Consider the following 55,745-nt stretch of genomic DNA (forward strand, 5'->3'; position numbering starts at 1 on the left):
ATCATCCAGCTCTATTCCCTGCAGACACCGAATGGGGTGAAGGTCTCAGTCGCCCTCGAGGAGCTCGGCCTCGCCTATGAGCCGCATTATATTTCCTTCGCCGCCAACGAGCAGAAGTCGCCGGAATTCGAATCTCTCAACCCGAACGGTCGCATCCCGGCGATCATCGATCCAAACGGTCCGGACGGGAAGCCGATCGGCCTTTTCGAATCCGGCGCCATTCTGCTTTATCTCGCGGAAAAAACCGGCAAGCTCATCCCTGCCGATGCCGCCGGCCGATATGAAACCATCCAGTGGGTGTTTTTCCAGATGGCGGGCATCGGCCCGATGTTCGGCCAGTTCGGACATTTCTACAAATTCGCCGCCGACAAGGTCGCCAACAACGCCTACCCGGTGGAGCGTTATCGCGATGAATCCAAACGGCTGCTCGGGGTGCTTGAAGACCGGTTGAAGGGCCGTCAGTGGATCATGGGCGATCAGTACACGATCGCCGACATCACCACCTTCACCTGGGTTCGCGGTGCCGATATCTTCTATGGCGGCCGCGAGGTTCTCGAATACGCGAAATTCCCCGCCGTCTCGGATTGGCTGGAGCGCTGCATCGCTCGTCCGGCAAGTGCCAGGGGCCTCAACATACCGGTCAAGCCGGAGTAACGGACGGATCGCCGGAAAGCACGAAGGCCGCCCTCGAGGCGGCCTTTTATCTTAATTTCCGGCCTATCGCCGGCTTGATATCTGTTTTGCGCCTTCCAGCTTGAAGCGCGGAAAGACGAAGACGCCGACCATGCTGCCGCTGAATTTTTCTTCCAGACCGTTGGACTCGCCCATGCAAAAGAGCGGCTGGCGAAAGCCGTTCGGCATGATGATCGTCGTCGAAAAACAGAAGGAGGAGCAGAGCGTCGCCGCCTGCTCGAACAGCTCCAATATGTGGCCGCGGTCCTTGGTATCATAGCAGCGGATCAAGCTTAAAAGTCCGCATTCCTGTGCGGCGAGGCCGTGCAGCATCGCGCTCCACTCGCCGAGACGGAGCATGCCGCTCGAAAAATCTCCAGTCCAGGCTTCGGAGACGGAAAACTGCGCCAACATCTCGTGATTTTGATTGGCGTCATCAAGCGAGCCGGGTGTCAAAGGCATGGCTGCATTGGCTCTGGCGATCTTAAACAAGGCGTTCCCCCGTTCGGATGCGGCTCCCGCCGCACGCTCGGCAAACACAAAGAAACAGGATCACGCAGCAGCGGGCATGATGCCCGCGCTTACCTCCGGCGATTATTGCCACGGCCATCTGGCCTCCGTAAGCGGAGCCCTTCGAAGCCGAACGTTCATGCATCGCCTTCCGCGCTCCGGCCTCGTCTATTGGCGAAAAATTATCGCCGGCGCGCTTTAATTGCAGCGCGGATTTATAGGGGCTTTTGGACAAACGGCAACGGCTTTTTAAGGGGTATTCGGATCGGCATCCTTTCCCGAGATGTCCGCATTTGCGCGAGCCTTCGCGAGAAACAGCATCCGAAGATCATCCTTGAGGGCTTTGGAAGCGTTTTTCACTCCGCGTCAGGCCGAAAATCTTGCCAGAACGCTGTAGTCTCTCGCATGTCGCTAGGTTGAGAAAGGCGCGGGCAGCGCAAGCTTGGCGCAAGCTTCGCGCCCGGGGCCAGCAATAGAGAGCTGGTCAGACGTTCATCGGCTATGCAAACCAGTGGGCCGCACGTCGAATCGCTTTGGGCAAAAGAAAAGGGCGACCCGAGAGCCGCCCTTCCTATTCCGGATGCCGGAATGGTAGTCAGTGATGGCTTTCGCCGATCACATCATGTCCATTCCGCCCATTCCGCCCATGCCGCCCGGCATGCCGCCGCCAGCCGATTCTTTCTTCGGCAGTTCGGCGATCATGGCTTCGGTGGTGATCAGCAGCGATGCGACAGAAGCAGCGTTCTGCAGCGCCGTGCGAACGACCTTGAGCGGGTCGACGATACCCATGGCGATCATGTCGCCATATTCGGATGTCTGGGCGTTGTAACCGAAGTTGTCTTCGTTCTTGTCGAGGACCTTGCCGACAACGATCGAGGCTTCGTCGCCTGCGTTTTCAGCGATCTGACGAACGAGCGACTGCAGGGCGCGGCGAACGATGTTGATGCCGGCTTCCTGGTCGTCGTTTGCACCCTTGACGGTGATCTTCGTGGAGGAGCGGAGCAGAGCGATACCGCCGCCGGGGACGATGCCTTCCTGAACGGCAGCGCGGGTCGCGTTGAGCGCGTCGTCGATGCGGTCCTTCTTTTCCTTCACTTCGACTTCCGTCGAGCCGCCGACGCGGATGACGGCAACGCCGCCGGCGAGCTTGGCAAGGCGTTCCTGCAGCTTCTCGCGGTCGTAGTCGGAGGTGGTTTCTTCGATCTGGGCCTTGATCTGAGCAACACGGCCTTCGATGTCGGTCTTGGCGCCCGAACCGTCGACGATCGTGGTGTTTTCCTTGGAGATCGAAACCTTCTTGGCACGGCCGAGCATGTCGAGCGTGACGGATTCGAGCTTGATGCCGAGATCTTCGGAGATGACCGTACCGCCGGTCAGGATGGCGATGTCTTCGAGCATGGCCTTGCGGCGGTCGCCGAAGCCAGGTGCCTTGACGGCAGCGATCTTGAGGCCGCCGCGCAGCTTGTTGACGACGAGCGTTGCGAGGGCTTCGCCTTCGACGTCTTCAGCGACGATGAGGAGCGGCTTGCCGGTCTGGACGACGGCTTCGAGAACCGGCAGCATCGACTGCAGGTTCGACAGCTTCTTCTCGTGGAGGAGAATGAAGACGTCTTCGAGGTCGGCGATCATCTTTTCCGGGTTGGTGACGAAGTAGGGGCTGAGGTAGCCGCGGTCGAACTGCATGCCTTCGACGACTTCGAGTTCGGTTTCGGCGGTCTTGGCTTCTTCAACGGTGATGACGCCTTCGTTGCCGACCTTCTGCATGGCTTCAGCAATGTCGAGACCGACCTGCTTGTCGCCGTTTGCCGAAATCGTGCCGACCTGTGCAACTTCTTCCGAGGTGGAGATCTTCTTGGCCTTGGCCTGGAGATCCTTGACGACGTCGGCAACAGCAAGATCGATGCCGCGCTTCAGGTCCATCGGGTTCATGCCGGCTGCAACGGCCTTGTTGCCTTCGCGAACGATCGCCTGGGCAAGAACGGTTGCAGTCGTGGTGCCGTCGCCGGCGATGTCGTTGGTCTTCGAAGCAACTTCGCGGACCATCTGGGCGCCCATGTTTTCGAACTTGTCTTCGAGTTCGATTTCCTTGGCGACCGAAACGCCGTCCTTGGTGATGCGCGGAGCGCCGAAGGACTTGTCGATGATGACGTTACGACCCTTCGGGCCGAGCGTGACCTTCACTGCATCGGCGAGAATGTCGACGCCGCGCAGCATCTTTTCGCGCGCGGTGCGGCCAAACTTGATTTCTTTAGATGCCATATTCTTAACTCCTGAATTCGAGTTGTTCGGGCAAAAGGCCCGTCAGCCATTTCGGGAAAGCAGGTCGGCCGATCAGCCGATGATGCCCATGATGTCGGCTTCCTTCATGATCAGAAGGTCTTCGCCGTCGATCTTGACTTCGGTGCCGGACCACTTGCCGAACAGGATGCGGTCGCCAGCCTTGACGTCGAGTGCGACGACCTTGCCGGACTCATCGCGTGCGCCGGAGCCGACGGCGACGATTTCGCCTTCCTGCGGCTTTTCCTTGGCGGTATCGGGAATGATGATGCCGCCCTTGGTCTTGGCTTCGGACTCAACGCGGCGAACAACGACGCGGTCGTGAAGGGGGCGGAAGTTGGTGCTTGCCATTGTCTAATCCCTCGATCGAATGACATTCGCGGACCGGAGTGGCCCACATGGATAGATGTTAGCACTCCCTTGCGGTGAGTGCTAGCGACGAGCATTTAGGGATGGCTCCGAGAGGAGTCAATGAGAGCAATCACGAATTTTTGTGCCGGAATTGTGAAGAGACCGGAGAATAGTCGGAGATTGCGGCCGAAACCCTGGCGCAGGCGAACTTTGCCGAACTCGTCCGCCGTCGGCGATCTGCCGCTTCGGGATAATCGTCAAACCCCTTGCTATCCGTGCCCTCGGATCGCCTTCGAGTTCTTCGCATGGGCCGGGCAGCGAAGAAAATTCCTTGCCTTCGTCTTGCGCCTTTGCAATGTCACCGGTGACTGAAACAAATCGGGAAATCGAAATGGCCAGGCGGATAGAAAACTTCTCGGAGATATCAGGTCAATATGATGTGGTGCTCTGCGATGTCTGGGGTGTCGTTCACAACGGCGTCGATCCGTTCCCGAAGGCGGCAGCCGCCCTTGAAGCGGCCCGCGAGAACGGCGTCGCCGTCGTCCTCATCACCAATTCGCCGCGCGTTTCCTGGCAGGTGGTCGAGCAGTTGCTCCAGATCGGCGTTCCCGACAGCGCCTATGACAGGATCGTCACTTCTGGCGACGTCACGCGCGGGCTGATCTCCGAAGGGCCGAAGACGGTCTTTCTGCTCGGACCCGAGCGCGACAGCCCGCTCCTTGATGGCCTCGACATCGAGCGCAGGCCCGCGGGCGAAGCGCTATCGCTCGTCTGCACCGGCTTTTTCGACGACGAGACGGAGAAGCCGGAGGATTACACCGACATGCTTCTCGATTTCAAAGCCCGCGACGTGCCGATGATCTGCGCCAATCCCGATCTGGTCGTCGAACGCGGCCATCGCATCATCCCCTGCGCCGGCGCCATGGCCGCCTATTACGAGCAGCTTGGTGGGCAAACCCGCATCGCCGGCAAGCCGCACCGGCCGATCTACGAGGCGACGCTTTCGGCTGCCCGCGAGGTTCGCGGTGATTTCCCCGTCGAGCGGGTGCTGGCGATCGGCGACGGTATGCCGACCGATGTGCGCGGCGCCTTGAATTATGGGCTCGACCTTCTCTACATCAGCGGCGGTATCCACGCCAAGGAATACACCCTCAACGGCGAAACCGACGAGGCGATCCTCAACGCCTATCTCGAACGGGAAAACGCCGCGCCGAAGTGGTGGATGCCCCGCCTTGCATGAAGACACGCCTTGCATGAAGAGAAGCCAGCCGATGACCGTCTTCCACCGCAATGAAACCCGGGAACCCTTGCCCGCCCATCTGAAGGGCGGCGTCATTGCCATCGGCAATTTCGACGGCGTGCACCGTGGCCATCAGTCGGTGCTGAACCGAGCGCTCGAAATCTCCAAGGCGCGCGGTATCCCCGCTTTGGTGCTAACCTTCGAGCCGCATCCGCGTACGGTTTTTCGGCCGCAGGCGCCGGTCTTCCGCCTGACGCCGGCGCCCCTGAAGGCCCGCATCCTGGAAGCGCTGGGTTTCGGCGCCGTCATCGAGTATCCCTTCGACTACGAATTCTCGCAGCGCTCGGCCGATGATTTCATCCATTCGATCCTGAAGGATTGGCTCGGCGCTTCCGAAGTCGTCACCGGATTCGATTTCCATTTCGGCCGTGGCCGCGAGGGCGGTCCCGCCTTCCTGATGAATGCCGGCAATACCTACGGCTTCGGCGTCACCCTGATCGATGCCTTCCGTGACGAAAACGCCGATGTCGTCTCTTCGAGCCATATCCGCGCGCTCCTGCAGGAGGGCAATGTCAGTGAAGTCGCCGGCATGCTCGGTTACCGCTATACGGTGGAAGCCGAGGTGATCGACGGCGAAAAGCTCGGCCGGCAACTGGGGTTCCCGACGGCCAACATGCGCCTGCCGCCGGAGGTCGATCTTGCCGCCGGCATCTACGCCGTCCGCTTCCGCCGCCAGGACGGCACGCTCCACGATGCTGTTGCAAGCTATGGCCGCCGCCCGACGGTGACGGAAAACGGCGCGCCGCTGCTCGAAACCTATCTTTTCGATTTCAGCGGCGATCTCTACGGCCAGCTCTGCTCCGTCTCCTTCTTTGGTTATCTCCGCGCCGAGCTGAAATTCGACGGCCTCGATCCGCTCGTTGCCCAGATCAAGCGCGATGAGGAAGAGGCGAGGGCGCTGCTTGCGGGTGTCAAGCCGCTCGGCGCGCTTGATCGGAAACTCTGCTTTTCCTGAGGTCGCCTTGAGTGCGGCTGTCGCTGGGACACCGGCGATTCCAGCCGTTGATGTCGATTGCCAACCGCGAATTCTTCTCTTCCTTTTCCCGGCAAAAACGCCTATGAACCGGCGCGATGACGAAATATCGGCTGGCAATGATGATGCGAATTATCGGCCCGGCCTTCCGCGCGCGCTAAGCGGCCGGAAGGTCCGGGTTTTTGGCGCTTGGATACGAGCGCTTCCGTCACCAGCTTTTTCACGCCCGTTGCGCCCCTTCCTGGGCCGCCAGAAATGATTGTCCGACATGACCGACACAGCCGAAAAGATCGACTATTCGAAGACCCTCTATTTGCCCGAGACCGATTTCCCCATGCGCGCCGGCCTGCCGCAGAAGGAGCCTGAACTCGTCAAGCGCTGGCAGGAGATGGGTCTCTACAAGAAACTGCGCGCTTCCGCCGCCGGCCGCGAGAAATTCGTCCTTCACGACGGTCCGCCCTATGCCAACGGCAACATCCATATCGGCCACGCGCTGAACAAGATCCTCAAGGACGTCATCAACCGTTCGTTCCAGATGCGCGGCTACGACGCCAATTACGTGCCCGGCTGGGATTGCCACGGCCTGCCGATCGAATGGAAGATCGAAGAAAAGTACCGCGAGAAGGGCAAGAACAAGGACGAGGTTCCGGTCAACGAATTCCGCCGGGAATGCCGTGAATTCGCCGCCGGCTGGATCAAGGTCCAGGCGGAAGAGTTCAAGCGTCTCGGTATCGAGGGCGACTTCGACAATCCCTATACGACGATGAACTTCCACGCGGAATCGCGCATCGCCGGCGAACTCTTGAAGATCGCCGCAAGCGGTCAGCTTTATCGCGGCTCCAAGCCGATCATGTGGTCGGTCGTCGAGCGCACGGCGCTGGCCGAGGCCGAGGTCGAATACCAGGATTATGAGAGCGACACGATCTGGGTGAAATTCCCGGTCGTGGAAGGTCCGGTCGCGCTCAAGGATGCGTTCGTGGTCATCTGGACGACCACGCCCTGGACGATCCCCGGCAACCGCGCGGTCTCCTTTTCCGCGCGTGTCTCCTACGGTCTCTACGAGGTGACGGCCGCCGAGAACGATTTCGGACCGCGTCCGGGCGAAAGGCTGATCTTTGCCGATAAGCTGGCCGAGGAATCCTTCGCCAAGGCCAAGCTGCAGTACAAGCGCTTGAGCGATGTCTCTGCGGCCGACTTCGCAGCGATGACCTGCGCGCATCCCTTCAAGGGTCTCGACGGCGGCTATGAATTCCACGTGCCGCTGCTCGATGGCGATCACGTCACCGATGACGCCGGCACTGGCTTCGTGCACACCGCACCCAGCCACGGCCGCGAAGACTTCGATGCCTGGATGTCGGCTGTCCGCACGCTTGAGGCCCGCGGCATCGAGACCAAGATCCCGTTCCCGGTCGACGACGGCGGCTTCTACACATCAGACGCCCCCGGCTTCGAGGGCGCCCGCGTCATCGATGACAACGGCAAGAAGGGCGATGCCAACGACCGTGTCATCAGGGAACTGATCGCCCGCGGCGCGCTCTTCGCCCGCGGCCGTCTGAAGCATCAGTATCCGCATTCCTGGCGCTCGAAGAAGCCGGTCATCTTCCGTAACACGCCGCAATGGTTCGTCTATATGGACAAGACCCTTGCCGACGGCACGACGCTGCGTTCGCGCGCGCTCGGTGCGATCGACGACACGCGCTTCGTGCCCGCCGCCGGCCAGAACCGCCTGCGCGCCATGATCGAGGGCCGCCCGGACTGGGTGCTCTCGCGTCAGCGCGCCTGGGGCGTGCCGATCGCCGTCTTTGCCGACGAGCAGGGCAAGGTTCTGGTCGATGAAGCCGTCAATGCCCGCATCCTCGAAGCCTTTGAACATGAGGGCGCCGACGCCTGGTTTGCCGAAGGCGCCAAGGAGCGGTTCCTCGGCAATGACCACGACCATTCCCGCTGGACCCAGGTCATGGATATCCTCGACGTCTGGTTCGACTCTGGCTCGACGCACACCTTCACGCTCGAAGACCGCCCGGATCTGAAATGGCCGGCCGATCTTTATCTCGAAGGTTCCGACCAGCATCGCGGCTGGTTCCATTCGTCGCTGCTGGAATCGGCGGCCACCCGCGGCCGTGCGCCTTACAATGCCGTCCTCACCCATGGCTTCACCATGGACGAGAAGGGCGAGAAGATGTCGAAGTCGAAGGGCAACGTCACCGCCCCGCAGGAGGTGATGAAGGACGCCGGCGCCGATATCCTGCGCCTCTGGGTGATGACCTCGGATTATGCCGACGACCTGCGCGTCGGCAAGACGATCATCCAGACCAATGTCGACGCCTATCGCAAGCTGCGCAACACCATCCGCTGGATGCTCGGCACGCTCGCCCACGACAAGGGCGAGGAGATCGCGCTTGTCGACCTGCCGGAGCTGGAGCAGCTGATGCTGCACCGGCTTGCCGAACTCGATGAGATGGTGCGCGAGAACTACGATGCCTTCGACTTCAAGAAGATCGCCCGCGCGCTGATCGATTTCGCCAATGTCGAGCTGTCGGCCTTCTATTTCGATGTCCGCAAGGATGCGCTCTATTGCGATGCGCCGTCGAGCCTGCGCCGGCGCGCCAGCCTGCACGTCATCCGTCAGATCTTCGATTGCATGGTGACATGGCTTGCCCCGATGCTGCCCTTCACCACCGAGGAAGCCTGGCTGTCGCGCAATCCGGCCGCCGTTTCCGTGCATCTGGAGCAGTTTGCTCCGGTCGCAAAGGAATGGCGCAACGATGCCCTGGCCGAGAAGTGGAAGAAGATCCGCGCCGTGCGTTCGGTCGTGACCGGCGCCCTGGAAATCGAGCGCAAGGACAAGCGCATCGGCTCTTCGCTGGAAGCGGCTCCGCTTGTCCACATCGCCGATCCGGAATTGCTGAAGGCGCTGGAAGGCCAGGACTTCACCGAAGTCTGCATCACCTCGGCAATCGAGATCAACGCCGGTGAAGGCCCGGCGGAAGCCTTCCGCCTGGCTGAGGTGCCTGAGGTCAGCGTCGTGCCGAAGCTGGCAGAGGGTGAAAAATGCGCCCGCTCCTGGCGCATCACCAGGGATGTCGGTTCCGATCCGGAATATCCCGATGTTTCGGCCCGCGACGCCGCCGCCCTTCGCGAACTCGCCGCGCTCACGTGAAGAATATTGCCGGGTGAATTGCGCTTTCGCGGTTCATCCGGTAAAAGCTGCCTGAAAATGGCCGGATTTTTGCGTCAGGGGGACGGTTGTCCGGTTGGGCGATGATTGCACCGGCAGGGCTGGAAGGGTTTTCATGTTAGCAACGCATTGGTTCCGTATGGGCGCCTGCCTGTCTGTCGTCATGGCGGGATGTTCCCTGGTGTCCGGTTGCGCCAGCAGCCCGACCTACGGCACCGACAAGACCGCCATGGAACAGTTGACCGACGATCTCGGCCAGTCCGTGTCGTTGACCGGACCGGACCCGAAGAACAAGGGCGTCAAGTACACGCCGCGACCGACGCTGGTGCTGCCGGCCCAGGCGCAGAAAGAGACCCTCGTTGCGCCGCAGCAGACGGTCGCCAACAAGGACAACCCGCAATGGCTTGAATCGCCGGAGGAGACCCGCGCCCGTCTCGTTTCGGAAGCTGACGCGAATTCGGACAATCCGAATTACCGCTCGCCGCTCGCAAGCTCTGCGATCGAAGGCGGCCGGCGTACGACGGAAGCCCAGACCAAGGCCTATCGCGAAGCCCGCGCCCTGCAGAAGGGCTCCTATATCGATCAGCGCCGCTATATATCAGATCCGCCGCCCGGCTACCGCACCGTTGACGATCCGGCAAAGCTCGACGATGTCGGCGAGCCCGAGTTGAAGAAGCAGAAGAAACGCAAGAAGGATGCAGCGGTCGCCAACACCGGCAAGCAGTGGTGGAACCTCCTGCAATAGCATGTTCGGCGCGCCGGCAAGGATGACGGCGCCGCGCAGAGGCGCTGGGACTACGGCGCCTCTCTCCTTTGCGAAAAGAACCTTCGCAGCATATCGGCCGATTGGACCTCGTTGAAACCGGAATAGACCTCCGGGGCGTGGTGACAGGTCGGTTGCGCATAGAATCGCACGCCATTGTCGACGGCGCCGCCCTTCGGGTCCTCGGCGCCGTAATAGAGCCTGCGGATACGCGCAAACGAGATGGCTGCCGCGCACATGGTGCAAGGCTCGAGTGTCACGTAGAGATCGGCGCCGGCAAGACGTTCCTGCCCGAGCGCTTCGCAGGCGAACCGGATTGCGGCGATTTCGGCGTGCGCGGTGACGTCTTTGAGTTCGCGCGTGCGGTTTCCTGAGCGTGAAACGGCAATATCGTCGATAACGACGACGGCGCCGATCGGCACCTCGCCGCGTTCTCCGGCGGCGCGCGCTTCTTCAAGCGCCATCTCCATGAAACGATTTGTCTTCACGATCGCACGAATTTCCACTTAACCGCAGATGCGTGACCTGATAGACAGGCCCAAAAGGCAGGCAAACAACAAATGACACCCAAAGACAAGCCAAAACGCCCGGGCGCAAAGCCCCTTTCACGGGATATCAGGTCGAAAGCCGACCCGAAGGTGGGCGGCGAGAAGCCGGCAAAGCCTGCGGCCGCACGCGCGATCGCCGCCGAGACCGATGGCGAGGCCAATGCCGAACGCATTTCCAAGGTGATGGCGCGCGCCGGCGTCGCCTCCCGCCGCGACATCGAACGGATGATCATGGAAGGCCGTGTGACGCTGAACGGCAGGGTTCTCGAAACCCCCGTCGTCAACGTCACGCTCGCCGACCGCATCGAAGTCGACGGCGTGCCGATCCGCGGCATCGAACGCACCAGGCTGTGGCTTTATCATAAGCCCACCGGGCTGGTGACCACCAATGCCGATCCGGAAGGCCGGCCGACTGTCTTCGACAACCTGCCGGAAGAACTGCCGCGCGTCATGTCGATCGGACGCCTCGACATCAACACCGAAGGCCTGCTGCTCTTAACCAATGACGGCGGTCTCGCCCGTGCGCTCGAGCTGCCGGCGACCGGCTGGCTGAGACGTTACCGGGTCCGCGCCCATGGCGAGATCGATCAGGACGCACTCGACAAGCTGAAGGACGGCATCGCCGTCGACGGTGTGCTTTACGGCTCGATCGAGGCGACGCTCGACCGCACGCAAGGCTCGAACGTCTGGATCACCATGGGTCTTCGCGAAGGCAAGAACCGCGAAATCAAGAACGTGCTCGGTGCGCTCGGCCTCGACGTCAATCGCCTGATCCGTATTTCCTATGGCCCGTTCCAGCTGGGCGACTTGCCGGAAGGCCATGTCATCGAAGTGCGCGGCCGCACACTCCGCGACCAGCTCGGCCCGCGCCTCATCGAGGAAGCCAAGGCGAATTTCGACGCGCCGATCTACAATGCGGCGGCCGTCGCTGCCGAGGAAGAGGCAGAGCCCGCAGCGCCGGAAAAGCGCGAACGGCCGCGCCGCGACGAGGACAAGCGCGAACGGGCGCTGAGCCGCCTCGACACCAAGCGCGACGACCGCCACGGCGGGGGGCGCAAAGATGATGATCGCCGCGACGGCGGCCGCAGGGACGACGACAAGCCGAAGCGTCCCCAGCCGCTCGGTCAGCGCCGCAGCGCCAATGTCTGGATGGCGCCCGGCGCCCGGCCTCTTGGCGAAAAGGCAGCGGCGAAAGCTGCCAAGAATGCGCAGACCGCGCGCAAGCGCGGCGAGCAGTCGCCGGCAAAAGGCACTGGTTTCGATCGCATCGAAGATCGCCCGCGTACGCAGGTAAACCGCGTGCGCGAAGAGGATGGCGAATGGATACGCTCCAGCGAGCAGCCTCGTCGCAAGGATGAGGGCGAGGGCTCCGGCCGCAAGCGCGCCTTTGGTGATCGCCCCGCTCGTGAAGACCGCGGTTTTGGCGACCGCCCGGCGCGCGGCGATCGGCCGTTCGGTGACCGTCCTTCGCGCGGTGATCGTCCCTTTGGCGACAAGCCGCGGGGTGATCGCAAGCCGCGTGCGGACGGTGATGAGCGTCCTCGTGCCGCCAGAGCCTCCACCGGTGAAGGCCGTTCGGAGCGTCCGCGCGGCGACCGGCCCTTCGGTGATCGTCCTTCGCGTGGAGACCGGCCCTTCGGCGATAAGCCGCGTGGCGATCGCAGGCCGCGCGAGGACGGTGATGAGCGTCCGCGGGCAGCCAGAGGCTCTGCCGGCGAGGGCCGCTCCGAGCGTCCCCGCGGTGAAAGATCGTTCGGCGACAAGCCCTCGGGTGACAAACCTTCTGGTGATAGGCCGCGCGGCAAGGGCTTTGCGCCCAAGCCCGGTGGGCCCAAGCCTGGTGGGGCCAAGAGTTTTTCCGGCAATCCGAAAGGTGACCGGCCGAAAGGCGACCGGTCGGGCGGCGACAGGCCTGCGGGCGGGCCGTCCAAAGGTGGTGGTAGAGGAAAAGGAATGACGCGCGGTGCGGATCGTCGGCGGTGAGTTTCGCGGACGGCCTCTCGCCGTGCCAAAATCCAACGAGATCCGGCCGACTGCCGACCGGACGCGCGAGAGCCTGTTCAATATATTGAGCCATGCCTATCCGGAGTGTGTCGATGGCACCCGGATTCTCGACCTTTTTGCCGGAACCGGCGCCGTCGGCCTCGAAGCGGTTTCACGCGGCTGTCGCCATGCGCTCTTCGTCGAAAACAGCGTCGAGGGCAGGGCGCTGCTTTGGGAGAACATCGATGCGCTCGGCCTGCACGGCCGCACGCGCATCCTGCGCCGCGATGCAACCGATCTCGGCAGCGTCGGCAATCTCGAAGCCTTCGACGTGCTCTTTGCCGACCCGCCCTATGGCAAGGGTCTCGGCGAAAAGGCGATGGCGGCGGCGGCCGAGGGCGGCTGGCTGCAGCCAGGCGCGATTGCGGTGCTCGAAGAACGCGCCGATGTTGTCGTTTCCGTGCATCCTTCCTATGTTTTCCTCGAAAGCCGCATCTTTGGCGATACGAGGGTGCATTTCTTCCGATATCAGCCGCAATAAGCGGGGGCGGGCGTGCAGCAGGCAGAGATCATCAGCCCGAAATTGCCCGCGATCAGCGATTTGCCAACGGTCGCGGTCGCTTTTGGCGGTGGCGGCGCGCGCGGGCTTTCCCATATCCATGTCATCGAGACGCTCGACGAACTCGGCATCCGGCCGGTGGCGGTATCAGGCTCGTCGATCGGCGCGATCATGGGGGCAGGCATGGCCGCCGGCATGTCCGGCGCCGAGATCCGCGAACATGCGCTGGCGACCGTCGGCAACAAGACGGCGGTCGTCGCCCGCATCTGGGGCCTGAGGCCGGCGACGGTGCGCGATGCGGTGGCCAAGGGTATCCGCATCGGCCAGTTTAATCTGGAGCGGATCCTCAAGGCCTTCCTGCCGTCCGAGCTGCCCGCGCGCTTCGAGGACCTACTGGTTCCGATGAAGGTCATCACCACCGATTATTACGGGCAATGCGAAGTCATCATCGAGCAGGGCGAACTGTTCCCGGCGCTCGCCGCCTCTTCCGCCATCCCCGCCGTCTTCATGCCGGTGCGCCTGCGCGACCGCGTGATGATCGACGGCGGCATCAGCAATCCGGTGCCCTATGAATGCCTGATGGATCTTGCCGACATCGTTGTCGGCATCGATGTCGTCGGCGCGCCGGAAGGTGACGGCACCCATATTCCGAACCGCATGGAGAGCATCTTCGGTTCCGGCCAGCTGATGATGCAGACGGCGATCTCGCTGAAGCTCAAGCTTCGACCGCCGCATATCTTCTTGCGCCCGACGGTCGGCCGCACCGGCGTCATGGATTTCCTCAAGGCCCGCGACGTCCTCGCCATGTCCGTCGGCGTCAAGGACGACCTGAAATTTGCTCTCGATCGGGAAATCGAAGCGCGGCTAAAGCGCTAAACTGCATTGCACGGGAACCGTCGCATACTTCCGGGCGACATGCATGAACGGTTCACTGAGCATCGCTTCGGCTATGAGCTCGGCATCATCATTATCGATTTCGAAGAGACCAAAGCGCAATCGATAGCCCCAGCCTCCCCGATCGCTTGTGAAAGACAGCCGGCCGAGCAGCGGCCGGATCGGCGTTTCCACGGCCCGCCACCAGGCGACATCGCGCCTCCAGGGGCGGAAACCGGGGTGAACTTCCACCTGATATGCCGCCGTTTCCTCGACCACGCCAATTGCCGTGAACGCCTGCAGGCGATCCTTGCCGCCAAATGTTTCGGTCGGCGAATAATAGATCACGCGGTCACCAGGCGCGCTCCGCCTAAGCGGAGCGGCCTTTCCGTGACAGACCTGCATGAAGCCAGCTTCGCGCCCGATGCGGACATGGTTTGCCGATGCCACTGCGATCCAGTTGCGGGACATGTTTCAACCTTCCGCCACGTTATAGACGCGCAGGCGATGCCCGTCGGGATCCGCTGCGACGAAGGTGCGGCCGAAATCGAGGTTGGTCGGCGGCAAGAGGATGGTCGCGCCCTTGCCCTGCCATTCGGCGTGAAGCGTATCGACCATGTCTGCTGTCGCCACCTTGAAACCGAGGTCGCAGCCGCCGCCCGTCGCAGCCGGCGCCGGCTCGACTCCCGTCTTGCTCCAGAGTCCAAGTGCCAGACCCGAAGGCAGGATGAACATGGCGAAGGTCGGGCTGGCCTCAACGGGCTCCTGCTCGAGCAGTTGGCTATAGAAGCTAGCGCTCTTTGGCGCGTCGGTTACGAAGAGTAGAATGCTATTGCTTTCGATCACGGCAAGCTCCTGTTGTCAGTCAGGAGCACCTCTACCGAGACATGCTGACAGATTCTGGCAGTAGCGTTTGTCCCGGCGGTGCCTTTTAAATCGTCTCCAAGTCGTGGTTCGTGTCGGATCTGGCCCTTTCGATCCGCTCAAGCTTCACACCTCCTGGAATCGATCTACGCGTCCGCCGCTGCATCCGCGGTGCCGGCCAGCGGATCGTCCTCGAAGGGATCGGCAGCGCGCCTCGGCTTGACCAGCGGTTCGGGGCGGACGGGGTGGGAAAACAGCATGTCGCGCCCGGCCTGTAGCCCTTCGGACACCTGCAGCACCAAGCGTGCCTCGTCGCGCTTGCGGATATCCTCGCCGATTTCGTAGGCGGCGACCTCGGAAACGCCGAGCGCCTCCAGTGTTCGCCGTCCGAAGAGCAGGCCCGATTCCAGCGTTTCACGCAGCTCGTAGTCGACACCCTTGTTGCGCAGTTCGATGGAGTGGATGCGGTCGTAGGAGCGCACGTAGAGCCGCGTGTGCGGATAATCTGCTTGCACCAGCTCTACCACCTTGTCGGTGACTTCTTTCTTCTGCGTGCAGACGAGCACGATCTTCGCCCGGTCGATGCCGGCCGAGCGCAACACGTCCTTGCGGGCGCCATCGCCGAAATAGATGCGGAAGCCGAAGGAGGAGGCCTGGCGGATGCGGTCGGCCGAAAAATCGATGACGGTGACGTTGCGCCCGCCGGCAAGCAGGATCTGGGCGGCGATCTGGCCGAAACGGGAGAAGCCGACCATCAGCACGTCGGCGCCCGCACCCTCGAAATCCTCGTCCAGTTCCTCCTGTTCGTCGCCGCGCAGCAGCCGCTTCGAAAGGGCCGCCCCGATCGGCGTCAGTGCCATGGACAGCGTGACGATTGCGATCAGCAGCGAGGCCGTGCTCGTCGACATCAGCCCGACCGCACCTGCCGCGGTGAACAGCACGAAGCCGAATTCGCCGCCCTGCGGCAACAGGAAGGCGATGCGGATCGCATCGTTGTGCGGGGAGCCCGAGATCCGGCAGAGCCCATAAATGACGATCGCCTTGACGGCCATGATGATCGGTACGGCGACGATGACGAAGAGCGCGTTGTCAGCGAGGACGTCGAGTTCCAGCGACAGGCCGACGGCGATGAAGAAGATGGCGAGCAGCACGCCGCGGAACGGCTCGATATCCGCCTCCAGCTCATGCCGGTAGGAGGATTCGGCAAGCATCACGCCGGACAGGAAGGCGCCCATCGCCATCGAAAGCCCGGCAAGCTGCATCAGGCTCGCCGATCCCATGACGACGAAGAGGGCGGCGGCGATCATCGCTTCCCGCGCGCCGGTCCGGGCGATGATCTGGAAAAGCGGCGTCAGCAGGTAGCGCCCCATGACGATCATCGCCGCAACCGCGCCGACAGCGACGGCGAAATCGAAGAGCGGCGCGTTGTTGCCCTTGTCGCCGCCGTCGAGGATGGTGATCAGCGCCAGCAGCGGCACGATCGCCAGGTCCTGGAACAGCAGCATCGAAAAGGAGCGCTGCCCGTATCTCGTATTGACGTCGCCGTCGCCCTCGAGGATCTGCATGGCAAAGGCCGTCGAAGACAGCGCCAGGCCGAAGCCGGCAACGATGCTGCCGCGCCAGTCGAGAACCTGGGAAAACCAGGCAAGTGCGGTCAGCGCCAGCCCCGTCACCACCACCTGCGCCGTGCCGAGGCCGAAGATGTCGCGCCGCATCTGCCAGAGGCGGGTGGGTTTCAACTCCAGCCCGATGATAAAGAGCAGGAAGACGACGCCGAGTTCGGCGACATTGAGGATCTGTTCGCCATCGGTGATGCCGTGGAAGACCGGGCCGATGACGATGCCGGCGGCGAGGTAGCCGAGCACAGTGCCGAGCCCGAGTTTCTTGAAGATCGGCGCGGCGACCACCGCGCCGCCGAGCAGCAGGATCGTTTCGGAAAAAAGGGCATTGGGCGCTGACATGCTGGCAATTTCTTTCAATGGCGGGGAGCAAGCAAGCAGCCCCGACAAAGAATCGGTGGCGGCGGCCTTGATGCTTTGGAGAGTGCACAATAAATGGAAGCCGAAGGAAAGGCCAAATCATGTCCTCTGAAATTGATTCCTCGACACTTCTTTCCCGCGCAAGTCAATTGATCGATCTGGCAAGGAAGGCAGGGGCCGATGCCGCCGACGCTGTCGTCGTCCGGTCGCGCTCGCAATCGGTCAGCGTCCGCCTCAGCAAGGTCGAGGGCACGGAATCCTCCGAAAGCGACGATTTTTCCCTGCGCGTCTTCATCGGCAAGCGTGTCGCCAGCGTTTCGGCCAATCCGGGCTTCGATCTCCAGGCGCTGGCCGAACGCGCCGTCGCCATGGCCAAGGTTTCCCCGGAAGACCCCTTCGCCTGCCTTGCCGATGAGGCGAGCCTTTCAAAATCCTATCCCGACCTGCAATTGCTCGATACCACCGAGGTCTCCTCCGAGATGTTGCGCGAGGCGAGCCTTGCCGCAGAAGCAGCCGCCCTTGCGGTCAAGGGCGTCACCAATTCCTCCGGTGCCGGTGCGTCGGCCGGCATGGGCGGCCTCGTTCTTGTCACCTCGCACGGTTTCGAGGGCAGTTACATGGCCTCGCGTTTCGGCCATTCCGTCAGCGTCATCGCTGGCGAAGGCACCGGCATGGAGCGCGATTATGATTTCGACAGCCGCCTCTATTATGCTGAGCTCGACGACCCCGCTGAAATCGGCCGTCGCGCCGGCGAACGGGTGATCAAGCGTATCAATCCGCGCCAGGTGCCGACCGGCAAGGACGTCACGGTGATCTTCGACCCGCGCGTCGCCCGCGGCTTCGTCGGCCATATCGCCGGTGCGATCAATGGCGCTGCCGTCGCCCGCAAGTCCAGCTTCCTGCGCGATAAGATGGGGCAGCAGGTGCTGAAATCCGGCCTGTCGATCACCGACGATCCGCTGATCGTGCGGGGGCCCTCCTCGCGGCCCTTCGACGGCGAGGGCGTGTCCGGCGAGCGGCTGGTGATGATCGAGGACGGCGTCTTGAAGCACTGGTTCCTCTCGACCTCGACCGCGCGCGAGTTGGGTCTGAAGACCAACGGCCGCGGCGTGCGCGGCGGCACTTCCGTCTCGCCCTCCTCCACCAACCTCGCCCTGGAACCCGGCGACATCGCGCCGGAGGATTTGATCCGCGGCGTCGGCAACGGTTTTTATGTCACCGAATTGATCGGCCACGGCGTCAACATGATCACCGGCGAATACAGCCGCGGTGCCACCGGCTTCTGGATCGAGAACGGCGAACTCACCTTCCCGGTCTCCGAAGTGACGATCGCCTCGAACCTCAAGGAGATGTTCATGCGCCTGACGCCGGCAAACGACATTGATCGCAAGTTCGGCGTTGCGGCCCCCACCTTCGCCATCGAAGGCATGACGCTCGCGGGGCGCTAGAGCATGTCTCGCAAAAGTGTGCGCGGTTTTGCGATAAAGACATGCGGAAAAGCAAAGACCTAAAGCGTGGCAAGCGAATCTGAAAGATCGCGACGCGCTTTAGAGCATGATGCCGAAAAGTGTGAGCGGTTTTCGGACGACATCATGCTCCTGCTATTGAATTGAGAAACGGATTGACGGGATGAGCGACGTGGAAAAGGCCCGCTGGCAGAGCGATCTTGCGCTGATCGCCGATGCTGCGAAAGAGGCGGGCGCCGTCGCTTTCAGCTTCTTCAACCAGTCTCCTGAAGTCTGGTGGAAGAATGAGGATCGTTCTCCCGTCAGCGCCGCCGATTTCGCCGCAAACAAGACGCTCGAGACCATTCTGCGCAAAGCCCGGCCGGATTATGGCTGGCTGTCGGAAGAAACCGACGACGATGCCGACCGTCTCTCACGCGAGACGCTGTTCATCATCGATCCGATCGACGGCACGCGCGCCTTCCTCGGCGGCCAGAAGGTTTGGTGCGTCAGCGTCGCGGTGGTTCATCGCGGCCGGCCGGTCGCCGGTGTGCTCTATGCCCCGGCGCTCGAGGAGTTTTATGAGGCGGTTGAAGGTGGCGTGGCGCTGAAGAACGGCGTACCGTTCACCGTCTCGGCCGCCGGACCGGAAGAGATGAGCCGCCTTGCAATCGGCGAAGATCTGCTGAAGGCTTTTCCGCCGGAGTTTCGCGACCGGGTCACGCGCGAGAAGTACATTCCCTCGCTCGCCTATCGCATCGCCATGGTGGCGGACGGTCGTCTCGAAGGCACCTTCGTCAAGGGCAATTCACATGATTGGGATCTGGCTGCCGCCGATCTGATCCTCGTTTGCGCCGGCGGCGGCCTCGTCGACCTCGAAGGCAGGCCGATCGTCTACAACCGCCCCGAAGTGACCCACAAGGTCCTCTGCGCGGCCCCAACGCCCCGCCTTGGCGAATTCCTCGCGGCCTTTGCGGGGCGACGAGACAGTTGACGTTTCCGTCAAAATCCCGCAGATGGGGTGGCGGAGGAGAATAGGCAGAAAGAGAACAAAAAATGACTGAATCCGGTGACAAGAAGCAGCTTTTGCATCTCGTTTTTGGCGGCGAACTGGAAAGCCTCGATGACGTCCAGTTCCGTGATCTGCAGGGTCTCGATATCGTCGGCATTTTCCCGGATTATGCCGCGGCGCTGACGGCCTGGAAGGCGAAGGCGCAGCAGACGGTCGACAATGCGCATATGCGCTACTTCATCGTCCACATGCATCGTTTGCTCGATCCGCAGGAAAAGCCCAAGGGCTGAGCTTAGCAAGTGCCGCCGGCCGGCCGCTCGTCGAGCGGGGCTTTGGTGCATTGGGCGCGCCCGTCGATCCGGATTGTTTGACGCATTCTGAACAAATTAATCGGCCATTGCGGCCGCAACGATAATTAGGGAATGGGTTTGATGTCGATCGGTTTTGATCGGAGGCTGGCGCGATGAGTTCTCGGATGGCGCGGTTCGGTCTGAGCGCATACCGTCTGGCGGGAACCGTGGCCTCTCCAGTCGTCGGCCTCTATCTCCACTACCGCACGGCCAAGGGCAAGGAAGATCGGGCGCGCCGCCTGGAGCGCTTCGGCTATCCGAGCGCCAACCGGCCGCAGGGCCCGCTCCTCTGGTTCCACGCCGCAAGCGTCGGTGAAACCAACGCCGTCATCCCGCTGATCCGCGAAATCCGCCGCCGCGATATCCATGTCGTCCTGACGACCGGCACCATCACGTCTGCCAAGCTCGCCGCCGAGCGCCTCGGCCAGGAAGCGATCCATCAATATGTGCCGCTCGACCTGAAGCCCTCCGTCAGCCGCTTCCTCGATTATTGGCAGCCCGATTGCGCCATCATCGCCGAATCCGAGATCTGGCCGGCAACGGTGCTGGAGCTCGGCCGCCGCCGCATTCCGCAGATCCTGATCAATGCCCGCATGTCGGACCGCTCCTTTGCCCGCTGGCGCCGCCGCCCGGCGATCGCCGAAGCCTTGTTCGAGAATCTCGCCCTGGTCATCGCCCAGTCGGATGTCGATGCCGAACGTTTCCGCGATCTCGGTGCTGTCCCGGTCATCACCTCGGGCAATCTGAAGGTCGATACCGACGCACCACCTTATGACAGCGCTGTCTTCGCCCGCTATAAGAAGCAGATCGGCGAGAGAAAGACCTGGGCGGCGATCTCGACCTTCGACGGCGAGGAGAATGCCGCCGCCATCGTTCATCGGGCGCTCAGGGAGCGCGACCATCAATTGACCATCATCGTGCCGCGCCATCCCGAGCGCAGCGACGAGATCGAGGCAGCGCTCGTCAAGCAGGGGCTGAAGGTCGCCCGTCGCACCCGCGACGATGTCTTGTCGGCCGATGTCGATATCTTCCTCGGCGATACGATCGGCGAAATGGGTCTTTATCTCCGCCTGACGGAAATCGCCTTCGTCGGACGTTCGCTCTTTGCCGAAGGCGGCCAGAACCCGCTGGAGCCGGCCATGCTCGGCTGCGCCATTCTCTCCGGGGGCCATGTGCAGAATTTCCGCGAGGCCTATCAGAAGCTTGCCCGCAGCGGCAGCGCCCGCATGGTGCGCGATACCGAAATGCTGGCCAAGGGCGTGCATTACCTGCTGACCAATGACGAAGCCCGCCGCAATATGATCGAAGCCGGCATCACCGCCGTGCACGAGATGCGCGGCGCGCTGACTGCGACAGTCAAGGGGCTGGAACCCTATATCAATCCGCTGACGGTGAAGGCGCGGCTGCTGCCCAAGACCGCGGCCCAGGTCTGAGGAGCTAAGATGTCGGCTGCGACTGGTATCAAAGGCATCCTCTTCGATAAGGACGGCACACTGCTCGACTATGATGAGAGCTGGCTGCCGGTCAACCGCGAGCTTGCCCGCATCGCCGCCCAAGGGGACGAGCTTCTCGCCAACCGGCTTCTTTCCGCCTGCGGCATGAATCCGGTGACCGGCCATATCGTTCCCGACAGCCTGCTTGCCGCCGGCAATACCCGCCAGATTGCCGAGGGTCTCGTTGCCGCGGGTTCGATGGTCGATGTTGGCGAGCTGACGGTCCGCCTCGACGATCTCTTTTCCAGCGCCGCCGAATTTTCCGTGCCGGTGACCGACCTCGCCGGCTTTTTCGCCCGGCTGCATCGGCGCGGCTTCAAGCTCGGTGTCGCCTCCAGCGACAATGAACGGTCGATCCGCCAGACGGCGGAACGCTTCGGTTTCGCCTGCTATGTCGATTATATCGCCGGCTACGACAGCGGTTTCGGCGTCAAGCCGGAGCCCGGCATGGTGCTCGGCTTCTGCGCCGCGACCGGTCTTTCGCCAGCCGAGGTCGCCATGGTTGGCGACAACAATCACGATCTGCACATGGGGCTGAATGCCGGCACGGGCCTGCGGATCGCGGTGCTGACCGGCACCGGTTCGCGAGAGACGCTTGCCGCCGCGGCGGATCATGTGCTCGATGACATCACCGCCATCGAGACGCTGCTGCCGGATCTGCAGCCGGCCTGACGGGTAAGGGCTTGCATTTTTTCAGGTTTTGGCTTCTCAATCCCGCCGTCGAGAAGCAGGGGACTGGCCGTAACAGAGGCGGGCAGGGGAGCGGGACGGCAAGATGATATCCGAAGCGCCGCCGTTCTGGTGGAGGAAAGCCGATTGGCGGGCCTGGCTGCTGCTGCCGCTTTCTTTTCTGTATGGCCGTATCGCCGGCCACCGCATGGCCCATGCGCGCCGCGCCTCCGTTCCCATTCCGGTCATCTGCGTCGGCAATTTCACCGTCGGCGGCGCCGGCAAGACGCCGACGGCGCTGACGATCGCCCGTGCCGCCAAGGCGAAGGGGCTGACGCCCGGCTTTCTCAGCAGAGGATACGGCGGCTCGCTTGATGTGACGACCGTCGTCGATCCCGATCATCACCGGGCGGGCGCCGTCGGCGACGAGCCGTTGCTGCTTGCCCAGGAGGCCTTGACGGTGATTTCCCGCCGGCGCGTCGAGGGTGCTGCGCGCCTGGTGGCGGAGGGCGCCGATCTCATCATCATGGATGACGGTTTCCAGAGCGCCCGGCTGGCGATCGACTATGCCCTGCTCGTCATCGACGCGACGCGCGGTCTCGGCAACGGCCATATCGTGCCCGGCGGCCCGGTCCGCGCGCCGATCCGCCAGCAGCTGCGCTCTGCGACGGCGCTGCTGAAGGTCGGCGGCGGCAATGCCGCCGACAGGATCGTCCGCATGGCGGCGCGCGCGGCAAAGCCCTATTTCACCGCATCGCTGAAAGTGCGCGGCGACAATACGCTGGCCGGCACGAAAGTGCTCGCCTTCGCCGGCATCGCCGATCCCGCCAAATTCTTCCGCACGGTCGAATCCCGCGGCGCCGAGATCGTTGTCGCCAAGTCCTTCGGCGATCACGAGCACCTGACCGAGGAGGAGATCGACGACATCCTGACGAGCGCCGAGCGGCAGGGCCTTCTGATCGTTACCACGTCCAAGGATTTCGTCCGCCTCTCCGGCCATCACGGCAAGGCGGCGCAGCTCGCCGAAAAGAGCCGGGTGATCGAGGTCGACATGGTATTCGAGGATCACCTCGCCGCAAGCCTGATCATCGACCGGGCGATCGCCGCTTGCCGCGAGCGGCGCCTGCGGGAGATGAAAGCCGGGGTTAAAGCGATTCCAGGAAAGGCTGAACCGCTCTGACAGGCTGCTGCAAAACGCATCGTCCTGCGCACATCTCTGCCATGCAACGTTATCACGCGATCGAGTGAAGCAAAGTTTCGCGGGCGGAAGTCAGATGCAACCGGCATGCGCGATCGATCAACGCGATATTGCGGCTTTCGAGGGCTTCGATCAGCGCGAGATGTTCCCCAATGGCCACCTCATTCCGCGCGCGTTCATCACGCTTGTTCCACTGATAGTGATAGTGGAAGACCATGGCTATCACGTCTTGGAAGCTTTCGATAAAGCGGTTTGGCGCGACTGCCGTAATCAGCCGGTGGAAGCGGCTGTCCAGCTCGGAGAAATCCTGAAACCGAGCGTCGATATCCGCGAGCAGTTCCAAATGTGCCGCCCGCATAGATTGGATCTGCTTCCAGACCGGCGACCCGTCGGGCAGCGTAGCGAACAGCCGTGCGGAGCGCATTTCGAACATCTCTCTGATCTCGAACAGTTCGAGAGCGAAACTGGCGGTGAACCCTTTAAAAACCCAGCCTGCATTCTGACGTTTCTCGATCAGCCCATATTTCTGAAATCGATTGAGAAACTCACGCACGATCGTTGTCGCGACGCCGAATTTCCGAGCTAATTCCGCCTCATTGATTTCTGTACCCGGACAGGCATCGCCGCGCAGCATCCATTCCATGAAACTCGTCTCGACCTGTTCCGAAATGGCTAAGGTCTCTTCCTTCGGATAGCGCTCTATCTGCTGCGGCTGTTCACCTATGATCCGCCTGTGCGCTTCAGATATGATGATCCCACGTGCGGACATCCCGGCCAGCACCTTCCGCACCGTTGTTCTGCTCACGCCAAGCTGGGCGCGCAGTGCATTTTCGGACGGCAATTCCTCCCCAAGATCGAGCGTCCGAATGATATCGATCATATCATTGAATGCCCGCTTGAAGGTCGTATCCGTTCTCATGGCACAACTCCTGGCATGATTACTTATCCATAAAAAACAAGTTGACGCACGTGTATCATATGTTTCTTATGTATAAAAAACGGGGGAGGCTAGGGGAATTTGGAAGACTCCGGGATTATGCCTCAGAATTCGTCCCGGCCTGGTGGTTCGCAAGATGCAACCTTCCATCCGAGACAATCCGGCATCACATTCGGACTGAAGCTATTGAGCCTTGGCCCGCTATTGATCCTGATCATGCTCATCGCCGTCGTCAGTTTGATCACGCCGGCTTTTCTAAAGCCCGTTAACCTGGGGAACATCCTGGCGCAGACAGCAGTGATTGCTGTTGTGGCAATGGGGCAGCAACTCGTTATCCTGACGCGCGGCATCGACCTGTCTGTAGGCTCGAATCTGGCGCTAGCAACAGTCATCGGCGGACTTGTCTACCAGCACGTCGACTCCTCGATCGTCGTCATTATCGCCATGCTGCTTGCCGGCGCTGCTATCGGTGCGGTCAACGGCCTGGTCTTTGTCTATGGCCGGCTGCCACACCCCTTTATCATTACACTTGCGACCTTGAGTATCTGCCGTGGCCTGGCACTTGCATTGGCGCCCGGCCACACCACCATGCGCGGGATGCCCGATGCGGTGACTGCAATCGGCGGCGGTACGACGCTTGGTGTGCCCAATTCCTTCTTTGCCGTTGCGATGTTCGGGCTTCTTTTTCTGATCCTGACGAAGTCGATGGTCTTTGGCCGATGGATCTATGCGGTCGGCGGCGCGCCGAGTGCCGCCAGAAGCATGGGTATACCGGTAAAGGGCGTTCTGCTCGCAACCTACATTATTTGCGGCTTTTGTGCAGGTGTCGGCGCGGTGCTGCTCGCAGGACGGACCGCTGCCGCCTCGCCAATCTACGGCAATCTTTTGGAGCTCGACACGATTGCTGCGGTGATTATCGGTGGCGCCAGCTTCCTTGGCGGACGAGGCCATCTCGGCCACGCCCTGATCGGCGCCGTGCTGATCGGCGTCATCCGCAACGCCCTTAACCTTCTAGGGGTCGACGTGTTCTTTCAAATGATCGCGATTGGGCTCGTCATTGTCATCGCCGTAGAGGCCGACGTGCTTCGTAACCATCTCGAGGCGCGCGCGCGTGTGCTTCAATCGGCGAGAGTGCAATGAACCCTGCATCTACCACACCGGCCCTTTCGGTTCGAAACGCCCAGAAGCGCTTTGGCGCCATCCATGCCCTGAAAAATGTAAGCTTTGATGCCTATGCAGGTGAGGTAACCGCGCTCTTGGGTGACAACGGCGCCGGCAAGTCGACGCTCGTCAAATGCATCAGTGGGCTTCATAGTCTCGACGAAGGAGAGATCCTCGTGGATGGTGCGCCCGTATCGCTCCATTCAACGGCGGCGGCCCGCCGCGCCGGTATTGAAACCGTCTATCAGGATCTGGCGCTTTTCGACAACCTGACCCCGGTACAGAATTTCTATTGCGGACGAGAAATCTCTTTCCCCTCTTGGCTGCCGCGCCCGCTCCGCTTCCTCAACACCGGCGCGATGAAGCGGGAGGCAGCAAGTGTCATCGATCGCCTGAAGGTTAAACTGCCGAGATTCGACGCGCCGGTCGCGCTGATGTCTGGGGGGCAGCGACAGGCTATCGCGGTCGCGCGCGCCATTGTTTTTGCGCGCAAGCTGGTGGTCCTTGACGAGCCAACGGCCGCCCTCGGTCTTCGCGAGTCTCGCCAGGTTCTTGACCTTATCCATCAGCTCAAAGCCGACGGCAATGCCGTGATCATCATCACGCACAATATGGAGCATGTCGTCGAAATCGCCGATCGGGCGGTTGTGCTGCGGCAAGGTCGCAAGGTGGGTGAACTGAAGCCGACTGAAGCGAACAAGCAGGACGTTGTCGCGATGATTGTCGGCGCCGAGGCTTAAGGGAGATCGCTGCTTCGTTGGGGCAGCGGACAACGAGATCGCTCTAGAGGAGGGCGGTCGAAACATGGGAGATCTATCATGAAACCGCAATCCCTGCTGGGAGCTCTTGCGCTCCTGGCCGTCGCTGCAGTGCCGGCCTTGGCGCAGGAGCCGGTCAAGCTCGGCTTTATAACCAAATTCCCTGTACCGTTCTTCGCAACAATGGAGAACGCCGCCAAAGATTATGCGAAGAGAAATCCCGGCGTCGAGATCATCTACGGGCAGGGTACGTCAGCAACCGACATCGAGGGCCAGATTGCACAGATCGAATCCATGGTGACACGAGGCGTGCAGGGCATTGCCCTCACGCCCGTTGATCCTACCGTGTCCACTGCGCTGGACAAGGCGGTGGCGGCCGGTATCAAGGTCGTGCTGATGGATAACAACATTCCGGATTGGAAAGGCAGGACGGCGCTTGCCACGACCAATAATTTCGCTGCGGGCAAACTCGCCGGCGAATATCTCAAAACTGTTCTTCATGCCGGCGATACGCTCGGGATTCTCGAGGGCGTGCCCGGTGTGCCGGCGCTTGATGACCGCGTGAACGGTATGCTTGAAGGGCTGAACGGCCTTGATGTCAAGATCGTCGGGAAAGGCGCAACAAACTGCACCGAGGAGCTGGGGATCAGTGTCGCCGAGGATCTGCTGACGAAGAACCCGGATCTCAAGGCCATTTATGCCGCTTGCGGCCCGCCCGCGGCTGGCGCGGCGCGCGCGATCAAGAACGCTGGCACTGCCAATGACAAGATTGTGCTGGTCGGTTTCGACTTCTGCTGCGGCGAAGAGGAAGCGCTGAAGAGTGGAGTCGAGGATGCGTCGGTGGCGCAGTTCCCCACCAAGATGGCCGAACTCGGTGTGGATGCGCTGGTAAAATCGATTCGCGGAGAGAAGGTTGAGTCTTTGATCGATTCCGGCGCTGCGCTCGTGACGCCTGAGAATATGGCAAAATTCAAGTGAACCGTTGCCTTATGTCGATCGCGTAGGCGGGGAGTCAACCTCCCCGCTTTCGGGAATGATATCGTCGAGCCCTGCGGCCCGGAGCCACGTTGGTCAGTCGATACGGACGTTGTCGTGGATGAGCCTATGATACTTCAAGTCGCCGGGTGACCGGAGCGGATATTCTCCCTGCAGCAGCTCCGGGCTGCAGACCGGAGAACCATCTCAGCCAGAACCTCCGACGGGGATCGCAACATCTAGAGCCTTTCCGGGTTAGATTGAAGCATTCTGTTGGCTCAAACGGAGTCGGATGGTCGACCGGCTGGCGCGCGTCGTAGCCCAGCTCTACGGCCAAGCCGGCCGGTCGATCAGCCGGCCCGTTTCAGCCAACCCGAAGGGCCGGGCATCTTTCCGCCAGGATCAAAGGCGATCGGCTCGGACGTACCTTGGGGTATGCCTGTCGCCAATCGCCTCTGCCCTGACGAAAACCTGCTCCGGCAGAATGCTTCAATCTAACCCGGAAAGGCTCTAGCGCCGCTGGTTCGGCAGCACGCCGGCGCGTTTGTCGGCTTCGATTGCCGAGATCACGTCAGCATAAGGTTCCTGCCGGGCGACGCTCCAGTAGCGTAACTCGTCGAGCGGGATCTGTTTTCCCGTCATCGCGCAGACGACATAGGAGCCGGGCGAGAGAATCTGGAAATCGCCATCGAGATACCGGATCTTCGCTTCGCGGTTTCCGTGCCCTTCGAACAAATTCATGCGCTCCGTTCCCTGCCGTCTGTCATTAGAGCATGTCGCGCAAAAGTGTGCCGCGGTTTTGCGATCACGACATGCGGAACACCAAAGCCCTAAAGCGTGGCACGCGAATCTGAAAGATCGCGACACGCTTTAGTCTGCCATACTCCCGCAAGAGCTGCTTTTCCAGCTTTTTTAGCTTCTGCCGAAAAGCCGTTCGATATCGCTGAGCTTCAATTCGATATAGGTCGGCCGGCCGTGATTACACTGGCCGGAGCCGGGCGTCACTTCCATCTCCCGCAGCAGCGCGTTCATTTCCTCCGGCCGCAATCGCCGCCCGGAGCGCACCGACCCGTGGCAGGCCATGGTCGCCGCCACATATTCGAGCTTGGCCGATAGGCCTGACGCCGTGTCCCATTCGGCAATCTCGTCGGCGAGCTGGCGGATCAGGCCATGCGCATCGACCTCGCCGAGCATCGCCGGCGTCTCGCGCACGGCGATCGCACCGGGGCCGAAACGCTCGATCGCCAGGCCGAGTTCGGAAAGCTCGGGGGCATGCTGCATCAGCCGGTCGCAATCCTCTTCCGGAATATCGATGATCTCGGGGATGAGCAGCACCTGCGAGGCCAGCCGCTTCGAATGCAGCGCCTTGCGCATCGCTTCGAAGACCAGCCGCTCATGCGCGGCATGTTGATCGACGATGACGAGCCCGTCCTCGGTCTGGGCGACGATGTAGTTTGCGTGGATCTGCGCCCGTGCCGCGCCGAGCGGATACCGTGCATTTGGTTCGGGCGCTGCCGGCTGCGGCGAAAACTGCGGCTCGGCTCGCGCCGTCGGCATTGAAAGTCCGTCGAAGGACGCCTGGGGCCGCTCGCCGAAACCCGTTGTCGGCTGATAGGGCCGGGAGGGCGACATTTCGGCCGACCACGCCGTTTGCGGCCGCTGGCTATTCGGCTGGAAGCCTGGGCGGAAGGAACGCAGCATGTCGCTCGCCCCGGTCGTCGCCGCCCGGCTGCCGTCACGCGCCAAGGCCTCGCGGATGGCGCCGACGATCAGGCCGCGCACCAGGCCCGGGTCGCGGAACCGCACGTCGGATTTTGCCGGATGCACGTTGACGTCGACGAGAGCGGGATCGAGCGTGATCGACAGCACCGCCACCGGATGGCGTCCGGAAGGGATCGTCTCGGCATAGGCCCCGCGGATCGCCGAGAGGATCAGCTTGTCCTGCACCGGCCGGCCGTTGACGAAGGCGTATTGATGGGCGGAGTTGCCGCGATTGAAGGTTGGCACGCCGGCAAAGCCGGTAAGCGAGATCTCTTCGCGTACGGCGTCGAGCGCAATGGCGTTGTCGCGGAATTCCTTGCCGAGCACCTGCGCCATGCGCGCCAGATGATCATCGCCGGTCGCCGGGAATTCCAGCGTCGTGCGGTCCGAGCCCGACAGCACGAAGCGCACGGCCGGAAAGGCGATCGCCATGCGCTTGACGATCTCGGTGATGGCGCCAGCCTCGGCTTTCTCCGTCTTCAGGAATTTGAGGCGGGCCGGTGTGGCAAAAAACAGGTCGCGCACTTCGACGATCGTCCCGGGATTGGCGGCAGCCGGCCGCATATGCGCGATCTTGCCGCCGGCAACGGCGATCTCGTGGCCGCCGGCGCTGTCGCGCCTGCGGCTTGCAATGCTGAGCCTTGCGACCGAGCCGATCGAGGGCAGCGCCTCGCCGCGGAAGCCGAGCGTGCGGATATCCTCGAGCGTCTCGGAGATCTTCGAGGTGCAGTGACGCCTGACCGCCAGTTCCAGATCGGCCGCGTCCATGCCCGAGCCATTGTCGCTGACGCGCAGCAGCGTCTTGCCGCCGCCAGCCGTGGCGATCTCGATGCGCGTCGCACCCGCGTCGAGCGCGTTTTCGATCAGTTCCTTGGCAGCGCTCGCCGGCCGTTCGATGACTTCGCCGGCGGCGATCTGATTGATGAGCGTTTCGGAGAGCTGTCTGATGGCCATGGGCTATTTTCGGGGATTCGCGGGCCGGAGGGAAGGGGTTTCGATGCGCTTTCCCAAAGCGTGATCACGGCCGTGGGGGGTGGCTAGTGTTAAGCCGGTTTTAACATAAAAATGGCATTTCTAATCACATACTTCCGGAAGCTGTGAAATCGAACAGATGTGGGACGCAACAGAATGAGTGCCGGCTTCGAAAAGGCGGACACATCATCAGAAATCGATGGGTCTCCCGCCGAGGCCGATCTGCAGACGGCGCTTTTCGATGTGGTGTGCGACAGCCTTTCCGCAGCTTTCATCATCTACGACAAGAACGATCATCTGATCTTCGCAAGCCGCCAGACCCTCGAATTCTTTCCGCTGCCCGCCGAAATGCTGAAGCCGGGCACGCGGCTTCGCGATTTCCTCGGCGCAATGTACGACACCGGCATTCGCCAGCAGTATGATGTCAGGCAGGGCGGCTCTCTGAGCCGGGAAGACTGGCTGTCGGAGAAAATCGCCTCGCATTGGCGCGAGCGCTTCGACGCGGTCGAGCGCCATGGCACCGATAGCTGGGTCCGCTTCGTCAAGCGCAGGCTGCCGGGCGGCTACGGCGTCACCATCATCTCCGACATTTCCGAGAACAAGAAGCGCGAAGAGCAATGGCGCTCCGATCTGGAGCGCGTGCAGCTCACCGAGGACATTCTCGACAATCTGCCGTTTCCGCTTTTCGTCAAGGATCGCAACCTCACCTATGTCGCGGTGAATCTCGCCTTCTGCGAGAAATATCAGACGAGCGCCGAGGAGGTGCTCGGCCGTAAGAGCGGTGATCTCTTTTCAGAGGAGATCGCCAAGCGCTTCGAGGAGAGCGATCGCCATGTGCTGGATACCGGCGAGATGTCCGTCTCCCGCCAACGTCAGATCTCCCGCGACGGCATTGAGCGCGACATCGTCAGCCGTAAGCACCGCATCGGCAAGCCCGGCCGCTATTTCCTGGTGTCGACCATGCAGGACCTGCCGCGCGACGGCGCCGATCTCGACGAGTTCGGCCAAGCGTCCGCGATCACCGCCTCCAGCAATCAAAGCTATCGCCGGGCCTATGTGCCGGTACCAACCGGCGTCGAGCGGCGCGAACCAGCGGCGATGGAAGCGATTGTTCCCGAGAATTTCTCCGGCCGCAAGGTCCTCGTCGTCACGGCCGACCTCGCAGCCGAGACCGCCGCGCTGCGGACACTGACGAAATACGGCTTCGAATCCTCCTCGGTCCGCGGCGAGGACGAAGAGGAGCGGTTCCTGGAAATCGCCACCTCCTCCGGCATCTCGCTCGATCTTTTGATCATCGACAACCAGATGGGCATGCGCTGCCTCGAGCTTGCCGAGCAATACGGCATCCCGGCGCTCGTCATGGACGGCTTCCAGATCGCCAACGAGCTCACATTCCAGATCGCCCGCCATTTCAATCGCAACAGCCGCAGCGCCGCCGGTTCGGATGCGGATTGGGAAATCAGCACTTCCGACGATGTGGTCGGCCTGCAGATTCTTGTCGCCGAAGACAACGATATCAACCAGATCGTCTTCTCGCAGATCCTCGAAGGCCTCGGCTACCGCCATATGCTTGCAGCGACCGGCGACGAGGCCGTGCGCCTCTGGGCCGAGCACCGGCCGCAGATCGTGCTGATGGATATTTCCCTGCCGGGTTTCAACGGCTTCGAGGCCGCCCGGCTCATCCGGCAGATGGAGGAAACCGGCGACGGAACCCACACCCCGATCATCGGCGTGCTCACCCAGGCCTTCGAGCGCGACCGCGCCGAATGCGTCAAATCAGGCATGGACGACGTCATCATGAAACCCGTCAGCCCGGACATGCTTGAGATGGTATTTCAGAAGTACCTAATGGGCGAGGCGATGCGGGCGCGAAACTAAAGCAATTTCAGGAAAAGTGTGAAGCGGTTTTCCGTCCGGAATTGCGTAAAACAAAATGTTAGAGCGGTTCGGCGCTTCCATGAGAAGCTGAACCGCTCTAACCGAAATACCCGTCAACTCGCTAGATTTTGGGCGTTTTAGGCGACACAGGCCGCTGATTTCCTATCGAATTGTTAAGACATGCCGGTCATTCTTTTGCATAGCTGCGGGGGAAAGCTCGGGTTTGCATGATAAAATCGGCGGAAATAGCTTTCTTGACCGTGGGTCAGAATGAGCTTCAGGCGATGGCCTACACCGATCCGCTGACCGGATTGGGAAACCGCAATCGTATGCGGGACAAGGTCTTGCAGATCTCTTCCGAGCGCGCCAGCGATCCGGCCCCCTTCACCATCGGCATCGTCAACCTCGACAGCTTCAAGCCAATCAACGACCTGTTCGGCTCGACAGCCGGCGATGAAATCCTCTGCCAGGTCGCCCATCGTCTCAGGGCCTGTATTCCTGATGGCGCGCTTGTTACCCGCCACGATGGTGACGAATTCGCCTTCGTGCTGCCGTTGATCTTCGAGCGGGCGAGTGCCGAGAAATTCGGCCAGATGATCCGCGAGGTGCTATCGGCCCCCTATGACCTCGGTGACCGCAATGTCCGTCTCTCCGCTTCCCTCGGCTTCTCCATATATCCGTTCGCCGGAGAGGATTGCGAGGAACTGCTGAAGAGCGCTGAAACTGCCCTCTACCGTTCCAAGCGCCGCGGTCGCGGCCAGATCACTGTCTATTCGCGCGAGATCGCGCAGGAAATGAAACGCGCGACGCAGCTGGAGCAGGCGCTCAGAAACGCCATCATCTCGGATGCGATCGACGTGCATTTCCAGCCGATCGTCTCGCTGTCCAACAATCAGGTCGTCGGCTTCGAGGCGCTCGCCCGCTGGAACGACCCCGATCTCGGCTTTGTGTCGCCCGGCGTCTTCGTGCCGCTCGCCGAAGAGCGCGGCTTCATCGATGCGCTGTCGGAGGCGTTGCTGCGCAAAGCCGCCGAAGCAGCACTTTCCTGGCCGCGCGAACTCTTTCTGTCGTTCAATCTATCCTCGGCCCAGCTGATGGATCCGGGCACGAGCAGCAGCGTCCTGTCGATCCTCGGGCGCGTTGGCTTTGATCCGCATCGCCTGGAGCTGGAGATCACCGAGACCGCGGTGATGAGTTCGGCCGACACCGCTCATCGCATCATCGCCGATCTGCGCGCCGCCGGTGTGCGCATCTCGCTCGACGATTTCGGCACCGGCCAGTCGAGTCTCGGGCGCTTGCGCGACTTCATCTTCGACAAGATCAAGATTGACCGTGCCTTCGTCTCGCGCATCAATTCCGATCGCGCCTCCGAACACATCATCAAGGCGATCCTTACCATGTGCGAGGGTTTGGAGCTGGAGGTCGTGGCGGAAGGCATCGAGGATTATGCGGAGGCAGTGAAGTTGCGCATGCTCGGCTGCGGCATGGGCCAGGGCTATCACTTCGGCCGTCCGGCCGATGGTATCGCCACGCTACGCTTCCTGCACGAGAACTACTACGATCCGACCGTGATGGAGCGTGTCAGCGCATAAAGCGATGGCGCCCCTAGGAGCGCCATCGCCTACGCTATACTACCGCGCACGGATTACTTAGGCGTGGTCGAGCCGGTCGCCGTGGTATCGGTACCGGTTGCAGCCGGAGCCTTTTCGGCCGACTGCATTGCCAGCGTCTTGAACTCAGGTGCGGCCTTCAGCGATTCAGCCGTTTCGCTTGTCGTCAGCTTGACGCTGCCGTCCTGGGTGTTCTGCGCGACGGTGATCTTTTCCATCGGCACGGCGACATTCTTTTCGCCGATGCCCAGGAAGCCGCCGACACCAACGATTGCAGCAACGAAGCCGCCGTCCTTCTTCAGGATCAGGTCGTTGACGCTGCCGATGCTTTCATTGTTGCCGTTATAGACCGACTGGCCGATATAGGTGTTGGCACTGATCTGATCCGGAGACTGCTCCGTCAGATAGCCGGCCTGAGCCGTGTCCGCCGTCGGTGCTGCGGCCGGAGCCTGTGCGGCATCGCCTGCAGGCTTGGTGACATCAGGCGTCATCGGCTTCGGGGCTGCCGGATCGGCGGGAGCCGCCTGGGTCGGAGCGGCGGGGTCCGCAGGCTGCGGGGCCGTCTGCGAGAATGCCGCCGGTGCGAAAGCCGTGGCAAACAGGGCGCCAGCGGCAACGGTCGTCAAAAGTTTGCGTGTCATTTCGAACCTACCTTCGTTTTTCCCTAGAGTGATCGCTGGCCCGGCAGCACCTGTTTCCCAGGTATGATTGCCGCGCCGGTTCGAAAGGAAAATGACTGGTGGGCCGATTGGTTCCGGTTGAAAACACGGAAAATTTCTCGATTTTCACGGAACATTTATCGAAGAACCGCCGCCAAAACGAGAAAAGGCGCTCCGGTCGGGAGCGCCTCTGATGGCCGCAGATCACCCCGAGATCAGATCACATAGACGGGATCGAACACGCCTTTGACGTCGATGCCGAGTTCCAGCAGAGCGCCGGCACTGGGCTGCGCCGAACGGGCATCCTCGTCCAGTCCTTCCCAGGCGGTCGTTACCGCCAGGCGGTCGGCATTGACGCCGATGAAGGCAGGGCAGGAGGGCTGGACAGCCGGAACCTTGTAGCGCGAGATGCGCAGGCCGTCCGGACTGTAGCGGTCGACGACGCCGGCGCCCCAGCGCGCATTCCACAAATAGCCGTCGGCATCGACCACCGAGCCGTCGATGTCGCCGGGGTCGTTCATGCTGTCGACGAGCACGATCGGCTCGCCCGAGGGCAGGCCGGTCAGCGGATCGACCATGACGCGCATCAGCCGGTTGATGCGGGAATCCGTATAATAGCCGATCGTGCCGTCGGGCGAGAAGCAGATCGAATTCGGGATGCTGATGCCGTTGAAGATCTTCGTCACCTTGCCGGAGGCGACATGATAGATGGCGCCGGCTTGGTTTTCTGCCCGCTTGCTCATCGTGCCGATCCAGAGCGCGCCGGAAGGATGCGTGCGGCCGTCGTTCGAACGGTTTTCCGGCCTGTCGTTTTCGAGCGCGGCGTAGAAGGTGAGGTTGCCGCTTGCCACGTCGCGCACGAAAAGCCCTTCTTCCGTCGCGATCAGCTGCCGGCCGTCGTCGATGCGGGCAAGCACGCTCGCCATCATAGGCAGCGGATGCACCTTTTTCGCGCCTGTCGAAAGATTGAGCTCGTGCAGTTCCTTGCCGAGGATGTTGAACCACCAGACGGTATTGCTGTCCGGATCATAGGTCGGGCCTTCGCCGAGAACGGAATTGGTATTGCAAAGTGTTTTGCCCTCGAACTCATAAATATCGGTCATACGTTCACGCTCCCAATGGCTGCATCATAGGCGTAAATGGTCGCCTTGGCGCGCTCGGCAACCTCTGACGCGGTCATTCCTGGCTTATAGATGCTGGTGCCGAGGCCGAAGGAGAAGATGCCGGCCTTGGTATAATCGCCGAAATTCTTGTCCGACACACCGCCGACGGCGGCAATCGTGAGCTCCGGCGGCAGGATTGCCCGGATCGCCGTGATGCCGGACGGACCAAGCACGCTGGCCGGAAAGAATTTGAGACCGGTGGCGCCGGCGCGCGCAGCCGCCAGCGCCTCGGTCGGCGTAAAGACGCCCGGCATCGTCACCATGCCGTATTCGCGCGCCCGGATGATCACCTCGGGCTCGACATTCGGGGTGACGAGCAGCTTGCCGCCGGCCGCATGCAGGCTGTCGACCGCCTCGACGGTCAGCACCGTGCCGGCGCCGATCAGCACCTCGGCCGGCGCCATCTTTGCGGCGATCTCGATGGATTTGAATGGTTCCGGCGAGTTAAGCGGAATCTCGATCGCCGTCAGGCCATTTTCGATCAGAGCACCGACGACGCTTTCGGTCTCGTCAGGCCGGATGCCGCGAAGGATGGCGATCAGCGGGCGCTTCATGTCGGGGAAGGGGATACGGTTCATCGTGTCAGCTTTCTCAATTCGGCCAGATGGCTTCGGCGGCAGCCGAAAGCCCGCGGCGCACGGCGGCGTCGGCGTCGATGGCGGTGAAGGCAAGGGAGAGGGTTCCGAAGGCTTGTTCGTAGAGCGCCTGCAGGCGCCCGGAGGCGACGAGGGTGATGGTGGTGCCGTTTGCCGCATCCTGCAGCGCCCCGGCGATTTCGAGGCCGATCAGCGTGCCAGAAAGCCGGGCTTGCGCGGCAGCGGCGGATATGCCGTGCAGGAGCTGGCCGGACCGGGCGGCAAAGAGCAGGTTGGAGGCCAGGGCCGGGCGTGCGAAAGCGGCCGAGACCGCCGCCTCGAAGGCTGCCGCATCCGCCGGCTGCTCTCCCGCGCCGGCAACGGCATGCGAAAGGATCGTGTGTTTGCTGATGACGTCGAAAAGCTCGCCGGTCATGAAGGTCGAAAAGCCGGTGACCTTGGCGTCCGTCACATGCACCCATTTCGAATGCGTGCCGGGCATGCAGACAGCCTGCGCCCCCGAGCTTGCGCGGCCGAGCGCGCCGAGAAGCTGGGTTTCCTCACCGCGCATGACGTCGGGCATCGCGATGTCCCGCTGGGCAAGGCCCGGCAGGATGCGGATGTCGCGGCTTTCGCCTGGCACGGAGACCGCCCCGGTCAGGATCGAGGCAAGCGGGGCGGGTACGTCGATATAACCGGCCTCGACCCAGCCCTGCCTTGCGCCGGCCATGCCGCAGACGATCACCGGCAGGTTTTCCGGCGCCTCGATGGCGGTGAGATGGCTGGCAAGCACGGCGGAAAAGCCGGTCTTTGCCGCGCTCGTCATGCCTTCGCCGCTGCGGCGTTCGGCAAGGACGGTGCCGTCCCTGCCGATCAGCCACAGCCGAAAGCTGCTGGTGCCCCAGTCCACCGCGACATAAGCGGGATTTGCCATTACAGAACGCCTCCATCGACAATCAGGGACTGGGCGGTCATCGCCGCCGCGCAGTCGGATGCAAGAAACAGGCAGGGACCGACGATCGCATCGGGTTTGAGCGCAACCTTCAGGCACTGGTCCTCGACCGAGCGCGCAATGCTCTCCTCGGTGAGCCAGTGCTGAATCTGCCGTTCGGTGACCACCATGCCGGGCAGGATGCAGTTGACCCGGATGTTCTCCGGCCCGAGCCTGCCCGCCAGGCTCTTCGTCAGCCCGACGACCGCCGCCTTGGCTGCCGCATAGGCGGGAAAGCCGCCCATGTTCAGCTTGAAGGCGATCGACGACATATTGATGATCGCCCCGCCGCCGGCCGTCCGCATCGACGGCACGACTGCCTGCGAGGTAAAGAACACATGCTTGAGGTTGACCGCCTGGTTGTTGTCCCAATAGGCCTCGGTCACCTCGTCAAATTCATGGCGGTCGTCCCAGGCGGCATTGTTGACCAGCACGCGGATCGGCCCAGAGCTCGCAATAACGCTATCGACCGTGCGCCGGATCGCTTCGATGTCGCGCAGATCGGCGTGGTAAAAGGAGACCGGATGCGTGGTCTCCCGCGATAGCCTTTCGGCGAGCTCGCGGCCGGCGGCCTCGGCGATATCGATGAACGAGACCTTGGCGCCTTGGCGCGCGAAACCTTCGACGATCGCAGCACCGATGCCCGATCCACCGCCGGTCACGAGCACGGCTCGGTCTTTGAACTCAGGAAATTGTGCTGCTGGCATCATGGTCACCGTCGCCTCCCGACCTTATCATTGTTCCATTATTTGGAACTTAATTTGACTATATGGAATTATCGAATTACAGTGCCCTTTCTGTCAAGGGTGGATGAAGCGATGAATTCAAACGGCGACGGCGCAGCACGCGCCCGCGAGACCGGCACGCTCGGCAAACTGATGGTTCTGCTCGATCTTGTCACCCATGCGGATGCGCCGCTGCGTTTCACCGATATCCTGGCTCTCGCCGGCCAGCCGCGCGGCACGCTGCATCGCCAGCTGAGCCACTTGGTGGAGGAAGGGCTGATCGAGCTCGATGGCGACGGCCGCTATGCGCCAGGCCTGCGCCTGCTCGATTTCGCCGCGCGCAGCTGGGCGCGCAACGAATTCCGCTTGATCGCCGAGCCGCACCTCGCCGATCTGCAGCGGGCGACCGGCGAGACGGTGCATCTCGGCGTTCTCCGCGGACAGTCGATCATCTATCTCGATAAGGTCGAAGGCCGTCAGCCGGTGCGCATGTATTCGCAGATCGGCAATGCCTCGCCCTGTTATTGCACCGGCGTCGGCAAGGCCGCCTTGTCGCTGCTGCCGGCCGAAGGCCTTGTCGATCTCGTCGCCGGCTTGAACTTCACCAGCTTTACCGCCTCGACCCATGTCTCAGCCGAAACGCTGCTTCCCGAAATCCGCGAGATTGCCGATCAGGGCTATGCCTTCGACCGCGAGGAGCATGAGGCCGGCATCCGCTGCATTGCCGCACCCGTCTGGTCGGAGGATCGGACCTTTATGGGTGGCATTTCGATTACCGGCCCGGCCTATCGGTTGTCGATGGAACTTCTGCACCAGTGGGCCGTTCCGGTTCAGTTGGCGGCTGGGAGGATCATGGAAGGCATGCGCGTCCGTCTCGGTCCGCGCCGCTGAGGGAAAAAATCGCAATCGGCCCGCTGCTGGACGCGATCGCAGAGCATGCTTATGATGAGCGCGATATTGAGATTTGCGGACGAATCACCACAACTAGAACGGTCCGCGAAATCTACAACCAGTCACCGGCCGAACGCTCAACGCTGAAGCCGATTCCACCAGCGATCGTCGTTCCCCGATACAATCGAAACACCCATAGCGGGCAGGTTTCGCAAACGGTTTGCCGGCCGCTGTGCCGAAGATGAAGAAATGTGATGGCACCCTTGTCGCAAACATCCATGGAAGAAGACGATTATGTTCAGGAAATAGCGGGCCTGAAGACCCAGTTCGATATTTTCCGTTTCATGAAACGGGTGACGGAAGCCTATCGCAGCCGTGCCTTCATGGTCCTCAACCTGCCGCCGATCACCTCCTTGGATCTTCAGGGCAGCACCGTCATCACCAGCTGGCCGGCCGAGCTTCTGGCTCTCTACGACCAGGAAGGCCTGATGGTGAACAGTCCGGTCCTCAGGCGCCTCAGAACATCCGCGCGGCCCTTCTTCTACGACATGTCGCGCCAGAACTGGTCGCGGGACGACGGCAAGTCCATTCTCGTTACCTCGCTGTTCGAACGTTTCAAGATGATGCGTTGCGCCTATTTCCCGACGCATGAGCCCTCCGGCCTGCGCGGCGCCATCTCTTTCGCCGGCGACCGCGAGCCCTTCAGTCCGGCCGAGATGCGCGAGCTGTGCTACATCGCCATCCACGTCTTCGACAGGCTGGCCGAGATCCGCAACCTCGATACGCGCATGACGGACACGCTGACCGACCGCGAGATTGATTGCCTCAACTGGACGGCGGCCGGCAAGACCAGTGCTGAAATCGCCGAAATCCTCACCCTCTCCGAGCACACGGTCAATCACTACCTCAACCGCGCCACCAAGAAGCTCGACACGGTCAACCGCACCCAGGCCGTGGCCAAGGCGCTACGCATCGGCCTGATCAAATAAGTTGCAAAAAACAACCGACTGCTTTCGAAGCCGCCCAGCGCGTAGGCATATCTTTCCCGCTGAGGGGCTGCCGCAAGCGCTTTTGCGCTCCTTTTCCTGATTTTCCATCTGGCACGCTTTCTGCATCTCTTCTGCGAGAGGTCCAGAGGGGACTTTGAGACCAGCGCCAGGAAATGGCGCGGCCGACACACCGCTGCCCGACGCCGATGCCGCTTTTCTCCCGGCTCTTCGGTGTCGGCGGCGGTTGTTGCGTTTTGGCACCGCTTCTTTCGCAGCTGTTGGCGATTTCATCTTCCTTGTTCACTTTTTGCTGGTCTTTTTTTCGGCTTGCGCTAGTTCGCCCCGGATTGCGCCGGTTCTCGGGGAGACCGTTGCGGCCATCAGGGCGAAAGCCCGGCGGACTTGATGGCCGCAACGGATTGCCAATTCTCCCCGGCGCTCTTTTGGCGCGCCGCATTTTCCTCCCGATGATTTTGTTTGGCGAAGGCTTCCGTCTCCACTATTTGTGATCTGCAAGAAGCAGTGAGGGTGGAATGGCCGACGTCACCAAGGAACAAGTTCTCGAAACGCTGAAGACCGTGCGTGGACCCGATCTCGAGCACGATATCGTCGAGCTCGGCATGGTCTCCGACGTCTTCATCTCCGACGGCAAGGTTTATTTCTCCATCACCGTCCCGGCCGATCGCGCCAAAGAGCTGGAGCCGATGCGGCTCGCCGCCGAGCGCGTCATCAAGGAAATGCCAGGCGTCAAGGGTGCCCTTGTCACACTGACGGCGGACAAGAAGGCCGCCGCCGCCGCTCCGGCTGCTCGCCCTGCGCCGAACCCGCCGCACGGCCATGCCGGCCACGATCACGGGGCTCACGCCCCTCAACAGCCGCCGCGCGCCGGCAAGATCGGTGTGCCCGGCATCGGCGCCATCATCGCGGTCGCCTCGGGCAAGGGTGGGGTCGGCAAGTCGACCACCGCCGTCAATCTTGCACTCGGCCTGCTCGCCAACGGTCTTCGCGTCGGCATTCTCGATGCCGACATCTACGGTCCCTCGATGCCGCGACTGCTGAAGATATCCGGCCGCCCGACGCAGATCGACGGCCGCATCATCAATCCGATGGAGAATTATGGCCTCAAGGTCATGTCGATGGGCTTCCTTGTCGACGAGGAGACGGCGATGATCTGGCGCGGGCCGATGGTCCAGTCGGCGCTGCTGCAGATGCTGCGCGAAGTCGCCTGGGGCGAGCTCGACGTCCTCGTCGTCGACATGCCGCCCGGCACCGGCGACGCGCAGCTGACCATGGCCCAGCAGGTGCCGCTTGCCGGCGCCGTCATCGTCTCGACGCCGCAGGATCTCGCTCTGATCGATGCCCGCAAGGGCCTCAACATGTTCCGCAAGGTCGAGGTGCCTGTGCTCGGCATCGTCGAGAACATGAGCTATTTCATCGCCCCTGATACCGGCACCCGCTACGACATCTTCGGCCATGGCGGCGCCCGCAAGGAGGCCGAGCGCATTGGCGTGCCCTTCCTCGGCGAAGTCCCGCTGACGATGAACATCCGCGAAACCTCCGACGCCGGCACGCCGCTCGTCGCCTCCGAGCCGAACGGCGTCGTCGCCGGCATCTATCGCGGCATCGCCGCCAAGGTCTGGGAGCAGGTCGTCGGCCAGTCCCAGCGCCCGGCACCGGCGATCGTCTTCGAATAATGCATGCCGCCCGGAAGTGTGCAGCGGTTCCGGGATAACGGCATGCATCACAACAAATGCATGCCGCCCGGAAGTGTGCAGCGGTTCGGGGATAACGACATGCATAAACCAAAGAGTTGACGCGCGTCGCATGAATCGGGTTCGATGCGAGGTGCTTTAGCGAGCCGAATCACCGCGGCGGATACCCCAAATTGTGGGGGAAACGTGGTGAAAAGCCGCGCTTCACGGAAGATGTCTTGATTATTTCACGGCTTTGCTTCATATGCCGCGGCGCCATGATGGCGTTTTGCTGCAGATGCTCAATGAGGCCGTCTTCGTTTCGAAGGGTCCGGCCCGCCTGCAAGTTCGGAGTTGTCTTGTCGATCGAAGGATTGGGAACTGCGATGCGGTTGAGCACAATGCGCATGCCGGCCTTTGAGGTTGGATGCAGCCGGAGAGACTACCGGTGATTACCGCTTACTGTTCCAATTGCAAGTCGGTCGAGATCCGCGATCTGTCGCATGCCGCCTCCTTTCCCGAGGATGTCGTATGGATCGACATGATCGAGCCGACCCGCGACGAGGAACTCTATGTCGAGAAGGTTCTCGGCATCGAGGTCCCGACCCGCGACGATCTCAAGGATATCGAGCCATCCGCCCGTCTCTATGTCGAAAAAGACGCCGTCTTCATGACTGCTTCGCTGCTCTGGAAGGCTGACACCGACGTACCGACGCTGACCGACGTCGCCTTCATCCTGGCCGGAAACCGCCTGGTCACCATTCGCTACGCCCATCCCAAATCCTTTGCGCTGTTCATCGCCGCCCTCCACCGGCTGCCGGAAAACTGGCGCAGTGGTGCCGCCCTTCTTGCCAAGCTCTTGGAGACGATCGTCGACCGCACCGCCGAGATCCTCGAGATCTCCATCTCGCGCCTCGACATCTTGTCGACGCATGTCTTCGGCGATCGGGCAAGGAAGGTGCGCAAGCCCTCGAACTACCTCGAGGAGAAGTTGCGCGATATTGCCGGCCATCACCGGATGATCAGCAAGGTGCGCGACAGTCTCGGGTCGCTCGCCCGCCTGCTGACGTTCTTTCACACGACCCCGGCGATCCAGCAGGACCGCGAGGCGAAGGAGCTCTGCCGCACCGTCTCGCGCGATGTCCAGTCACTGTCGGAGCATGCTTCCTTCGTCGCCGCCAACATCACCTTCCTGCTCGATGCTTCGCTCGGGCTGATCAACATCGAGCAGAACTCGATCATCAAGATTTTCTCGATTGCCTCGGTGGTGTTCTTGCCGCCGACATTGGTCGCCTCCATCTATGGTATGAACTTTCAGGTCATGCCGGAGCTGACCTGGGTCGCGGGTTATCCCTATTCGCTGGCCCTGATGGTGATTTCAGCCGTCATCCCCTTTTTCTTTTTCCGCTGGAAAGGCTGGCTCTGAGGAGCCTGTTACAACTTCATGTCCGAAGAGAGCCATCCGAACGAACGCCATATGACGCCGCGAAAGCTGTTCTATCTCGCGCTGGGTTCCGTCGGTGTCGTCTACGGCGATATCGGTACCAGCCCGCTCTATGCCTTTCGCGAGGCGTTGAAGCCGGTGGCCCATGACGGCGTCACCCGTTTTGAAGTCATCAGCCTGATCTCGCTGATGATCTGGGCGCTGACGATCATCGTCACCATCAAATATGTGCTCTTCCTGCTGCGCGCCGACAACGACGGCGAGGGCGGCACTCTGTCGCTGCTCGCCCTTCTGATGAAGACCGCCAACGGCCATACCGCCGTCCTGATGCTGCTTGGCCTGATGGGTGCTGCCCTCTTCCTCGGGGATGCGATGATCACGCCGGCTCTATCGGTGCTCTCGGCCGTCGAGGGTCTGAAGCTCGTCACACCCAGCCTCGCGGATTATATCGTGCCGATCTCGGTGGTGATCCTGGCGCTGCTCTTCGTCGTGCAATCGCGCGGCACCGGCGCCGTCGCGAGGTTCTTCGGCCCGATCACCGCCGTCTGGTTCCTCGTCATGGCCGCCGCCGGCATTTCCCATATCTCGGACGATTACGGCATCCTTGCTGCCTTCAACCCCTATTATGCGGTCAGCTTCTTGCTGCATGAGGGCTTCTACGGCGTCGTCGTGCTCGGCGCTGTCTTCCTGACGGTGACCGGTGCTGAGGCGCTCTATGCCGATCTCGGCCATTTCGGCCGCCGCCCGATCCAGTGGGCCTGGTTCCTGCTGGTTTTCCCGGCGCTGACGCTGAACTATCTCGGGCAGGGCGCGCTCGTTCTCGGCAATCCGATGACGATGTCCGATCCCTTCTATCTGATGTATCCGAAATGGGCGTTGCTGCCGGTCGTCATCCTGGCAACCGCTGCGACGATCATCGCCAGCCAGGCTGTCATCACCGGCGCCTTCTCGATGGTGCGCCAGGGCATCAACCTCGGCTTCCTGCCGCGCATGGAAATCCTCTTCACCTCGGAAACCAATACCGGGCAGATCTTCGTGCCTTCGGTCAATGCCGTGCTGTTCATCGGCGTCATCTTCCTGGTCTTGAGTTTCAAGACTTCGGACGCGCTGGCGACCGCCTATGGCATCTCCGTCACCGGCGCCATGGTCGTCACCTCGATCATGGCCTTCGAATTCGTCCGCGCCCGCTGGAACTGGTCGCTTCCTGTTGCGGTGATCGCGCTCGCGCCGCTGGTCGTGCTCGAAATGATCTTCCTCGGCGCCAACCTTTTGAAGATCCACGACGGCGGCTATATCCCGATCATGATCGCCACCGCCTTTACCGTCGTCATGTGGACCTGGCGTCGCGGCACGGCGATCCTGATGGAAAAGACCCGCCACACCGATATTCCGCTTGCCTCCTTCGTCAGCTCGATCGAGCGCAAGAGCGAACATTCGCCGGCCCAGGTTCCGGGCACCGCGATCTTCCTGACCAGCGATCCGGAATCGGCCCCCGCCGCCTTGCTGCACAATCTCAAGCACAACCACGTGCTTCACGACCGCAACGTCATCCTGACGATCCGCACGGTCAACAAACCGCGCGTCCCGAGCCAAGACCGCTACAGGGTCGAGCAGATTTCCGAGCGTTTCTCCCGTGTCGAACTGCTCTTCGGCTTCATGGAATCGCAAAACGTCTCGCAGGCCTTGGCGACGCTGCGCAAGACGGGACTGAAATTCGACATCATGTCGACCTCCTTCTATCTCGGCCGCCGCAAGCTGGTGCCGGACGCCAAGTCGGGCATGCCCTACTGGCAGGACCGGCTCTACATCGCGCTCGCCAACGCCGCCGCCAACCCCTCGGACTACTTCCGCCTGCCGGCCAACCGCGTGGTGGAACTCGGCTCGCACGTTATTATTTGATGAGTGGGGCAAAGACCCCGCCCCAAACCCCTCCCCACAAGGGGGAGGGGCTTAATCTGCCGCTCCGGCGCTTCCCACTTCATCGTTTCATCCGCAGAAAGGCTGATGTTAGTTGCGTGCGAGCGCCGCAAATTAGTCCCTCCCGCTTGTGGGGAGGGGTTGGGGAGGGGACTTTCGCAAGGTGGGGAGGGGACTTTCACAAAGCTGCGACACACCTCACTTCACGAAATTACCAGCCACATTAGAACATCCAAAAGTTCTCACGGTCACATTTCGGCACAGCCCGTTAACCGGACATCAAGGTTAATGCGAGATTTTCAATGGAATGTTCCCGCGTTCCATGCCGGAGTCCGTGTTGCGTCGAAAGAGCCCTTCCCGTAGCAAGCTGCGTCTTATTCCCGAGAATTGGGTGTCGCCCGTCATCTTCGGTCTCGCCGGCTGGCTGATTTTCCCGAGCGTCGCCTCCCATGCCGATCTCGCTGCCATGCTTGCCGGCCTCGATCATGAGGGTGAGAGCTGGCGCATGGTGCTGACCAATTCGCCGGCCGGCTCCATCCACCAGGCCGAACTCGCCTTCGCCGAGCCGATGGTGACGGGTTCGATCTCTGCCGGTGCCGGCATGGTGCTGCCCGATGGCCGCAAGGTCGCCTTCACCGCCAACGACAAGGGCACTGCCAAGGATAGGGGCCACGAGGACACGCCGGACGAGGATCGCGTCAATCGCCGCACCAAGAAGGGGCGCGTCGTCGCCGTCGAGCAGATGCAGCCGCCGAAGGATTTTTCCGCCGGCTCGATCCTCGAACGTACCAAGATGCTCTTCACCCCGAGCTTCGATCTCAAGGACCGCTCGGCCTTCGTCAAGCCGAAGATCCAGGGCAAGGAAATCGAGATCGCCACATCTTTCTATAAGAAGCAGCCTGTCGTGACCGACAATGGCGTGCCGGCGATGCTTGCAAGCCTGATCACCAGCAACAAGGCCGATGTGCTGGCCACCGCCTATGCGCCGGCAGCACCCGACTATTCCCGCCAGTCGCCGTTCGATTCCATCCTGGCCGATCAGGACAGCGGCCGCTTCGTCCCGGAAATCGGCCCGCGCGACCACGCCTGGGCCGCAAGCGTGCTGCCGTCGAGCGTCTTTTCCGCCGGCGAGCAGCAATGCCTCGCCTCTGGTATCTATTTCGAAGCGCGCGGGGAATCGGTGAAGGGGCAGGCGGCCGTTGCCCAGGTCATCCTCAACCGCGTCCGCAATCCGGCCTATCCCCATACGATCTGCGGTGTCGTCTATCAGAACGAGGATTGGCGCAACCGCTGCCAGTTTTCCTTTGCATGCGACAGCATCAAGGACAGGGTGAACTCGGAATATCACTGGCGAGTCGCCCGCGATGTGGCGATGGCGGTGACCGCCGGCAAGATCTGGCTGCCGCAGGTAGGTTCGGCGACGCATTACCATGCCGTCTATGTCAGACCGAAATGGGCAAAGACCATGGAAAAGGTCGGCCGCATCGGACTTCATGTCTTCTATCGCACCTATGGCGGCGGCTGGAGCTGAGATAAATCGCTTGGGTAAGCCGATTTCCGGCCCGGAAAAGCGGATTCTTTCCGTCGAATTTGCGCGATCGACCCAGAGTCGATTTATCTCTTTGATTTGATGGAATTATTTTCTCGCTGGACAGAAGCTGTCTACGCCTTGACTATGCTAATCCCTAAAACTATGTTGCGCGCGACTTCAGAACGGGCCGGAAGGGTCTCAACCTTCGCGTCCGGGGTCCGAATGACCGGGGTAGCGGGAGTGCGGGCGACGGGCAGACGAGGAGAGATCCATGGCGGACGACCGCGAGGAAAGTCTTGAGAAGCGCCGTGCGCAATTGGAAGCGAAACTCGCGACCAAGCGCGTCGAGACGGGAGAGGACGAGGCCAGGGAAGCCCGTGCCGAGGTAAGCCGCAAAGGTTATGCCCAGGCGATGAAGCTTTCCAGCGAGTTCATTTCCGCAATCGTCGTCGGTGCCGTCCTTGGCTATGTCCTCGACCGTTTTGTTGGCACGGCGCCTTGGGGTTTGATTGTTCTTCTGCTTCTCGGATTTTGTGCCGGCGTTCTGAACGTGATGCGTTCTGCGGGGGTGGTGGCCCATCCCCTGGACGACGACAAGAAATAAGGACCGGGTCCGGTCCAGTGCAATGACCCCGCGTTCTGCGGGCCAAAGAGAGAGAACAAGCGGTGTCTAACGATCCGACTCATCAGTTCCTGATCCAGAAGATTGTGCCGATCGAAATCGGCGGAATTGATTTTTCGTTTACCAATGCATCGCTCTTCATGGCCGTTTCGGCCGCCGCTGCCGCCGGCTTCCTTTATTTCGCGACCTCGAACCGCGCCATCGTGCCGGGCCGTTCGCAGTCCATCGCGGAAATGTCCTACGAATTCATCGCAAATATGCTGAAGGAAGGCGCCGGCAAGCAGGGAATGAAATTCTTCCCGCTGGTCTTCTCGCTCTTCATGTTCGTGCTGACGGCGAACTTGCTCGGCATGTTCCCGTATTTCTTCACGGTGACGAGCCAGATCATCGTTACCGCCGCGCTGGCGATCCTCGTCATCGGCACGGTTGTCGTCTACGGTTTCTACAAGCACGGCTTCAAGTTTCTGAATGTATTTGTGCCCTCGGGCGTACCGGGCATCCTGTTGCCGCTGGTCGTCACGATCGAAATCATCTCCTTCCTCTCCCGTCCGATTTCGCTCTCGGTTCGTCTTTTCGCCAACATGCTCGCCGGTCACATCACGCTGAAGGTGTTCGCAGGCTTCGTCGCCTCGCTTGGAGCCCTCGGTGCTGTCGGTGTCGGTGGAGCCGTTCTTCCTCTCATCATGACGGTCGCCCTGACCGGTCTCGAGTTCCTCGTCGCCTTCCTCCAGGCTTACGTCTTTGCGGTGCTGACTTGCATGTACCTCAATGACGCGATCCATCCGGGCGGGCACTAAGGATAACGACAACGACGTCAAAGGGCGTCAGTCATTCGCCGCAACAACCATTTCAAAGGAGTTCAACATGGAAGCGGAAGCAGCAAAGTACATCGGTGCAGGCCTGGCTTGCTTTGGTATGGCCGGTACGGCTCTCGGCCTCGGCAATATTTTCGGCAGCTACCTCTCCGGCGCTCTGCGCAATCCGTCTGCCGCTGACAGCCAGTTCGGCCGTCTGGTATTCGGCTTCGCCGTTACGGAAGCTCTGGGCATCTTCTCGCTGCTCGTCGCTCTCCTCCTCCTCTTCGCCGTCTGATATCGGCGAATAGATGGATCACGGCCTGCGATTGCAAGCCGTGATCCTTTGCATTTGCAGTCCACCTGGAGGTGAGCATGTTTTTTGTGACCCCGGCTTACGCTGAGGAAGCACCGGCGGCAGCGACGGGTACGGATGCGCATGCCGCTCCGGCCGCAGGCGAGGTCCATACCGAGACTGGTGTTGCCGAAGGCGGACACGCCCGCGGCCCCTTCCCGCCTTTCGATTCGACGACCTACGCGTCCCAGCTGCTCTGGCTGGTGATCACGTTCGGCGTCTTCTATTTGCTCATGCAAAAGGTCATCGCGCCGCGCATCGGGGCGATCCTCGATCAGCGTCACACGCGCCTCTCCCAGGATGTGGAAGAAGCAGGCCGCCTGAAGGCGGAGGCCGACGCCGCCGTCCGGACCTATGAAGGTGAACTGGCCGCTGCCCGTGCCAAGTCCAATGCGATCGGCACTGCCGCACGCGACGCTGCCAAGGCCAAGGCCGAAGAGGATCGCCGCGCCGTCGAGGCAAGCCTGTCGGAAAAGATCAAGGCTGCCGAGGTCCGCATCGGCGAGATCAAGGCCAAGGCCTTCGCCGATGTCGGCACCATTGCCGAGGAAACGGCAGCTGCCGTTATCGATCAGCTGATCGGCGGCACCGTCGCCAAGGCCGATGTCGCCGCCGCCGTTGCGGCCGCCAAGAAGGAGGCTTGATCGATGGAATTTCTTGATGCGACTTTCTTCGCCCTTGTCGGCCTCGTCCTCTTTCTTGCGCTGGTCGTTTACCTGAAGGTTCCGGGCATGATGGCGAAGTCGCTCGACGACCGCGCCGACCAGATCCGCAACGATCTGGCCGAAGCCAAGCGTCAGCGCGAGGAAGCCCAGCACCTGCTCGCCGAATACCAGCGCAAGCGCAAGGAAGCGGAAGCCGAAGCGGCCCACATCGTTGCCGCCGCCGAACGCGAAGCCGAAATGCTGACCGCCGAAGCGAAGAAGAAGACGGAAGAATTCGTCGCCAATCGCACGGCGCTGTCCGAGCAGAAGATCAAGCAGGCCGAGGTCGAGGCGATGAAAGCGGTGCGTTCCGCTGCCGTCGATCTTGCTATTGCGGCCGCAGAAACCGTGCTTGCCAAGCGGGCCGACGCCAAGGTCCAGTCCGAGCTCTTCGGCAATGCCGTCGGCCAGGTCAAGACGCGGCTCAACTGAGCGTTTCGAAAAGATTGAGAGGGAAGGCCGGGCATGTCCCGGCCTTTTCTTTTGTTGAGAAAGCGTGTTCTTTGCTCCTCGTGCGGAGGACAATGTGGTGCCGTTGATCCGGCATTGCCATCTTCACCTGGGTCGAGTCACGTGTCTCGTGCCGTCCTTTGGACCGTCGTAAGCAAAGGCGAAGGGCATGCCGCAACGTCTCGATTCCCCCCAGCGGGGAGAAGGTGCCCGTAGGGCGGATGAGGGAGCCGGCGAAGCCGGTCTTCCCCAATAGCGTCCATGCAGGTTTCGGCTGCGATGACATCGTCTGGACCGCATTCAGGGCGCTGGGGAACGGCGTTACCGTCGGCGTGCCGGAATAGTTTTATGTGAAGGATGTGCCGCGCGGCCCCCTCATCCGCCTGCCGGCACCTTCTCCCCGAGGGGAGAAGAGGGCATGCAGCAACCTCTCCGTTCCTCACGCGCCTTTTATAGCGCGTGTTCTGGCCTTCTCATTCTTCTTGAAGTTGACCTATTCGGAAAGCAACTCGTCCGTCTCAGGACCGTTCTCGGTCTTGCGCAACGGCCTGAAGCTCATCCGGTGCAGGGAGCAGGGGCCGTGCTTCTCGATGCCGGCGCGGTGCTGCGCCGTGCCATAGCCCACATGCGCGGCAAAACCGTAATCCGGAAACACGCTATGTGCTCGCGCCATCATCCGGTCACGCGTCACCTTGGCGACAATCGAAGCGGCGGCGATCGAGACCGAGCGGGCATCGCCCTTGACCACGGCCTGTCCGGGGCAATCGAGGCCGGGCGGCACGTCGAGCCCGTCGGTCAGCACGTAGCTTGCCGGAATGGCGAGGCTGCAGATGGCGCGCCGCATGGCGTCGAGGCTTGCCTTGCGGATATCCGTCTCGTCGATACGCGTCGAACTGGAGGAGGCGATGGAGACGGTCGCAGTCGCCAGAATCTGCACGAACAGTTCCTCGCGCCGTTGCGCCGAAAGCTGCTTGGAATCGTTGAGACCCTCAGGGATGCGCCGGGGATCAAGGATGACGGCAGCAGCCACGACGGGTCCCGCCAGCGGCCCGCGGCCTGCCTCGTCGGCACCCGCGACCGGCCAGTGGCCGGCCTTGCGGGCTTTGAGTTCCAGTCGGAAATCCGGCACGAGCGGAACCGTGTCGAAAAGCAGGGGAGAATCGGGTGGCGTGCGAGGTTTCATGCGGCTGAACCTCGCACGCCAACCCGATTGCCCGCAAGTCCCCGGATCAGGGCGGCGGCCGGGGACGCTCCGGCGGATGGTGGCGGTCAGGGCCATCCGCGGGAATTGCGCTCGGGCGCGAAAACAGGGCGGTTTTCTCGAGAGCCGATGCGCAAGCTAGAAGCAATTCCAGGAAAAGTGCGGCGCGGTTTTCCGTCCGAAATTGCGTAAAAGGTTGGAAGCAATTCCAGGAAAAGTGTGAAGCGGCTTTTCCCAGGCAAAGCGCGAAGCGATTTTGCCTGAATTGCGTAAAAACAAAAGGTTAGAGCAACGACAGCTGCACGCCGCTGCCATCGGGCGGTACGAACAGATCGTCGCGCAGCGGCATGCTGCGTCGTGTCAGGCTGAAACGTCGGGCTGCCATTTCAAAGCGCCGGGCGATCTGCCAGGCATAGGGGCCGGCGCCCTTCATGCGCTTGCCGAATTCGGCATCATAATCCTTGCCACCGCGCATCGAGCGCACCAGCGACATCACATGCCGGTAACGATCGGGGTAATGCTGCAGCAGCCAGTCGCGAAACAGTGGGCTGACCTCGAGCGGCAGCCTGAGGATGACATAGCTCGCCTCGGCAGCACCGGCCGCCTTCGCCGATTCGAGAATACGCTCCAGCTCATGATCGTTCAGTGCCGGGATGAGCGGGGCGGCCAGCACAGCCGTCTGGATGCCTGCTTCGGCAAGCGTGTGGATTGTCTCCAGCCGCCGCGGCGGCGTGGCGGCACGTGGCTCCATCGTCCGGGCAAGCTTGCGATCCAGCGTGGTCACCGAGATGCCGACGCGCAGCAGGTTCTTAGCTGCCATCTCCTGCAGAATGTCGAGATCACGCAGGATCATCGCCGACTTGGTGACGATCGACACCGGATGGTTCGCCTTGTTCAACACCTCGAGAATGCCGCGCATGATGCGCCATTCCTTCTCGATCGGCTGATAGGGATCTGTATTGGTGCCGATCGCGATCACCCGCACCTTGTAGCCGGGTTTGGCGAGTTCCCGCTCCAGGAGTTTTGCCGCATCGGGCTTGGCAAACAGCTTCGTCTCGAAATCGAGCCCTGCAGAAAGCCCCATATAGGCGTGCGTCGGCCGGGCGAAGCAATAGATGCAGCCGTGCTCGCAGCCGCGATAGGGATTGATCGAACGATCGAAGGGAATGTCCGGCGATTCGTTGCGGGTGATTGCCGTGCGCGGTTTCTCGACCTGCACTTCCGTCTTGAACGGCGGCAGTTCTTCCCACGTCTGCCAGCCATCGTCGACGGTCTCCCGCTGCAGCGCCTCGAACCGCCCTGTCGGGTTCAGTCCCGCCCCACGCCCGCGCCGCCGATCGACCTCGACTCTCAGACCGGAGGAAACGATCATCGCATCGGCAATATCTGCCGTATTGGCAGGCGCGAATGCGGCCTGCCCTGCCAGGGACTGCTCTCTCATCGGATTCTCCCGCGGCGGAAAGCCATCGCTCCCGCCCGTTTTGCTGATTAAATTCCTATCCGCAAAATGAGAACAAGGCAAGAACAAAATGAGGAAAACGGTGCTGGCAAAAATTTGTGCGGCGCATTATAAATAGTCAATGTTGACGGTTGTTCTCGAATGTCAGGATCAGGAATCTGAGCTGGCACAGACTTTATCGGTACTGGTGGCAGGCGCAGTGGAGGGGCTGGTGAGCGATGTGGTCGTGCTCGATCACGGCTCGCGCGACGGCACCTCGCGGGTCGCCGACGCCGCCGGCTGCCGCTTCCATTCGCAATGGGATATCAAGGACATCGTCCGCGCCGCCCGCGGCGAATGGTTGCTTTTCGTCGAGCCGGGTGCAAGACCCCAGGCCGGCTGGATCGATGAGGTCGCCGAATATGTGGCGCTGAACAAACTGCCGGCGCGCTTCACCGCATCGCGTGGCTACCGGCGCCCGTTCTTCCAGCGTGTCGGCCGGGCCGTGCCGCCGCTGGAACTCGGCTTTCTCCTGCCGAAGAAGCAGGCACTCGCCATCGCCAAAAGCGGCATGCAGCTGACCGAATTCGTCAAGGGCCAGAAGCCGCGCCGGTTGGCGAGTGAACTCATTCCCTCCTGGGTCGCCCGCGCTGCGCGGTAGGTGTCGCGACCCTCTCCATAGTTCGCGCAAAAGATGGCGCCCAATAGGATTTTGCGCTATAATTCAAACATGGCGCCGTCGAAGCGCCTCGCTTCGCAACGGAATGGCCATGGAATGCCGGTGAACGGCAGAACAGGTCAGCGAAAATCTCCTCTTCTGCCGGGGTCCCGGCGAAAGGAGGTGCGTCATGGTACGCAGTATGGTCTACGGCCTCATCGCCGTCATATTGCCGACATTGGTGATCGCGCATCCGCATTCGGCAGCATCGCAGATGATGCGCAGTTGCGCAGGCCGACCCGAAATCGTCAATTTCCTGGACAAGAACTTCGCCGAAAAGCTCACGGCAGTCGGACTGATCAACCAGAACGCCATTCTCGAGGTCTATGCCGCCGAAAGCGGCACCTGGACACTCATCGTCACGGATGTTCACGGGATAAGCTGCGTCCTGCTGTCGGGTGACAGCTGGGACACGATGCCCATCCTGCCGGGCCTTGCGACATAGAGCAATCGCAAATGGGTTTACTTCGTCGCGCCGCGTTTCAGGTGCTCGTCCAGACGCGGCATGATCTCGACGAAATTGCACGGCGCGCTGCGATAGTCGAGCTGTCCTTTCAGAATGCCGTCCCAGGCATCCCGGCAGGCGCCGGGCGAACCCGGCAGCACGAAGATGAAGGTGGCGTTGGCAACGCCTGCCGTGGCGCGCGACTGGATCGTCGCCGTGCCGATCTTCTCGTAGGAGATCCGGTGGAAGATGGCGGAAAAGCCGTCCATCCGCTTTTCGAACAAAGGTTCCAGCGCCTCGGGCGTCACGTCGCGGCCGGTAAAGCCGGTGCCGCCAGTGGTGATGACGACGTCTATGTCTTCGTTCTCAGTCCAGGCCTTCACCCGCGCGGCAATCGCCGCACGATCATCGGGCACGATTCCCCGGTCGACCAGCTTGTGGCCTGCCTCCGTGATCCGCGCCGCCAGCGTGTCGCCTGACTTGTCCGTCTCCGGTGTGCGGGTATCCGAGACAGTCAGAACCGCAATGCCGACCGCGATGAAGGGCCGTTTTTCGTCCAGACCTGCCATCATGCGCCTCCCGATACCGTTTCCGTCGCCTGGAAATACCAGTCAGGGCGCGCGTCGTGAAGAGCTGCCGCCGCATCTTCGGCGGCGGTCATGCTCGCAAATATGCCAAAACAGGTGGCGCCGGAACCGGACATGCGGGTCAGAAGCGCGCCGTTCGCTTGCAGCATTGCCGCGATCGCCGTGATCTCGGGCACGAGTTCGCGCGCCGGCGGCTCCAGGTCGTTGCGAGCAGCAGCAATTGCCGCGAGCCAGTCGGCAGTCTGAGGCCGGCTCGGTGCCAGGCGCAGAGCCGGATTGTTTTTCTCCGCCAGCCGGCGGAAAACCTCGGGCGTCGAGACGCCCTTCAGCGGATTGGCGAGCACCATGGCAAAGGCCGGCAGCTCCGGCACGGGTTCGAGCTCTTCGCCGATGCCGCGGGCAATCAGCGGCCGGCTCTCCAGGCACATCGGCACGTCGGCGCCGAGCTTCAGGGCGACAGCTGCGAGCGCCTCCTCGGGCAACGTCGCGCCCCAGAGCCGCATCAGCCCGCGCAGCGTCGCAGCCGCATCGGCCGAGCCGCCGCCGATGCCGGAGGCAACAGGCAGGTTCTTTTCCAAATGGATGCGGACGGGGAAGGCGAGGGGACCGATCGCCGTGCGCAGGAGGTCGCGGGCCTTCAGCACCAGGTTGGTGCCGCTGTCGCCGGCAAGTGTTCCGCCAAAACGGCCCGACAGGGTGAACTCATCGGTCGGCGACGGCATGAACTCCAGCCGGTCGCCGTGATCTGCGAAGGTCACCAGCATATCGAGCAGATGATAGCCATCCGGCCGCTGGCCCGTCACATGCAGGGCCAGGTTGATCTTCGCGCGAGCTTCCTCGGTGATGCTGGAGCATGATGCCGAAAAGTGTGAGCGGTTTTCGGACGACATCATGCTCTATTTCTTTGACCTGTATCCGGCCAAGTCTATTTCAGACATGCCTCCCGCCCGTCAGGATTTCTTGTCGACCGGCGGCGGAATGACGGGTGCCGGATCCGGCTGCTTCTTGTCGGCCGCCTTGGCATCGTCGCTGGCGGGGGGCAGTCCGTTGGTGACCTTGTCCTTGATCTTCGGGATCTCGGCAGCTTCGGGCTCGGAGCTGAGCGCCCGGTTCCACTGGTAGACGGCCTCGAGCTTGCGCCCGACGCGCCAGTAGGCGTCGCCGAGATGGTCGTTGATCGTCGCGTCGCCGGCCTTGATCTGTGCGGCCCGCTCCAGCTCGTCGACGGCATCGTCGAAGCGGTTGAGGCGGAAATAGGCCCAGCCGAGCGAATCGATGATGTAGCCGTCGTCAGGGCGAAGGTCGACGGCCTTCTTGATCATGCCGAGACCTTCGTCGAGGTTCCGGTTCATGTCGATCCAGGAATAGCCGAGATAATTCAGCACCTGCGGCTGGTCGGGATTGAGCTCCAGCGCCTTGCGGAAGTTCGGCTCCGCCTGGTCCCACTTCTTCAGCCGCTCATAGGCAATGCCGCGCTGGAAGAAGACGCTCCAGTTGGAGCGGCCGGGAAGGGGGCCGATCGCGTCGACGGCCTTGTCGTAATTGGTGGCCATCGCCGCGTAGTCCTTGGCGTCGGAGAGCACGCTGCCATAGGCGAGGTAACTGCGGATGTCCTTCGGGTCGGAGGCGATCAGCGCCTGCAGGTGCTTGCGCGCCTCGTCCACCTTGCCGCCCTGGGCAAGGGCAAGGCCGAGCTGCAGCTCGGAGATGCGCCGCATCGGCGAATTCTCCGGCACCTTCTTGTAGAGCGCGATGGCGCGGTCCATCTGGTTCTGCTTCTCGGCGATGCCGCCGAGCAGCACCAGCGTATCGGCGCTGTTCGGATCGAGCGCATTGGCCGTCTGCAGGTACAGTGAGACGATGTCTTCGGCGCCGTCGCGGTTCAGCGCGCCGCCGACGGAGAAGAGCACGCCGGCAGCCCCTTCTTCGGCCGTCTTGACCTGCTGTTCCTGCTTCTCGTTCTTTTCGATGCTGTCGCGCAGCGCGTTCAGCGGCGCGTAGTTCGGCAGCAGGTTGTCGCCGACGGAAACGGCGTCGAGCGCCTTCTGCTTGTTGCCTTGTGTTGCTTCGAGGCGGGCAAGCGCCATCACCGCGCGCATGAAGGTATCCGGCGCCGTCGCGCCGCCTTCCTTGTCGAGCACGGCATCGTTCAGATGCTGGCGGGCGGATTTCACGTCGCCGGCGACGATGGCGATCGCGCCGGCATTATAATTCTGGAAGATGCGGAACCAGTCCGGCCCCTTCATCTTCTCGACCATGGATAGCGCGTCCTTGCCGCGGCCGGCGCCGACGCGGGCCCAGGCGAGCAGCAGGTCGTTCATCATCCGGTCGAGATCGTTCGGCCCCTTATATTTCAGGATGGACTCGGCGGTCTTGTAGTCGTCGCGGCGCACGGCATCCATGCCGCGCACGATCGTGGTGATGCGCTCGACGGAAGGATCGCCCTTGAGGTCGTTTGCGTATTTGACGCCCTCCTTGATGTCGCCATTGAGCAGCAGAGAGATCATCAGCCGCTGGCGAATCTCGGGATTGCCGGGCTCGATCTGCAGCGCCTTCTTGTAGAGTTCGATCGCCGTTTCGTAGTCATGGTCGACATCGGCGGTGCGCGCCGCAAGGAAGGCGCCGGAGAAAGTGGTCACGCTGTCCGCATCAAAGTGAGCGGCCGTGCCGGCATCGTCTGCCTTGGCCGCATCCTCGGCGTTCACGCCGCCGACACCGCCCAGCGAAAGGACAGCTGCAAGCGCTGCGCTCGTAAGAAGACGGATGGCAAGTCTCTGCCGCATTAGGAAACCTTTCTTCGACAGCG

General features: G+C 61.9%; 54 protein-coding genes (1 of these 54 running past the window's edge). 32 read left to right on the forward strand and 22 right to left on the reverse strand.

The window, feature by feature from the left end:
- Positions 1–654 carry the 3' portion of a glutathione binding-like protein gene (locus tag AC1ECN_RS13230; protein WP_024321324.1) on the forward strand. 57 nt of this gene lie to the left of the window's left edge, so the window shows 654 of its 711 coding nt (coding positions 58–711); the start codon falls outside the window, past its left edge; the stop codon is at positions 652–654.
- 63 nt (positions 655–717) lie between these two features.
- Here the strand turns inward: AC1ECN_RS13230 and AC1ECN_RS13235 are convergent, their stop codons facing one another.
- From AC1ECN_RS13235 to groES, 3 genes are all read right to left on the reverse strand, one after another.
- Entirely contained in the window at positions 718–1,164 is a 447-nt protein-coding gene (locus AC1ECN_RS13235; RefSeq protein WP_018496414.1) for a hypothetical protein, read from the reverse strand.
- A 633-nt stretch (positions 1,165–1,797) separates the two neighbouring features.
- Positions 1,798–3,441 (reverse strand): chaperonin GroEL, encoded by a 1,644-nt coding sequence (gene groL / locus AC1ECN_RS13240; protein ID WP_003545786.1) that lies wholly within the window; start codon positions 3,439–3,441, stop codon positions 1,798–1,800.
- 72 nt (positions 3,442–3,513) lie between these two features.
- Positions 3,514–3,810 carry a co-chaperone GroES gene (groES, locus tag AC1ECN_RS13245; protein WP_003545797.1) on the reverse strand — a complete coding sequence of 99 codons (297 nt, stop codon included), beginning with the start codon at positions 3,808–3,810 and terminating at the stop codon, positions 3,514–3,516.
- A 391-nt stretch (positions 3,811–4,201) separates the two neighbouring features.
- Here groES and AC1ECN_RS13250 point away from each other — a divergent pair, with 391 nt between their 5' ends.
- The 4 genes from AC1ECN_RS13250 (at position 4,202) to AC1ECN_RS13265 (ending at position 10,006) form a co-directional block, all read left to right on the forward strand.
- A complete protein-coding gene (locus tag AC1ECN_RS13250) occupies positions 4,202–5,050 on the forward strand; it encodes a TIGR01459 family HAD-type hydrolase (RefSeq protein ID WP_024321322.1) in 849 nt (282 codons plus the stop codon).
- 31 nt (positions 5,051–5,081) lie between these two features.
- On the forward strand, positions 5,082–6,065 hold the full coding sequence (locus AC1ECN_RS13255) for a bifunctional riboflavin kinase/FAD synthetase (RefSeq protein WP_024321321.1): 984 nt from the start codon (positions 5,082–5,084) through the stop codon (positions 6,063–6,065).
- 286 nt (positions 6,066–6,351) lie between these two features.
- Positions 6,352–9,243 carry an isoleucine--tRNA ligase gene (gene ileS / locus AC1ECN_RS13260; RefSeq protein WP_130672017.1) on the forward strand — a complete coding sequence of 964 codons (2,892 nt, stop codon included), beginning with the start codon at positions 6,352–6,354 and terminating at the stop codon, positions 9,241–9,243.
- Between the two features lie 133 nt (positions 9,244–9,376).
- Positions 9,377–10,006: a hypothetical protein gene (locus AC1ECN_RS13265; protein WP_018070153.1), complete on the forward strand. Its 630-nt coding sequence runs from the start codon at positions 9,377–9,379 to the stop codon at positions 10,004–10,006.
- Between the two features lie 50 nt (positions 10,007–10,056).
- On the opposite strand, the gene AC1ECN_RS13270 is transcribed toward AC1ECN_RS13265, so the two are convergent.
- A complete protein-coding gene (locus AC1ECN_RS13270; RefSeq protein WP_024321319.1) occupies positions 10,057–10,494 on the reverse strand; it encodes a nucleoside deaminase in 438 nt (145 codons plus the stop codon).
- Between the two features lie 90 nt (positions 10,495–10,584).
- On the opposite strand from AC1ECN_RS13270, the gene AC1ECN_RS13275 reads away from it, so the two are divergent.
- Genes AC1ECN_RS13275 through AC1ECN_RS13285 form a run of 3 tightly spaced genes read left to right on the forward strand, consistent with a single transcriptional unit; the run spans position 10,585 to position 13,990 of the window.
- A complete protein-coding gene (locus tag AC1ECN_RS13275; RefSeq protein ID WP_477953168.1) occupies positions 10,585–12,555 on the forward strand; it encodes a pseudouridine synthase in 1,971 nt (656 codons plus the stop codon).
- Positions 12,536–13,096, forward strand: coding sequence for a 16S rRNA (guanine(966)-N(2))-methyltransferase RsmD (rsmD, locus tag AC1ECN_RS13280; protein WP_024321317.1), 561 nt, complete (start codon positions 12,536–12,538; stop codon positions 13,094–13,096). The genes AC1ECN_RS13275 and rsmD overlap by 20 nt, the downstream gene beginning before the upstream one ends.
- 12 nt (positions 13,097–13,108) lie before the next feature.
- Positions 13,109–13,990 carry a patatin-like phospholipase family protein gene (locus AC1ECN_RS13285; RefSeq protein ID WP_018483267.1) on the forward strand — a complete coding sequence of 294 codons (882 nt, stop codon included), beginning with the start codon at positions 13,109–13,111 and terminating at the stop codon, positions 13,988–13,990.
- Here AC1ECN_RS13285 and AC1ECN_RS13290 read toward each other — a convergent pair.
- From AC1ECN_RS13290 to AC1ECN_RS13300, 3 genes are all read right to left on the reverse strand, one after another.
- Positions 13,979–14,458: an EVE domain-containing protein gene (locus AC1ECN_RS13290; protein WP_018496426.1), complete on the reverse strand. Its 480-nt coding sequence runs from the start codon at positions 14,456–14,458 to the stop codon at positions 13,979–13,981. The two genes, AC1ECN_RS13285 and AC1ECN_RS13290, sit on opposite strands and share 12 nt — an antisense overlap.
- 3 nt (positions 14,459–14,461) lie before the next feature.
- On the reverse strand, positions 14,462–14,833 hold the full coding sequence (locus AC1ECN_RS13295) for a VOC family protein (RefSeq protein WP_130672018.1): 372 nt from the start codon (positions 14,831–14,833) through the stop codon (positions 14,462–14,464).
- Between the two features lie 164 nt (positions 14,834–14,997).
- A complete protein-coding gene (locus tag AC1ECN_RS13300; RefSeq protein WP_130672019.1) occupies positions 14,998–16,812 on the reverse strand; it encodes a monovalent cation:proton antiporter-2 (CPA2) family protein in 1,815 nt (604 codons plus the stop codon).
- Positions 16,813–16,931: 119 nt separating this feature from the next.
- On the opposite strand from AC1ECN_RS13300, the gene AC1ECN_RS13305 reads away from it, so the two are divergent.
- From AC1ECN_RS13305 to lpxK, 6 genes are all read left to right on the forward strand, one after another.
- Complete coding sequence (locus AC1ECN_RS13305; protein ID WP_130672020.1) at positions 16,932–18,278, forward strand: TldD/PmbA family protein; 1,347 nt, start codon at positions 16,932–16,934, stop codon at positions 18,276–18,278.
- Between the two features lie 181 nt (positions 18,279–18,459).
- A complete protein-coding gene (locus AC1ECN_RS13310; RefSeq protein WP_130672021.1) occupies positions 18,460–19,269 on the forward strand; it encodes a 3'(2'),5'-bisphosphate nucleotidase CysQ in 810 nt (269 codons plus the stop codon).
- A 62-nt stretch (positions 19,270–19,331) separates the two neighbouring features.
- Positions 19,332–19,577, forward strand: a complete 246-nt coding sequence (locus AC1ECN_RS13315; protein WP_018483260.1) for a DUF4170 domain-containing protein — start codon at positions 19,332–19,334, stop codon at positions 19,575–19,577.
- A 173-nt stretch (positions 19,578–19,750) separates the two neighbouring features.
- The gene (gene waaA, locus AC1ECN_RS13320) at positions 19,751–21,070 is read left to right on the forward strand and encodes a lipid IV(A) 3-deoxy-D-manno-octulosonic acid transferase (protein WP_130660986.1); all 1,320 of its coding nucleotides are present in this window, start codon (positions 19,751–19,753) and stop codon (positions 21,068–21,070) included.
- Between the two features lie 9 nt (positions 21,071–21,079).
- Positions 21,080–21,802, forward strand: coding sequence for an HAD family hydrolase (locus tag AC1ECN_RS13325; protein WP_018070143.1), 723 nt, complete (start codon positions 21,080–21,082; stop codon positions 21,800–21,802).
- Positions 21,803–21,905: 103 nt separating this feature from the next.
- Complete coding sequence (gene lpxK, locus AC1ECN_RS13330; protein ID WP_477953171.1) at positions 21,906–22,979, forward strand: tetraacyldisaccharide 4'-kinase; 1,074 nt, start codon at positions 21,906–21,908, stop codon at positions 22,977–22,979.
- A gap of 52 nt (positions 22,980–23,031) precedes the next feature.
- On the opposite strand, the gene AC1ECN_RS13335 is transcribed toward lpxK, so the two are convergent.
- Complete coding sequence (locus AC1ECN_RS13335) at positions 23,032–23,916, reverse strand: GntR family transcriptional regulator (RefSeq protein WP_018070141.1); 885 nt, start codon at positions 23,914–23,916, stop codon at positions 23,032–23,034.
- 99 nt (positions 23,917–24,015) lie between these two features.
- Here AC1ECN_RS13335 and AC1ECN_RS13340 point away from each other — a divergent pair, with 99 nt between their 5' ends.
- The 3 genes from AC1ECN_RS13340 (at position 24,016) to AC1ECN_RS13350 (ending at position 26,831) form a co-directional block, all read left to right on the forward strand.
- Positions 24,016–25,074: an ABC transporter permease gene (locus tag AC1ECN_RS13340; protein WP_197727377.1), complete on the forward strand. Its 1,059-nt coding sequence runs from the start codon at positions 24,016–24,018 to the stop codon at positions 25,072–25,074.
- Positions 25,071–25,835 carry an ATP-binding cassette domain-containing protein gene (locus AC1ECN_RS13345; protein ID WP_017963002.1) on the forward strand — a complete coding sequence of 255 codons (765 nt, stop codon included), beginning with the start codon at positions 25,071–25,073 and terminating at the stop codon, positions 25,833–25,835. The genes AC1ECN_RS13340 and AC1ECN_RS13345 overlap by 4 nt, the downstream gene beginning before the upstream one ends.
- Before the next feature lie 78 nt (positions 25,836–25,913).
- Positions 25,914–26,831 carry a sugar ABC transporter substrate-binding protein gene (locus AC1ECN_RS13350; protein ID WP_130672023.1) on the forward strand — a complete coding sequence of 306 codons (918 nt, stop codon included), beginning with the start codon at positions 25,914–25,916 and terminating at the stop codon, positions 26,829–26,831.
- Positions 26,832–27,338: 507 nt separating this feature from the next.
- Here AC1ECN_RS13350 and AC1ECN_RS13355 read toward each other — a convergent pair.
- Together AC1ECN_RS13355 and mutL are read right to left on the reverse strand one after the other, a co-directional pair.
- Complete coding sequence (locus AC1ECN_RS13355; protein ID WP_003588271.1) at positions 27,339–27,569, reverse strand: DUF2093 domain-containing protein; 231 nt, start codon at positions 27,567–27,569, stop codon at positions 27,339–27,341.
- A 171-nt stretch (positions 27,570–27,740) separates the two neighbouring features.
- A complete protein-coding gene (gene mutL / locus AC1ECN_RS13360) occupies positions 27,741–29,543 on the reverse strand; it encodes a DNA mismatch repair endonuclease MutL (protein ID WP_130660990.1) in 1,803 nt (600 codons plus the stop codon).
- 174 nt (positions 29,544–29,717) lie between these two features.
- Between mutL and AC1ECN_RS13365 the strand changes: the two genes are divergently transcribed.
- Both AC1ECN_RS13365 and AC1ECN_RS13370 read left to right on the forward strand, forming a co-directional pair.
- Positions 29,718–31,439: a response regulator gene (locus tag AC1ECN_RS13365; protein ID WP_130672024.1), complete on the forward strand. Its 1,722-nt coding sequence runs from the start codon at positions 29,718–29,720 to the stop codon at positions 31,437–31,439.
- Between the two features lie 227 nt (positions 31,440–31,666).
- Positions 31,667–33,031: a putative bifunctional diguanylate cyclase/phosphodiesterase gene (locus AC1ECN_RS13370; RefSeq protein WP_018070137.1), complete on the forward strand. Its 1,365-nt coding sequence runs from the start codon at positions 31,667–31,669 to the stop codon at positions 33,029–33,031.
- Positions 33,032–33,084: 53 nt separating this feature from the next.
- On the opposite strand, the gene AC1ECN_RS13375 is transcribed toward AC1ECN_RS13370, so the two are convergent.
- From AC1ECN_RS13375 to AC1ECN_RS13395, 5 genes are all read right to left on the reverse strand, one after another.
- Positions 33,085–33,690 (reverse strand): PRC-barrel domain-containing protein, encoded by a 606-nt coding sequence (locus AC1ECN_RS13375; protein ID WP_018483249.1) that lies wholly within the window; start codon positions 33,688–33,690, stop codon positions 33,085–33,087.
- A gap of 233 nt (positions 33,691–33,923) precedes the next feature.
- Complete coding sequence (locus AC1ECN_RS13380) at positions 33,924–34,811, reverse strand: SMP-30/gluconolactonase/LRE family protein (RefSeq protein WP_130660992.1); 888 nt, start codon at positions 34,809–34,811, stop codon at positions 33,924–33,926.
- Positions 34,808–35,449, reverse strand: coding sequence for a 2-dehydro-3-deoxy-6-phosphogalactonate aldolase (locus tag AC1ECN_RS13385; RefSeq protein ID WP_018070133.1), 642 nt, complete (start codon positions 35,447–35,449; stop codon positions 34,808–34,810). The genes AC1ECN_RS13380 and AC1ECN_RS13385 overlap by 4 nt, the downstream gene beginning before the upstream one ends.
- A gap of 13 nt (positions 35,450–35,462) precedes the next feature.
- Positions 35,463–36,380 (reverse strand): 2-dehydro-3-deoxygalactonokinase, encoded by a 918-nt coding sequence (locus AC1ECN_RS13390; protein WP_018070132.1) that lies wholly within the window; start codon positions 36,378–36,380, stop codon positions 35,463–35,465.
- Positions 36,380–37,147 carry an SDR family NAD(P)-dependent oxidoreductase gene (locus AC1ECN_RS13395; RefSeq protein ID WP_197727435.1) on the reverse strand — a complete coding sequence of 256 codons (768 nt, stop codon included), beginning with the start codon at positions 37,145–37,147 and terminating at the stop codon, positions 36,380–36,382. Before AC1ECN_RS13395 ends, AC1ECN_RS13390 begins: the two co-directional genes overlap by 1 nt.
- 108 nt (positions 37,148–37,255) lie before the next feature.
- Here AC1ECN_RS13395 and AC1ECN_RS13400 point away from each other — a divergent pair, with 108 nt between their 5' ends.
- On the forward strand, positions 37,256–38,053 hold the full coding sequence (locus AC1ECN_RS13400; protein WP_130672025.1) for an IclR family transcriptional regulator: 798 nt from the start codon (positions 37,256–37,258) through the stop codon (positions 38,051–38,053).
- Positions 38,054–38,307: 254 nt separating this feature from the next.
- Positions 38,308–39,042, forward strand: a complete 735-nt coding sequence (locus tag AC1ECN_RS13405; protein ID WP_130666610.1) for a LuxR family transcriptional regulator — start codon at positions 38,308–38,310, stop codon at positions 39,040–39,042.
- Here AC1ECN_RS13405 and AC1ECN_RS13410 read toward each other — a convergent pair.
- Positions 39,035–39,346 carry a hypothetical protein gene (locus AC1ECN_RS13410; protein WP_130672026.1) on the reverse strand — a complete coding sequence of 104 codons (312 nt, stop codon included), beginning with the start codon at positions 39,344–39,346 and terminating at the stop codon, positions 39,035–39,037. The genes AC1ECN_RS13405 and AC1ECN_RS13410 overlap by 8 nt on opposite strands.
- A 229-nt stretch (positions 39,347–39,575) precedes the next feature.
- Between AC1ECN_RS13410 and AC1ECN_RS13415 the strand changes: the two genes are divergently transcribed.
- The gene (locus tag AC1ECN_RS13415; RefSeq protein ID WP_018070127.1) at positions 39,576–40,736 is read left to right on the forward strand and encodes an Mrp/NBP35 family ATP-binding protein; all 1,161 of its coding nucleotides are present in this window, start codon (positions 39,576–39,578) and stop codon (positions 40,734–40,736) included.
- 169 nt (positions 40,737–40,905) lie between these two features.
- On the opposite strand, the gene AC1ECN_RS13420 is transcribed toward AC1ECN_RS13415, so the two are convergent.
- Positions 40,906–41,142 carry a hypothetical protein gene (locus AC1ECN_RS13420; protein WP_018495067.1) on the reverse strand — a complete coding sequence of 79 codons (237 nt, stop codon included), beginning with the start codon at positions 41,140–41,142 and terminating at the stop codon, positions 40,906–40,908.
- Positions 41,143–41,181: 39 nt separating this feature from the next.
- On the opposite strand from AC1ECN_RS13420, the gene AC1ECN_RS13425 reads away from it, so the two are divergent.
- The 8 genes from AC1ECN_RS13425 to AC1ECN_RS13460 all read left to right on the forward strand — a co-directional run bounded on the left by AC1ECN_RS13425 (position 41,182) and on the right by AC1ECN_RS13460 (position 48,532).
- A complete protein-coding gene (locus AC1ECN_RS13425) occupies positions 41,182–42,159 on the forward strand; it encodes a magnesium transporter CorA family protein (RefSeq protein ID WP_032995616.1) in 978 nt (325 codons plus the stop codon).
- A gap of 18 nt (positions 42,160–42,177) precedes the next feature.
- Complete coding sequence (locus tag AC1ECN_RS13430) at positions 42,178–44,076, forward strand: potassium transporter Kup (RefSeq protein ID WP_130672027.1); 1,899 nt, start codon at positions 42,178–42,180, stop codon at positions 44,074–44,076.
- Between the two features lie 355 nt (positions 44,077–44,431).
- Complete coding sequence (locus tag AC1ECN_RS13435) at positions 44,432–45,625, forward strand: cell wall hydrolase (RefSeq protein WP_130691381.1); 1,194 nt, start codon at positions 44,432–44,434, stop codon at positions 45,623–45,625.
- 271 nt (positions 45,626–45,896) lie between these two features.
- Positions 45,897–46,229, forward strand: a complete 333-nt coding sequence (locus AC1ECN_RS13440; protein WP_018070123.1) for an AtpZ/AtpI family protein — start codon at positions 45,897–45,899, stop codon at positions 46,227–46,229.
- 62 nt (positions 46,230–46,291) lie between these two features.
- Positions 46,292–47,044 (forward strand): F0F1 ATP synthase subunit A, encoded by a 753-nt coding sequence (locus tag AC1ECN_RS13445; protein ID WP_130654736.1) that lies wholly within the window; start codon positions 46,292–46,294, stop codon positions 47,042–47,044.
- Positions 47,045–47,111: 67 nt separating this feature from the next.
- Positions 47,112–47,339, forward strand: a complete 228-nt coding sequence (locus AC1ECN_RS13450; protein ID WP_003545854.1) for a F0F1 ATP synthase subunit C — start codon at positions 47,112–47,114, stop codon at positions 47,337–47,339.
- 77 nt (positions 47,340–47,416) lie between these two features.
- Positions 47,417–48,040 (forward strand): F0F1 ATP synthase subunit B, encoded by a 624-nt coding sequence (locus tag AC1ECN_RS13455; RefSeq protein WP_018070121.1) that lies wholly within the window; start codon positions 47,417–47,419, stop codon positions 48,038–48,040.
- 3 nt (positions 48,041–48,043) lie between these two features.
- Positions 48,044–48,532: a F0F1 ATP synthase subunit B gene (locus tag AC1ECN_RS13460; RefSeq protein ID WP_477953181.1), complete on the forward strand. Its 489-nt coding sequence runs from the start codon at positions 48,044–48,046 to the stop codon at positions 48,530–48,532.
- 511 nt (positions 48,533–49,043) lie between these two features.
- On the opposite strand, the gene AC1ECN_RS13465 is transcribed toward AC1ECN_RS13460, so the two are convergent.
- Both AC1ECN_RS13465 and AC1ECN_RS13470 read right to left on the reverse strand, forming a co-directional pair.
- Positions 49,044–49,733, reverse strand: a complete 690-nt coding sequence (locus AC1ECN_RS13465) for a ribonuclease HII (protein ID WP_018485943.1) — start codon at positions 49,731–49,733, stop codon at positions 49,044–49,046.
- A 301-nt stretch (positions 49,734–50,034) separates the two neighbouring features.
- Positions 50,035–51,192 (reverse strand): PA0069 family radical SAM protein, encoded by a 1,158-nt coding sequence (locus tag AC1ECN_RS13470; protein ID WP_130672031.1) that lies wholly within the window; start codon positions 51,190–51,192, stop codon positions 50,035–50,037.
- A gap of 139 nt (positions 51,193–51,331) precedes the next feature.
- Here AC1ECN_RS13470 and AC1ECN_RS13475 point away from each other — a divergent pair, with 139 nt between their 5' ends.
- Both AC1ECN_RS13475 and AC1ECN_RS13480 read left to right on the forward strand, forming a co-directional pair.
- Positions 51,332–51,850, forward strand: coding sequence for a glycosyltransferase family 2 protein (locus tag AC1ECN_RS13475; protein WP_130672032.1), 519 nt, complete (start codon positions 51,332–51,334; stop codon positions 51,848–51,850).
- A 187-nt stretch (positions 51,851–52,037) separates the two neighbouring features.
- Positions 52,038–52,352 carry a hypothetical protein gene (locus tag AC1ECN_RS13480; RefSeq protein WP_018070116.1) on the forward strand — a complete coding sequence of 105 codons (315 nt, stop codon included), beginning with the start codon at positions 52,038–52,040 and terminating at the stop codon, positions 52,350–52,352.
- A 17-nt stretch (positions 52,353–52,369) separates the two neighbouring features.
- Here AC1ECN_RS13480 and moaB read toward each other — a convergent pair whose 3' ends face one another.
- Genes moaB through AC1ECN_RS13495 form a run of 3 tightly spaced genes read right to left on the reverse strand, consistent with a single transcriptional unit; the run spans position 52,370 to position 55,722 of the window.
- Positions 52,370–52,921: a molybdenum cofactor biosynthesis protein B gene (gene moaB, locus AC1ECN_RS13485; protein ID WP_018070115.1), complete on the reverse strand. Its 552-nt coding sequence runs from the start codon at positions 52,919–52,921 to the stop codon at positions 52,370–52,372.
- Positions 52,921–53,832 (reverse strand): 4-(cytidine 5'-diphospho)-2-C-methyl-D-erythritol kinase, encoded by a 912-nt coding sequence (locus AC1ECN_RS13490; RefSeq protein WP_130672033.1) that lies wholly within the window; start codon positions 53,830–53,832, stop codon positions 52,921–52,923. The genes moaB and AC1ECN_RS13490 overlap by 1 nt, the downstream gene beginning before the upstream one ends.
- 57 nt (positions 53,833–53,889) lie before the next feature.
- On the reverse strand, positions 53,890–55,722 hold the full coding sequence (locus tag AC1ECN_RS13495) for a tetratricopeptide repeat protein (RefSeq protein WP_130672034.1): 1,833 nt from the start codon (positions 55,720–55,722) through the stop codon (positions 53,890–53,892).
- Positions 55,723–55,745 lie beyond the last annotated feature (23 nt).

Source organism: Rhizobium sp. 01N447_2, from assembly GCF_056399245.1.

Bases quoted from the DNA above. Each gene is read 5' to 3' on its own strand.
- AC1ECN_RS13420 (WP_018495067.1), bottom strand. From the start codon at position 41,142: ATGCGCATTGTGCTCAACCGCATCGCAGTTCCCAATCCTTCGATCGAC.
- AC1ECN_RS13475 (WP_130672032.1), top strand. From the start codon at position 51,332: ATGTTGACGGTTGTTCTCGAATGTCAGGATCAGGAATCTGAGCTGGCA.
- mutL (WP_130660990.1), bottom strand. From the start codon at position 29,543: ATGGCCATCAGACAGCTCTCCGAAACGCTCATCAATCAGATCGCCGCC.
- AC1ECN_RS13270 (WP_024321319.1), bottom strand. From the start codon at position 10,494: ATGGAGATGGCGCTTGAAGAAGCGCGCGCCGCCGGAGAACGCGGCGAG.
- AC1ECN_RS13365 (WP_130672024.1), top strand. From the start codon at position 29,718: ATGAGTGCCGGCTTCGAAAAGGCGGACACATCATCAGAAATCGATGGG.
- AC1ECN_RS13415 (WP_018070127.1), top strand. From the start codon at position 39,576: ATGGCCGACGTCACCAAGGAACAAGTTCTCGAAACGCTGAAGACCGTG.
- AC1ECN_RS13430 (WP_130672027.1), top strand. From the start codon at position 42,178: ATGTCCGAAGAGAGCCATCCGAACGAACGCCATATGACGCCGCGAAAG.
- AC1ECN_RS13470 (WP_130672031.1), bottom strand. From the start codon at position 51,192: ATGAGAGAGCAGTCCCTGGCAGGGCAGGCCGCATTCGCGCCTGCCAAT.
- AC1ECN_RS13265 (WP_018070153.1), top strand. From the start codon at position 9,377: ATGTTAGCAACGCATTGGTTCCGTATGGGCGCCTGCCTGTCTGTCGTC.
- AC1ECN_RS13275 (WP_477953168.1), top strand. From the start codon at position 10,585: ATGACACCCAAAGACAAGCCAAAACGCCCGGGCGCAAAGCCCCTTTCA.
- AC1ECN_RS13290 (WP_018496426.1), bottom strand. From the start codon at position 14,458: ATGTCCCGCAACTGGATCGCAGTGGCATCGGCAAACCATGTCCGCATC.
- AC1ECN_RS13395 (WP_197727435.1), bottom strand. From the start codon at position 37,147: ATGATGCCAGCAGCACAATTTCCTGAGTTCAAAGACCGAGCCGTGCTC.
- AC1ECN_RS13350 (WP_130672023.1), top strand. From the start codon at position 25,914: ATGAAACCGCAATCCCTGCTGGGAGCTCTTGCGCTCCTGGCCGTCGCT.
- groL (WP_003545786.1), bottom strand. From the start codon at position 3,441: ATGGCATCTAAAGAAATCAAGTTTGGCCGCACCGCGCGCGAAAAGATG.
- AC1ECN_RS13495 (WP_130672034.1), bottom strand. From the start codon at position 55,722: ATGCGGCAGAGACTTGCCATCCGTCTTCTTACGAGCGCAGCGCTTGCA.
- lpxK (WP_477953171.1), top strand. From the start codon at position 21,906: ATGATATCCGAAGCGCCGCCGTTCTGGTGGAGGAAAGCCGATTGGCGG.
- AC1ECN_RS13325 (WP_018070143.1), top strand. From the start codon at position 21,080: ATGTCGGCTGCGACTGGTATCAAAGGCATCCTCTTCGATAAGGACGGC.
- AC1ECN_RS13375 (WP_018483249.1), bottom strand. From the start codon at position 33,690: ATGACACGCAAACTTTTGACGACCGTTGCCGCTGGCGCCCTGTTTGCC.
- moaB (WP_018070115.1), bottom strand. From the start codon at position 52,921: ATGGCAGGTCTGGACGAAAAACGGCCCTTCATCGCGGTCGGCATTGCG.
- AC1ECN_RS13440 (WP_018070123.1), top strand. From the start codon at position 45,897: ATGGCGGACGACCGCGAGGAAAGTCTTGAGAAGCGCCGTGCGCAATTG.
- groES (WP_003545797.1), bottom strand. From the start codon at position 3,810: ATGGCAAGCACCAACTTCCGCCCCCTTCACGACCGCGTCGTTGTTCGC.
- AC1ECN_RS13450 (WP_003545854.1), top strand. From the start codon at position 47,112: ATGGAAGCGGAAGCAGCAAAGTACATCGGTGCAGGCCTGGCTTGCTTT.
- AC1ECN_RS13335 (WP_018070141.1), bottom strand. From the start codon at position 23,916: ATGAGAACGGATACGACCTTCAAGCGGGCATTCAATGATATGATCGAT.
- AC1ECN_RS13400 (WP_130672025.1), top strand. From the start codon at position 37,256: ATGAATTCAAACGGCGACGGCGCAGCACGCGCCCGCGAGACCGGCACG.
- AC1ECN_RS13480 (WP_018070116.1), top strand. From the start codon at position 52,038: ATGGTACGCAGTATGGTCTACGGCCTCATCGCCGTCATATTGCCGACA.
- AC1ECN_RS13455 (WP_018070121.1), top strand. From the start codon at position 47,417: ATGTTTTTTGTGACCCCGGCTTACGCTGAGGAAGCACCGGCGGCAGCG.
- AC1ECN_RS13370 (WP_018070137.1), top strand. From the start codon at position 31,667: ATGATAAAATCGGCGGAAATAGCTTTCTTGACCGTGGGTCAGAATGAG.
- AC1ECN_RS13460 (WP_477953181.1), top strand. From the start codon at position 48,044: ATGGAATTTCTTGATGCGACTTTCTTCGCCCTTGTCGGCCTCGTCCTC.
- ileS (WP_130672017.1), top strand. From the start codon at position 6,352: ATGACCGACACAGCCGAAAAGATCGACTATTCGAAGACCCTCTATTTG.
- AC1ECN_RS13345 (WP_017963002.1), top strand. From the start codon at position 25,071: ATGAACCCTGCATCTACCACACCGGCCCTTTCGGTTCGAAACGCCCAG.
- AC1ECN_RS13390 (WP_018070132.1), bottom strand. From the start codon at position 36,380: ATGGCAAATCCCGCTTATGTCGCGGTGGACTGGGGCACCAGCAGCTTT.
- AC1ECN_RS13465 (WP_018485943.1), bottom strand. From the start codon at position 49,733: ATGAAACCTCGCACGCCACCCGATTCTCCCCTGCTTTTCGACACGGTT.
- waaA (WP_130660986.1), top strand. From the start codon at position 19,751: ATGAGTTCTCGGATGGCGCGGTTCGGTCTGAGCGCATACCGTCTGGCG.
- AC1ECN_RS13355 (WP_003588271.1), bottom strand. From the start codon at position 27,569: ATGAATTTGTTCGAAGGGCACGGAAACCGCGAAGCGAAGATCCGGTAT.
- AC1ECN_RS13380 (WP_130660992.1), bottom strand. From the start codon at position 34,811: ATGACCGATATTTATGAGTTCGAGGGCAAAACACTTTGCAATACCAAT.
- AC1ECN_RS13255 (WP_024321321.1), top strand. From the start codon at position 5,082: ATGACCGTCTTCCACCGCAATGAAACCCGGGAACCCTTGCCCGCCCAT.
- AC1ECN_RS13315 (WP_018483260.1), top strand. From the start codon at position 19,332: ATGACTGAATCCGGTGACAAGAAGCAGCTTTTGCATCTCGTTTTTGGC.
- AC1ECN_RS13250 (WP_024321322.1), top strand. From the start codon at position 4,202: ATGGCCAGGCGGATAGAAAACTTCTCGGAGATATCAGGTCAATATGAT.
- AC1ECN_RS13490 (WP_130672033.1), bottom strand. From the start codon at position 53,832: ATGATGTCGTCCGAAAACCGCTCACACTTTTCGGCATCATGCTCCAGC.
- AC1ECN_RS13405 (WP_130666610.1), top strand. From the start codon at position 38,308: ATGGCACCCTTGTCGCAAACATCCATGGAAGAAGACGATTATGTTCAG.
- AC1ECN_RS13310 (WP_130672021.1), top strand. From the start codon at position 18,460: ATGAGCGACGTGGAAAAGGCCCGCTGGCAGAGCGATCTTGCGCTGATC.
- AC1ECN_RS13305 (WP_130672020.1), top strand. From the start codon at position 16,932: ATGTCCTCTGAAATTGATTCCTCGACACTTCTTTCCCGCGCAAGTCAA.
- AC1ECN_RS13385 (WP_018070133.1), bottom strand. From the start codon at position 35,449: ATGAACCGTATCCCCTTCCCCGACATGAAGCGCCCGCTGATCGCCATC.
- AC1ECN_RS13300 (WP_130672019.1), bottom strand. From the start codon at position 16,812: ATGTCAGCGCCCAATGCCCTTTTTTCCGAAACGATCCTGCTGCTCGGC.